52 protein-coding genes and 5 tRNA genes (1 of these 57 running past the window's edge) are annotated in these 55523 nt (G+C 68.7%); 35 read left to right on the top strand and 22 right to left on the bottom strand.

Features of this window, described 5'->3' with window-relative positions:
• The 5 genes from MQC88_RS03940 to MQC88_RS03920 form a co-directional block, all read left to right on the top strand.
• Nucleotides 1-330: the end of a bifunctional riboflavin kinase/FAD synthetase gene (locus MQC88_RS03940; RefSeq protein ID WP_243319308.1), read on the top strand. Its footprint begins 657 nt before the window's first position; only the last 330 of its 987 coding nucleotides appear in the window; the start codon falls outside the window, past its left edge; it ends in the stop codon at nt 328-330.
• Between the two features lie 74 nt (nt 331-404).
• Entirely contained in the window at nt 405-3248 is a 2844-nt protein-coding gene (gene ileS / locus MQC88_RS03935; protein ID WP_243320267.1) for an isoleucine--tRNA ligase, read from the top strand.
• Complete coding sequence (gene lspA / locus MQC88_RS03930; RefSeq protein ID WP_243319307.1) at nt 3248-3739, top strand: signal peptidase II; 492 nt, start codon at nt 3248-3250, stop codon at nt 3737-3739. The genes ileS and lspA overlap by 1 nt, the downstream gene beginning before the upstream one ends.
• A 61-nt stretch (nt 3740-3800) precedes the next feature.
• Nucleotides 3801-4766, top strand: a complete 966-nt coding sequence (gene ispH, locus MQC88_RS03925; protein ID WP_243319306.1) for a 4-hydroxy-3-methylbut-2-enyl diphosphate reductase — start codon at nt 3801-3803, stop codon at nt 4764-4766.
• 85 nt (nt 4767-4851) lie between these two features.
• A tRNA-Thr gene (locus tag MQC88_RS03920) sits at nt 4852-4927 on the top strand.
• A gap of 570 nt (nt 4928-5497) precedes the next feature.
• On the opposite strand, the gene MQC88_RS03915 is transcribed toward MQC88_RS03920, so the two are convergent.
• From MQC88_RS03915 to MQC88_RS03880, 8 genes are all read right to left on the bottom strand, one after another.
• On the bottom strand, nt 5498-6394 hold the full coding sequence (locus MQC88_RS03915; protein ID WP_243319305.1) for a cation diffusion facilitator family transporter: 897 nt from the start codon (nt 6392-6394) through the stop codon (nt 5498-5500).
• A 1-nt stretch (nt 6395) separates the two neighbouring features.
• The gene (locus MQC88_RS03910; protein ID WP_243319304.1) at nt 6396-6725 is read right to left on the bottom strand and encodes a P-II family nitrogen regulator; all 330 of its coding nucleotides are present in this window, start codon (nt 6723-6725) and stop codon (nt 6396-6398) included.
• Nucleotides 6722-9850 (bottom strand): efflux RND transporter permease subunit, encoded by a 3129-nt coding sequence (locus MQC88_RS03905; protein WP_243319303.1) that lies wholly within the window; start codon nt 9848-9850, stop codon nt 6722-6724. Before MQC88_RS03905 ends, MQC88_RS03910 begins: the two co-directional genes overlap by 4 nt.
• A 30-nt stretch (nt 9851-9880) precedes the next feature.
• Entirely contained in the window at nt 9881-11065 is a 1185-nt protein-coding gene (locus tag MQC88_RS03900; protein WP_243319302.1) for an efflux RND transporter periplasmic adaptor subunit, read from the bottom strand.
• 11 nt (nt 11066-11076) lie between these two features.
• Nucleotides 11077-12354: a TolC family protein gene (locus tag MQC88_RS03895; protein WP_243319301.1), complete on the bottom strand. Its 1278-nt coding sequence runs from the start codon at nt 12352-12354 to the stop codon at nt 11077-11079.
• Nucleotides 12355-12418: 64 nt separating this feature from the next.
• A complete protein-coding gene (locus MQC88_RS03890; protein WP_243319300.1) occupies nt 12419-12844 on the bottom strand; it encodes a hypothetical protein in 426 nt (141 codons plus the stop codon).
• Entirely contained in the window at nt 12831-13460 is a 630-nt protein-coding gene (locus MQC88_RS03885) for a cation efflux transmembrane domain-containing protein (protein ID WP_243319299.1), read from the bottom strand. Before MQC88_RS03885 ends, MQC88_RS03890 begins: the two co-directional genes overlap by 14 nt.
• Before the next feature lie 50 nt (nt 13461-13510).
• Entirely contained in the window at nt 13511-15463 is a 1953-nt protein-coding gene (locus MQC88_RS03880) for a cytochrome c/FTR1 family iron permease (protein ID WP_243319298.1), read from the bottom strand.
• A 106-nt stretch (nt 15464-15569) separates the two neighbouring features.
• Here MQC88_RS03880 and MQC88_RS03875 point away from each other — a divergent pair, with 106 nt between their 5' ends.
• Nucleotides 15570-16025, top strand: a complete 456-nt coding sequence (locus MQC88_RS03875; RefSeq protein ID WP_243319297.1) for a MerR family transcriptional regulator — start codon at nt 15570-15572, stop codon at nt 16023-16025.
• A 359-nt stretch (nt 16026-16384) separates the two neighbouring features.
• Nucleotides 16385-16451, top strand: a tRNA-OTHER gene (locus MQC88_RS03870).
• Between the two features lie 57 nt (nt 16452-16508).
• Here MQC88_RS03870 and MQC88_RS03865 read toward each other — a convergent pair.
• Complete coding sequence (locus tag MQC88_RS03865; protein WP_243319296.1) at nt 16509-17345, bottom strand: hypothetical protein; 837 nt, start codon at nt 17343-17345, stop codon at nt 16509-16511.
• Nucleotides 17346-17495: 150 nt separating this feature from the next.
• On the opposite strand from MQC88_RS03865, the gene MQC88_RS03860 reads away from it, so the two are divergent.
• The 4 genes from MQC88_RS03860 to radA all read left to right on the top strand — a co-directional run bounded on the left by MQC88_RS03860 (nt 17496) and on the right by radA (nt 20912).
• Nucleotides 17496-17795 (top strand): hypothetical protein, encoded by a 300-nt coding sequence (locus tag MQC88_RS03860; RefSeq protein ID WP_243319295.1) that lies wholly within the window; start codon nt 17496-17498, stop codon nt 17793-17795.
• A gap of 338 nt (nt 17796-18133) precedes the next feature.
• Complete coding sequence (locus MQC88_RS03855; RefSeq protein WP_243319294.1) at nt 18134-18487, top strand: PadR family transcriptional regulator; 354 nt, start codon at nt 18134-18136, stop codon at nt 18485-18487.
• A complete protein-coding gene (locus MQC88_RS03850) occupies nt 18484-19425 on the top strand; it encodes a hypothetical protein (protein ID WP_243319293.1) in 942 nt (313 codons plus the stop codon). The genes MQC88_RS03855 and MQC88_RS03850 overlap by 4 nt, the downstream gene beginning before the upstream one ends.
• Before the next feature lie 65 nt (nt 19426-19490).
• Nucleotides 19491-20912: a DNA repair protein RadA gene (radA, locus tag MQC88_RS03845; protein ID WP_243319292.1), complete on the top strand. Its 1422-nt coding sequence runs from the start codon at nt 19491-19493 to the stop codon at nt 20910-20912.
• Between the two features lie 95 nt (nt 20913-21007).
• Here radA and MQC88_RS03840 read toward each other — a convergent pair whose 3' ends face one another.
• The 5 genes from MQC88_RS03840 to MQC88_RS03820 all read right to left on the bottom strand — a co-directional run bounded on the left by MQC88_RS03840 (nt 21008) and on the right by MQC88_RS03820 (nt 26732).
• Entirely contained in the window at nt 21008-22597 is a 1590-nt protein-coding gene (locus tag MQC88_RS03840) for a DHA2 family efflux MFS transporter permease subunit (RefSeq protein ID WP_425491541.1), read from the bottom strand.
• Between the two features lie 88 nt (nt 22598-22685).
• Nucleotides 22686-23867 (bottom strand): HlyD/EmrA/EmrK family protein, encoded by a 1182-nt coding sequence (locus MQC88_RS03835; RefSeq protein WP_243319291.1) that lies wholly within the window; start codon nt 23865-23867, stop codon nt 22686-22688.
• Nucleotides 23864-25339 (bottom strand): efflux transporter outer membrane subunit, encoded by a 1476-nt coding sequence (locus MQC88_RS03830; protein ID WP_425491590.1) that lies wholly within the window; start codon nt 25337-25339, stop codon nt 23864-23866. Before MQC88_RS03830 ends, MQC88_RS03835 begins: the two co-directional genes overlap by 4 nt.
• A 66-nt stretch (nt 25340-25405) precedes the next feature.
• Nucleotides 25406-25864: a MarR family winged helix-turn-helix transcriptional regulator gene (locus MQC88_RS03825; RefSeq protein ID WP_243319289.1), complete on the bottom strand. Its 459-nt coding sequence runs from the start codon at nt 25862-25864 to the stop codon at nt 25406-25408.
• 79 nt (nt 25865-25943) lie between these two features.
• A complete protein-coding gene (locus MQC88_RS03820) occupies nt 25944-26732 on the bottom strand; it encodes a cytochrome C assembly family protein (protein WP_243319288.1) in 789 nt (262 codons plus the stop codon).
• 176 nt (nt 26733-26908) lie between these two features.
• On the opposite strand from MQC88_RS03820, the gene ffh reads away from it, so the two are divergent.
• From ffh to MQC88_RS03790, 6 genes are all read left to right on the top strand, one after another.
• Nucleotides 26909-28273 carry a signal recognition particle protein gene (gene ffh / locus MQC88_RS03815; protein ID WP_243319287.1) on the top strand — a complete coding sequence of 455 codons (1365 nt, stop codon included), beginning with the start codon at nt 26909-26911 and terminating at the stop codon, nt 28271-28273.
• A gap of 82 nt (nt 28274-28355) precedes the next feature.
• Complete coding sequence (gene rpsP / locus MQC88_RS03810) at nt 28356-28625, top strand: 30S ribosomal protein S16 (protein WP_243319286.1); 270 nt, start codon at nt 28356-28358, stop codon at nt 28623-28625.
• A 34-nt stretch (nt 28626-28659) separates the two neighbouring features.
• Nucleotides 28660-29172 (top strand): ribosome maturation factor RimM, encoded by a 513-nt coding sequence (gene rimM / locus MQC88_RS03805; protein WP_243319285.1) that lies wholly within the window; start codon nt 28660-28662, stop codon nt 29170-29172.
• Between the two features lie 34 nt (nt 29173-29206).
• Nucleotides 29207-29983 carry a tRNA (guanosine(37)-N1)-methyltransferase TrmD gene (gene trmD, locus MQC88_RS03800; RefSeq protein WP_243319284.1) on the top strand — a complete coding sequence of 259 codons (777 nt, stop codon included), beginning with the start codon at nt 29207-29209 and terminating at the stop codon, nt 29981-29983.
• Between the two features lie 137 nt (nt 29984-30120).
• Nucleotides 30121-30534 (top strand): 50S ribosomal protein L19, encoded by a 414-nt coding sequence (gene rplS, locus MQC88_RS03795; protein ID WP_243319283.1) that lies wholly within the window; start codon nt 30121-30123, stop codon nt 30532-30534.
• A gap of 146 nt (nt 30535-30680) precedes the next feature.
• Nucleotides 30681-31097, top strand: a complete 417-nt coding sequence (locus MQC88_RS03790) for an RNA-binding S4 domain-containing protein (RefSeq protein WP_243319282.1) — start codon at nt 30681-30683, stop codon at nt 31095-31097.
• 67 nt (nt 31098-31164) lie between these two features.
• On the opposite strand, the gene MQC88_RS03785 is transcribed toward MQC88_RS03790, so the two are convergent.
• Nucleotides 31165-31782 carry a DUF937 domain-containing protein gene (locus MQC88_RS03785; protein ID WP_243319281.1) on the bottom strand — a complete coding sequence of 206 codons (618 nt, stop codon included), beginning with the start codon at nt 31780-31782 and terminating at the stop codon, nt 31165-31167.
• A gap of 66 nt (nt 31783-31848) precedes the next feature.
• Nucleotides 31849-34449 carry a DNA mismatch repair protein MutS gene (mutS, locus tag MQC88_RS03780; RefSeq protein WP_243319280.1) on the bottom strand — a complete coding sequence of 867 codons (2601 nt, stop codon included), beginning with the start codon at nt 34447-34449 and terminating at the stop codon, nt 31849-31851.
• An 88-nt stretch (nt 34450-34537) separates the two neighbouring features.
• Between mutS and MQC88_RS03775 the strand changes: the two genes are divergently transcribed.
• The 9 genes from MQC88_RS03775 (at nt 34538) to MQC88_RS03735 (ending at nt 43226) form a co-directional block, all read left to right on the top strand.
• Nucleotides 34538-35035, top strand: a complete 498-nt coding sequence (locus tag MQC88_RS03775; protein WP_243319279.1) for a CinA family protein — start codon at nt 34538-34540, stop codon at nt 35033-35035.
• Nucleotides 35036-35090: 55 nt separating this feature from the next.
• Nucleotides 35091-35741 (top strand): transcriptional repressor LexA, encoded by a 651-nt coding sequence (gene lexA / locus MQC88_RS03770; protein WP_243319278.1) that lies wholly within the window; start codon nt 35091-35093, stop codon nt 35739-35741.
• Between the two features lie 169 nt (nt 35742-35910).
• A complete protein-coding gene (gene recA / locus MQC88_RS03765; protein ID WP_243319277.1) occupies nt 35911-36951 on the top strand; it encodes a recombinase RecA in 1041 nt (346 codons plus the stop codon).
• Nucleotides 36952-36993: 42 nt separating this feature from the next.
• The gene (locus MQC88_RS03760) at nt 36994-37494 is read left to right on the top strand and encodes a regulatory protein RecX (protein ID WP_243320263.1); all 501 of its coding nucleotides are present in this window, start codon (nt 36994-36996) and stop codon (nt 37492-37494) included.
• 231 nt (nt 37495-37725) lie between these two features.
• Nucleotides 37726-40383 carry an alanine--tRNA ligase gene (alaS, locus tag MQC88_RS03755; protein ID WP_243319276.1) on the top strand — a complete coding sequence of 886 codons (2658 nt, stop codon included), beginning with the start codon at nt 37726-37728 and terminating at the stop codon, nt 40381-40383.
• Nucleotides 40384-40534: 151 nt separating this feature from the next.
• The gene (gene csrA / locus MQC88_RS03750) at nt 40535-40777 is read left to right on the top strand and encodes a carbon storage regulator CsrA (RefSeq protein WP_243319275.1); all 243 of its coding nucleotides are present in this window, start codon (nt 40535-40537) and stop codon (nt 40775-40777) included.
• Nucleotides 40778-40818: 41 nt separating this feature from the next.
• Nucleotides 40819-40911: transfer RNA gene (locus tag MQC88_RS03745), tRNA-Ser, on the top strand.
• A 63-nt stretch (nt 40912-40974) separates the two neighbouring features.
• Nucleotides 40975-41051, top strand: a tRNA-Arg gene (locus MQC88_RS03740).
• A 93-nt stretch (nt 41052-41144) separates the two neighbouring features.
• Nucleotides 41145-43226 carry a TonB-dependent receptor family protein gene (locus MQC88_RS03735; RefSeq protein ID WP_243319274.1) on the top strand — a complete coding sequence of 694 codons (2082 nt, stop codon included), beginning with the start codon at nt 41145-41147 and terminating at the stop codon, nt 43224-43226.
• Here MQC88_RS03735 and thiD read toward each other — a convergent pair.
• Nucleotides 43190-43996 carry a bifunctional hydroxymethylpyrimidine kinase/phosphomethylpyrimidine kinase gene (gene thiD / locus MQC88_RS03730; protein WP_243319273.1) on the bottom strand — a complete coding sequence of 269 codons (807 nt, stop codon included), beginning with the start codon at nt 43994-43996 and terminating at the stop codon, nt 43190-43192. The genes MQC88_RS03735 and thiD overlap by 37 nt on opposite strands.
• 116 nt (nt 43997-44112) lie before the next feature.
• On the opposite strand from thiD, the gene MQC88_RS03725 reads away from it, so the two are divergent.
• Together MQC88_RS03725 and MQC88_RS03720 are read left to right on the top strand one after the other, a co-directional pair.
• Nucleotides 44113-44379 (top strand): helix-turn-helix domain-containing protein, encoded by a 267-nt coding sequence (locus tag MQC88_RS03725; protein WP_243319272.1) that lies wholly within the window; start codon nt 44113-44115, stop codon nt 44377-44379.
• Nucleotides 44376-46028: a SulP family inorganic anion transporter gene (locus MQC88_RS03720; protein ID WP_243319271.1), complete on the top strand. Its 1653-nt coding sequence runs from the start codon at nt 44376-44378 to the stop codon at nt 46026-46028. The genes MQC88_RS03725 and MQC88_RS03720 overlap by 4 nt, the downstream gene beginning before the upstream one ends.
• A 7-nt stretch (nt 46029-46035) precedes the next feature.
• Here MQC88_RS03720 and MQC88_RS03715 read toward each other — a convergent pair whose 3' ends face one another.
• The 3 genes from MQC88_RS03715 to MQC88_RS03705 form a co-directional block, all read right to left on the bottom strand.
• Nucleotides 46036-47433, bottom strand: coding sequence for a PhoH family protein (locus MQC88_RS03715; RefSeq protein WP_243319270.1), 1398 nt, complete (start codon nt 47431-47433; stop codon nt 46036-46038).
• Between the two features lie 84 nt (nt 47434-47517).
• A complete protein-coding gene (locus MQC88_RS03710) occupies nt 47518-48000 on the bottom strand; it encodes a peroxiredoxin (protein ID WP_243319269.1) in 483 nt (160 codons plus the stop codon).
• 16 nt (nt 48001-48016) lie between these two features.
• Nucleotides 48017-48658 (bottom strand): glycine cleavage system transcriptional repressor, encoded by a 642-nt coding sequence (locus MQC88_RS03705; RefSeq protein ID WP_425491539.1) that lies wholly within the window; start codon nt 48656-48658, stop codon nt 48017-48019.
• A 164-nt stretch (nt 48659-48822) separates the two neighbouring features.
• On the opposite strand from MQC88_RS03705, the gene dapA reads away from it, so the two are divergent.
• Nucleotides 48823-49728, top strand: a complete 906-nt coding sequence (gene dapA / locus MQC88_RS03700) for a 4-hydroxy-tetrahydrodipicolinate synthase (protein ID WP_256451733.1) — start codon at nt 48823-48825, stop codon at nt 49726-49728.
• 13 nt (nt 49729-49741) lie between these two features.
• Nucleotides 49742-50254 (top strand): hypothetical protein, encoded by a 513-nt coding sequence (locus tag MQC88_RS03695; protein ID WP_243319267.1) that lies wholly within the window; start codon nt 49742-49744, stop codon nt 50252-50254.
• 80 nt (nt 50255-50334) lie between these two features.
• Here MQC88_RS03695 and fdxA read toward each other — a convergent pair whose 3' ends face one another.
• Both fdxA and MQC88_RS03685 read right to left on the bottom strand, forming a co-directional pair.
• A complete protein-coding gene (fdxA, locus tag MQC88_RS03690; protein ID WP_243319266.1) occupies nt 50335-50658 on the bottom strand; it encodes a ferredoxin FdxA in 324 nt (107 codons plus the stop codon).
• Between the two features lie 114 nt (nt 50659-50772).
• Nucleotides 50773-50848, bottom strand: a tRNA-Glu gene (locus MQC88_RS03685).
• A gap of 146 nt (nt 50849-50994) precedes the next feature.
• Here MQC88_RS03685 and pcnB point away from each other — a divergent pair.
• The 5 genes from pcnB (at nt 50995) to panD (ending at nt 55092) form a co-directional block, all read left to right on the top strand.
• A complete protein-coding gene (gene pcnB, locus MQC88_RS03680) occupies nt 50995-52332 on the top strand; it encodes a polynucleotide adenylyltransferase PcnB (RefSeq protein ID WP_425491538.1) in 1338 nt (445 codons plus the stop codon).
• A gap of 11 nt (nt 52333-52343) precedes the next feature.
• The gene (gene folK / locus MQC88_RS03675) at nt 52344-52847 is read left to right on the top strand and encodes a 2-amino-4-hydroxy-6-hydroxymethyldihydropteridine diphosphokinase (RefSeq protein ID WP_243320260.1); all 504 of its coding nucleotides are present in this window, start codon (nt 52344-52346) and stop codon (nt 52845-52847) included.
• Between the two features lie 73 nt (nt 52848-52920).
• Nucleotides 52921-53751, top strand: a complete 831-nt coding sequence (panB, locus tag MQC88_RS03670; protein ID WP_315857071.1) for a 3-methyl-2-oxobutanoate hydroxymethyltransferase — start codon at nt 52921-52923, stop codon at nt 53749-53751.
• Nucleotides 53748-54599 carry a pantoate--beta-alanine ligase gene (panC, locus tag MQC88_RS03665; protein WP_243319265.1) on the top strand — a complete coding sequence of 284 codons (852 nt, stop codon included), beginning with the start codon at nt 53748-53750 and terminating at the stop codon, nt 54597-54599. Before panB ends, panC begins: the two co-directional genes overlap by 4 nt.
• A gap of 109 nt (nt 54600-54708) precedes the next feature.
• A complete protein-coding gene (gene panD, locus MQC88_RS03660) occupies nt 54709-55092 on the top strand; it encodes an aspartate 1-decarboxylase (protein ID WP_243319264.1) in 384 nt (127 codons plus the stop codon).
• Nucleotides 55093-55523 lie beyond the last annotated feature (431 nt).

The raw sequence follows: 55523 nt of genomic DNA, 5'->3' as shown, positions 1-55523 counted from the left end.
CTGTCGGGGATCTTCGCCACCCGCGTGCATGGCGTCGGCGCGCTGCCGATGCCCGCGGTGTCCAGCTTCGGCACGCGGCCCACCGTGGACGGCGTCGAACCGCTGCTGGAAGCGCACCTGTTCGACTTCGATGGCGACCTGTACGGGCGCCGGATCGAGGTCGAGTTCGTGGCAAGGCTGCGCGACGAAGAGAAATTCGACGACCTGCCGTCGCTGGTCGCGCAGATGCAGCGCGACGCGGCGCAGGCGCGGGATATCCTCGCTACCGGACACACGCCTGCACATCCCCGTGCGGCCCTTCCAGAACAAGCATCGCAACGACAGGCATGAGCGTGAGCGCAGATTCGGCGACCGACCCCAACCGCTACAAGGCCACGATCCACCTGCCGGCCACCGACTTCCCGATGCGCGGCGACCTGCCCCGGCGCGAGCCGGAGACGCTCGCGCGCTGGCAACAGGAAGACCTGTACGCACGCATCCGCGAGCAGGCCAGGGGCCGCCCGTCGTGGGTGTTCCACGATGGCCCGCCATACGCCAACGGCGCGATCCACCTGGGCCACGCGGTCAACAAGGTGCTCAAGGACGCGGTGGTGAAGTCGCGCCTGCTGGCGGGCTTCGATGCCCCGTTCGTGCCGGGCTGGGACTGCCACGGGTTGCCGATCGAACTGGTGGTCGAGAAGAAGTTCGGCAAGGTCGGCAGCATGCTCGATGGGGGCGTGCTCGACGCCGCGCAGTTTCGCGCCAGGTGCCGCGAGTACGCCGAAGCCCAGATCGACCTGCAGCGCGCCGACTTCAAGCGCCTGGGCGTGGTCGCCGACTGGGACAACCCGTACCGCACCATGGACCTGGCCTACGAGGCCGACATGCTGCGCGCGCTGGCGACGATCATCGAGCGCGGGCACCTCGCGCGCGGAGTGAAGCCCGTGCACTGGTGCTTCGACTGCGGCTCGGCGCTGGCCGAGGCGGAGATCGAATACCAGGACAAGCAGTCGCCGGCGATCGACGTCGCCTATCCCGCAAGGCAGCCAGGGTCGCTGGCTGCCGCATTCGGCGTCGCCGTGCCCGACGACGCCGAGGTGGCGGTGCCGATCTGGACCACCACGCCGTGGACGTTGCCGGCGAGCCTGGCGGTGAGCGTCGGCCCGGACCTGGAATACGTGCTGGTCGAAGGCCCGCGCACGCGCGATGGCCGGCGCCGGCTGCTGGTCTTGGCCGAGGCGCTGGCGACGCAGGCGTTGCAGCGTTACGGTGTCGAAGACCTGGTCGTGCACGGCAGCGCGCAGGGCGTGGCGCTGGAAGGACAGCGGCTGCAGCATCCGTTCTACGACACCTACGACTACGACCGCGAAATCCCGATCCTGCTCGGCGACCACGTCTCCGCCGAAGACGGCACCGGCGCCGTGCATACCGCGCCGGGACATGGCCAGGACGACTTCGTGGTCGGCCAGCGCTACGGCCTGGTCGACGCGGTTACGGCGGGCGAACTCAACCCGGTCGATGGCCGCGGCGTGTATTTGCCGTCGACGCCGGCGGCCGGTGGCGTGGCGCTTGCGGGCATGCACATCTGGAAGGCGAACGACGCCATCGTCGAGGTCCTGCGCGGCAATGGTTCGTTGCTCGCCCACGCCGTCATCACCCACGCCTATCCGCATTGCTGGCGCCATCGCACGCCGGTGGCGTTCCGCGCCACGCCGCAGTGGTTCATCGCGATGGAACAGGCGCAGTTGCGGCGCGACGCGCTGGCCGCGGTCAGGGACGTGCGCTGGATCCCGGAGTGGGGCGAGGCGCGCATCGCCGGCATGGTCGAGGGCCGCCCGGACTGGTGCATCAGCCGCCAGCGCACCTGGGGCGTGCCGATCGCGCTGTTCTACGACCGCCAGAGCGGCGAACCGCACCCCGACACCCCGGCGCTGATGCGCCAGGTCGCAGACATGGTCGCGCGCGAAGGCGTCGAGGCCTGGCACGCGCTGGACCCGGCCACGTTGCTCGGGGCCGACGCGCCACGCTACGAAAAGGTGACCGACATCCTCGACGTGTGGTTCGACTCCGGCGTCACCCATGCCTGCGTGCTCGCCAGGCGTCCGCAGGACGGCCTGCACAAGCCGGCCGACCTCTACCTGGAAGGCTCCGACCAGCATCGCGGCTGGTTCCAGTCCTCGCTGCTCACCGGCGTGGCAATGGATGGCGTCGCGCCGTACAAGCAGTGCCTGACGCACGGCTTCACCGTCGATGCGCAGGGCCGCAAGATGTCCAAGTCGCTCGGCAACGGCATCGAGCCGCAGGACATCATCAAGACGCTCGGCGCCGACATCCTGCGGCTGTGGATCCTGTCCACCGACTACCGCAACGAGATGTCGCTGTCGCAGGAGATCCTCAAGCGCACCGCCGATGCCTACCGACGGATCCGCAACACCGCGCGCTTCCTGCTCGGCAACCTCAATGGCTTCGATCCGTCGCGGCACCTGGTGGCGCCGGCGGACATGGTCGCGCTCGACCAGTGGATCGTGCATCGCGCGCACGGACTGCAACAGCGGATCGCCGCCGCCTACGAGCGCTACGACTTCGCCGAGATCGTGCAGGCGCTTTCGAATTTCTGCAGCGTGGACCTGGGCGCGCTGTACCTGGACGTGACCAAGGACCGGCTGTACACGATGCCGGAGGATTCGGCTGGGCGGCGCAGCGCGCAGAGCGCCATGTACATGGTCGCCGAGGCGATGGTGCGCTGGATCGCTCCGATCCTGGGCTTCACCGCCGACGAGATGTGGCGCTACCTGCCCCCGGCGCCGGGACAGGCGCAGCGCGGCGGCAACGTGCTGTTCTCGACCTGGTACGACGGGCTGCAGCCGCTGGCCGATGATGCGCCGTTGTCCGCGGAGGACTTCGAGCGCCTGCTGGCCTTGCGCGACGACGTGGCCAAGGTGCTGGAACCGATGCGCGCCAACGGCGAGATCGGCGCCGCGCTGGACGCCGAGATCGCCCTGCGCTGCGGCGTGGCCGACCAGAACCGGCTGGCGCCCATCGTCGACGAGTTGCGCTTCCTGTTGATCAGCGGCGACGTGGAGGTCGTCGCCGACGACGCCGCCACGGACATCGCGGTGCTGGCCACGCCGACCACGAAGCCCAAATGCGTGCGTTGCTGGCAGCGCAGGGCGGACGTCGGCAGCGATCCGGAGCATCCGGAGATCTGCGCGCGCTGCGTCGGCAACATCGACGGCGCGGGCGTGGGCGAAACAAGGAGGTGGTTCTGATGGCCGTCGCGATCAAGCGCAATGCCTTGCCCTGGCTGCTGTTGTCGGCCGTGGTCGTCGTGCTGGACCAGCTCAGCAAGCTGTGGGTATTGCGCAGCCTGCCGGAATTCCAGCCGGTGCCGGTGATCGACGGCTTCTGGAACTGGTTCCGCACCTACAACACCGGTGCGGCGTTCAGCTTCCTGAGCGATGCCAGCGGCTGGCAGCAATACCTGTTCGTGGTGCTGGCGGGGGTCATCAGCGGCTTGCTGGCATGGTGGCTGGCCAGGACCCCGCGGGCTGACTGGAAGACGGCGCTGCCGTTCGCGCTGGTGATCGGCGGCGCCATCGGCAACGTCATCGACCGCCTGCAACACGGCCACGTGGTCGATTTCATCCAGTGGTACTGGCGCGACCATTACTGGCCCGCGTTCAACCTGGCGGATTCGGCGATCGTCGCCGGTGCGGTCGGGATCGCCCTGTTCGGCCTGCTGCAGAAGCCGAAGGCGTAAACTGGGCGGCACCGACATTCCTGCAGGAAATTCCGGCCATCGCTGGGCCGGGAGCACGACCATGGACATCGTCCTCGCCAATCCCCGTGGTTTCTGCGCCGGCGTCGACCGCGCGATCGAGATCGTCAAGCGTGCGCTCGACAGCCTCGGCGCGCCGATCTACGTGCGCCACGAGGTCGTGCACAACCGCTACGTGGTCGACGAGCTCAAGCACCGCGGCGCGATCTTCGTCGAGGAGCTGGACGAAGTGCCGGACGGCGCCACCGTCATCTTCAGCGCCCACGGGGTTTCGCAGGCGGTGCGCGCGGAGGCGGGACGGCGCGGGTTGAAGGTTTTCGACGCGACCTGCCCGCTGGTGACCAAGGTGCACCTGGAAGTCGCGCGCCAGTGCCGCGCCGGGCGCGACATGGTGCTCGTCGGCCATGCCGGCCATCCCGAGGTCGAGGGCACGATGGGGCAATGGCGCACCGAGGCGGGAAGCGGGCTGGCCGAAGGCGGGAACATCCACCTCGTCGAGGACCTGGACGACGTCGCCGCTCTCCAGGTCGGGCAACCCGACAACCTTGCCTACACCACGCAGACGACGCTGTCGGTCGACGACACGCGCGCCATCATCCAGGCCTTGCGGGAGAAGTTCCCGTCGATCCAGGGTCCGCGCAACGACGACATCTGCTACGCGACGCAGAACCGCCAGGACGCCGTGCGCGAACTGGCGCGGCAGTGCGACCTGGTGCTGGTGGTCGGTTCGCCCAACAGTTCCAATTCCAACCGGCTGCGCGAGCTGGCCGAGCGCGAGGGCGTGGAGGCGCACCTGATCGACGGTGCGATCGAGATCGATCCGCGCTGGGTCGCCGGCCGCCACCACATCGGCGTCACCGCCGGGGCCTCGGCGCCGGACGTGCTGGTCCGCGGCGTGGTCGAGCGCCTGCAGCAACTCGGGGCGCACGCGGTGCGCGAGCTCGACGGCGAACCCGAGGACATGGTGTTCGCCCTGCCCAGGGAGCTGCGGCTGCAACTGGTCGACTGAGGCGGGAGCCGCTAGAATCTGCGTCCCCCTGGCGGCAGGCGTCGCCGCACCCGCCGGCCACCACGGCTCCGGGGCCACGAAACACGCCGGAATAGCTCAGTTGGTAGAGCGGCGCATTCGTAATGCGTAGGTCGTAGGTTCGATTCCTATTTCCGGCACCATCTATTTCAATAAAAACAAACACATAGAACGCTCTGGAGCTGCTAGAAAGACCGCCAAACACCGGCAAATCGTGTCCCAGAGTTGTCCCAGTGTCCCAGAAGTGTCCCGAGAAAGCCCTGCAAAAGCGGGGCTTTTTCTTTGCGCGATCGACGCATGGTCAAGGCGGGCGGCTTCCGTGTAAGAACTGCGAATGACAACATTCAACAGCTTGGAAATCCTTCGCTCCATCTACCCAGATCGAGTTGCCCTCAGCCCTGAAGAGGTCGCATCCGTCCTTTACGGAAGACAGGACCGTGCCGCGGTTCAAGCCGTTAGAGCGATGCTGCTGCGTGGGCGACTCGTGCCCTTTCTTACAAAGATAGGTGGGCGTTGGATCATCCCTATGGCTGCGCTTGCGCAAGCGTTGGAAGATCTGCAAGTGGTGCCCTTGGGGCGTCCACATTTGCGACGTCACATCGCACAAGCGCGTAAGCGGTCTGGCTGGAGAGCGAAGATAGGGGAGCGGCCAGGGGACCCAAAGGTGCGTGCATACAGAGACTGAAAGGAGCGGCCGTTGGAACTTTCAGAATTCATGCATGGCGGTGCGTGTCACCGCATGGCGTAGTCTCAATTTGCAGCGTGGCATGTCGAACGTCGAATCGTTCTGCTAATGCGGCCGCCAACGATTGCCGGATCTGCTCGGCATCACCGGCACTGTCATTGAGGACGACATGCGCGGTTAGGATCGGTTCCTTCGATCCCAGCGCCCAGGCGTGCAGATCATGAATCGCCGCGACACCGGGGTGGTCCAGCATCATGGTCCGCACAGTGGCCATGTCCATGCCGGCGGGCACGCCTTGCATCAGCACTTGCCCCGCCTCTCGCAGCAGCGTCCACGTGCGCGGCAGCACCCACAGGCCGATCAGCACGGCGATGATCGGGTCCATCACCGCCCATCCGGTGGACTTGATGACCAGCGCACCGATGATCACGCCCACGGAGCCGAGCATGTCACTCCAGACTTCCAGATAGGCGCCCTTGACGTTGAGGCTCGTACCACTGCCCGCCTTGAGCAGGCGCATCGAGATCAGATTGATGATCAGACCGATCGACGCGATCGCCAGCATGCCGGTGGATGCGACTTCAGGCGGATGGCGGAATCGGCCCACCGCCTCCCACAGGATGTAACCGGCCACGACGAATAACAGGCCACCATTGACCATTGCGCCGAGCGCTTCCATCCGGGCGTAACCGTAGGTCCGCTTGGCGTCCGGCGGGCGACGACTCAAGCGCACAGCGAATAGCGAGATTGCCAAGGCGATGACATCGGTGCCCATGTGCGCGGCATCCGACAGCAGTGCCAAGCTGTTGGTCAGCAAGGCGCCGGCGACTTCCGCTACCAGGAATCCCGCGGTGAGCCCGAGGGCCCACCATAGCGGCTTCTCGTGCTTGATCTCACCGGCCTCGTGATCGTGTCCTGCGCCCATCTCAAGCCTCCTGATCGCCCTCGCCGATGATGACGGCGTGCTCAACCTGGCTGATGTAGATCCAACCCGCTTCGGCGCGGCCAGTGCGCCCAGTGCGCTGGAAAATCTCCACCGCACGCGCCACGTCGCCGTCTTCGCAGAAGAGTTCCATTTGCACCTCACTAATCACCTGATCACCGAACTCGACCGAGAATTGCTGCTCACGACTGCTGAGCGCCCGTAGCAATCCCTTGACATCGAACAGGCTCAGCCGCTGGAAGCCGGAAGCTCCCAGCGCATGGATCAAATCGGAAACCCGATTGCGATGGACGAAGGCCTTGATCTGTTTCATGACGTGGTCTCCTTTGCATTGTCCTCGGCGGCTTTGCGATCCGAGCGGTTTTCGAGCCATTCGTACAACACGGGCAGCAGGATCAGCGTCAGCAGGGTCGAGCTGATCAAGCCCCCGACCACCACAGTCGCCAGCGGGCGTTGGGTTTCTGCACCGACGCCGCTGGAGAGCAGCATCGGCACGAGGCCCAGGATCGCCACACTGGCCGTCATCAGCACCGGGCGCAGACGCAGCGCAGTGCCTTGCACCACCGCCTCACGCACCGACAGACCCTTGTCGCGCAGCTCGTTGAGGAAGCTGACCAGCACGATGCCGTTGAGCATCGCCACGCCGAACACCGCGATGAAGCCGATCGCCGAGGGCACGGACAGGTATTGGCCCGTAACGAACAGCGCCAGCAGCCCGCCGATGGTGGCAAATGGCACATTGGCCAGGATCAGCGCCGCGTACTTGATCGAGTTGAACGCGGTGTAGAGCAGCACGAAGATGAAGAAGATCGTGATCGGCACGATCAATGCCAGTTTTGCCAGGGCGCGTTGCTGGTTTGCGAACGCCCCGCCCCATTCGATCCAATAGCCGGCCGGTAGTTTGACCTGCTGCCTGATCGCGGCATCGGCATCCTTGACGAAGCCGTCGACATCGCGGCCGCGCACGTCCATCTGGATGACCGCGTAGCGCTGCAGCTGCTCGCGGCGGACGAACGAGTAGCCCTCGGCCACGCTGACATCGGCCACCTCCGACAGCGGCACCACGGCGCCGGTGGCGGTACGCAAGGGAATCCGGCGCAACGCTTCCACCGAGTCCCGGGTGGCCTCGCTCAGGCGCACCGCGATATCGAATCGCTTGACACCGTCCAGCAGCACGCTGACCGGCTCGCCGCCCAGGCCGTTGCGGACGATGGTCAGCACCTCCTCGGCATTCATGCCGTGGCGGGCCAGTTCGTCGCGATCGACCTCGATGCGGATTTGCGGCTTGCCGACATTGGCCTCCAGCGACAGGTCGGCCACGCCCGGCACCTTGCCGAGCGCGGTCTTGAGCTGTCCGCTGATGCGGTCCAGCTGTTCAAGGTCTTCACCGTAGAGTTTCAGCGCCAGCGTCGCGCGGACGCCGGAGATCAGCTCTTCCACCCGCATCTGGATCGGCTGGGTATAGCCGGGCACGACATTGGGCACCACTTTTTCCAGCGTCTCCTGCATGGCCTCTTCAAGCTGCTTGATGTTGCGTCCGCTGGTCCACTCGTCCTCGGGCTTGAGTGCGGTGTAGATCTCCATGTAGTTCACGTCGGCAGTCTCGCCCTTCTCGGCGCGGCCGATCATCGCCAGCGTGGTGTCGACCTCCGGGAATTGCTCGAACGCCTTGGCGATGGTGTTGCTGGTCCGGATCGACTCGTTGAGCGAGGTCGACGGAATGCCTGTGACGCGCCACATGATCGAACCTTCCTGCAGCTGCGGCATGAACTCCTTGCCCAGGAACGGGAACAGCGCCAGGCTTGCGACCAGCGCAAGCAAGGCACTGACCACGACCACTTTCTTGCGCGCCAGTGCCTTGCCCAGCAATGGCTGGTAGCCGCGTTTGATCCGCGCCACCAGCCAGGTATCGCGCTCCGGCTTGGGCTTGAGGATCATCGACGCCAGCACCGGGATCAAGGTCAGGCTCAGCAGCATGGACCCGGCCATCGCAAAAGCGATGTTGAAGGCCATCGGCTTGAACATCTTGCCTTCCAGGCCCTCCAGCGCGAACAGCGGCAGGAACACCACGATGATGATGGTGATGGCGAAGGTGATCGGATTGGCGACCTCCTTGGCGGCCGCCAGCACCGCGGAAGTCTTGTCGACCTTCTCGCCGTGTTCCAGGCGCTCGGCCATGATCCGGAATGCGTTCTCGACCATGACCACTGCGCCATCGACCATCATGCCGATGCCGATCGCCAACCCCGCCAGCGACATCAAGTTGGCCGACAGACCGGCCTGGCCCATGCCGATGAAGGCGATCAGCATGGCCAACGGCAAGGTCACGATGACCACCAGCGCCGAGCGCAATTCGCCCAGGAACAGGAACAGGATGATCGCGACCAGGATCGAGCCTTCGATCAGTGCCCGCACCGCGGTGCCGACGGCCTTGTTGACCAGGTCGGTGCGCTCGTAGATGGGTTTGAGCACGATGCCCTCGGGCAGCGCGTCGCGCACGACATCGAGCTTGCCCTTGACCGCCTCGACCACGTCCTTGGCGTTCTCCCCGATGCGCGCCAGCGCCATGCCCAGCACGACTTCCTCGCCGTCGCGCGTCACTGCGCCGAATCGTGGGGCGGGCGCTTCGACAATGGTGGCCACATCGCGCAGATAGACCGGCACGCCATCCTCGGCCTTGAGCACGATCTCACCGATGTCTTCGGTTGATTTCAGCAACCCCAAGCCGCGCACCAGGAACTGCTCGCGGCCCACATCCATGACGTTGCCACCGACCTGGCCGTTGTTGGCCGGCAGTGCAGCGATCACGTCACCGAAGCCCAAGCCGCGGGCGTACAGGCGTTGCGGGTCGATCTGCACCTGGAACTCGCGTTCGCCGCCCCCCCACGAAGTTACGTCGTCGACGCCGGGGGCCGTGCGCAGGATCAGGCGTACCGTCCATTCCTGCCAGGTGCGCAGATCCATGTCGGTAACCTGGTCCTTGCTGACGCCCGGAGCGCGTTCGACCGTGTACCAGAACACCTGACCCAGGCCCGAGGTATTGGGCCCCATGCTCGGCTTGCCGTAGCCTTCTGGCAACCGGTCGCCGATTTCCTGCAACCGCTCGTTGACCAGCTGACGGGCGAAGTAGATATCCATGTCGTCCTCGAAATAGACGGCGACGTAGGACAGTCCGAATAGACTGACCGACCGGATCTCCTGCACTTTCGGCAGGCCTGCCAAGGCGGACTCAACGGGCGTGGTGAGCAGCAGTTCCACGTCCTCGGCTGCGAGCCCCGGGGACTCGGTGTAAATGTTGACCTGGACCGGAGTCACGTCGGGGAAGGCATCGATCGGCACGTTGCGCACCGCATTGACGCCAAGGAACGCGACCACTGCAAAGATGATCAGGACCAGGAACTTGTAACGCAGGGAGAGTTCGACCAGGCGATTCAGCATGGCGCGCCTCCGCGCGTCCTGCGCAAGGAATCAATGCCCATGACCTTCTCCCAGTTGCGCCTTGAGCAGCTGCGATTTCACCGCGAACGCGCCGGCGACGACGACCGTGTCGCCCGCCTTGAGTCCTTCTCGGATCACGGTGCGGTCGCCGATCGCATCACCGGTGCGCACCGGCACCGGTTCCAGCGCCCCGGCCGCATTGCGGCGGAACACCACCGTCTCGCCTTCGAGTTGCACCAGGGCGTCGGTCGGCACCGCGAGTTGGGTGGCGGACGAGTTGTCGGCATCGGTAGCGGCCGTCGCGTTGAAGTACACCTCGACGAAGTCGCCGCCGTGCAGGCGGTCGGCCTGGTTCGGCACTTCGAGCCGGATCGTCGCGCTGCGGGTCGCATCCGACGTGCGGTGGGCACTGCGCAACACCTTGCCGGCGATGCGCTCGCCGCCAATCACGACCGTCGCCGGGCTTCCGGCCTCGATGCGCGGCGCCGTGCCGGGGGGGAGCTTGGCATCCACCCAGACGATCGATTCATCGACCAGGCGGAACAACGGCTTGCCCGGCTCAATGCGCTGGCCCACCACGAAGTCGTCTTCGGTGATGCGCCCGGCATGCGGCGCGGTCAGGGTGAACTGGCCGTTGACGGCGCCGCTGGCGGTACCAGGCAGGCCATAGGCCTGGGCTTTGGCGCGGGCGCGATCCACCGCGACCTTGGCTTCGGTGATGCGACGGCCGGCCACCGCTTCGCGGCCCAGCGCCGAGACGCGACGCCATTCCTGTTCGGCGATGCGCAGATCGGCCTGCGCATCGGAGACCTCGACGCTGGCCAGCGTCGCCAGCGGCGCGCCGGCCCGGACCTCATCGCCCAGCCGGGCGTGACGGCGAACCACCAACGCTTCGACCCGAGGCGTGATCAGGGTGGTGCCGTAAGCGCTGTCGACCACTTCGCCCGGGGCGCGCAGTTCTTCACTGAGCGAGGTCGGTTGCAGCGTCTGCAAGCGGATGCCGGCGGCCTTGAGCGCAGCGGCGTCCATCGCCACGGGGACGACGGCTTCGCCGCTTTCCTCGGCGTGGTCGCCCGCGCCTTCGGCGTGATCGGCCTCGGCAGATTCGGCCGTTGCAGCCGGAGTGGATTCAGCCTCGGGGGACTTGCCGCAGCCGGCGAGTGCGATCAGCACAGCCGCCGTCAAAGGCAGGCACAGCCATTCGTATCGGGTCATCAGGGAATCTCTCATGGGGTTGCCTCCAGGCCGACCCAGCGTTCGAGCTGGCCGGTGGCGGCGAGATAGTCGGCGTAGCTGCGCCACAGGCGCGCTTCGAGTTCGGCACCGGCAAGCGCGGTGTCCAGGGTCTGTTTGAGTTGCAGCAGGTAGTCGGCGGTCGACTGCTCGCCTTCGCGCCACAGGCGTTCGAGCAGGTTGGCGCGGCGTTCGACATCGGTGCCGCGACTGGCCTGCCAACGCGACCATGCCGCGTGCGCGGCGGCATAGCTGTCGATAGCGCGGCGGCGATCGGCGTCAAGCTCGATCTGCACCCGCTCGACTTCTGCGATCGCCACGTCGGCGTCGGCTTGTGCGGCCACGACCTCGGCACGGTACGAATTGCGCACGAACAGCGGAATGCTCACCGACACGCCGACGACGTTGTCCTGCAGTCCGTCGTAATCGATGCGACCTGCGCGCACGCCGACTGTGGGATCGGCGACGCGGTTGCGGCGGGCGACGGTGACCTCGCGTTCGGCGGCAAGCGCCGCGGCTTGCGCGGCCTGCCAGTCGGGCAACCCTTCGATCCCGATCCCAGGCGTAACCGGCGGCGGCAGCGTGTCGCTGGGCAATGCCATCGCGGCGAGGCTGTCCGGCGCCCCCCCAAGTGAGCGAAAGCGCGCTTCGGCCTCTGCGTGTTCGGCAATCAATCGCGACTGCTCAGCCTGCGCCTCATCGCGGGCCAGCAGCGCCAAGTCGCGCTCCAATCCCGAGATGTCGTCCGCCGCGAACTGCTTGTCGGCCAGCCCGGCGAAGCGGGTCACCAGCGCCAGCCGGCGTTCGCCGGTCCTGACGCGCTGTTGTGCAGTCTGCAGTTCAGCCCAACCGGCGAACCATTGCTGGATGAAATCGCGCCGGCGCATGCGCGCCTCGGCCGCCGTCTGCTCCACACGCGCGGCGGCGGCGTCGCGCCGCACCCGGCGCTTGCCGCTCAGGTCGAGCGTCAGGTTGAGGCCGACAGTCGCGGTCCGGTCCGGACCTTCATCATCCGCGGCCAGTTCGATTTCGGGGTTGTAGAGCGGCTGGCCGGCGGCATCGAGCCGGGCACGCGACGCGGCAAGCTGCGCCTCGCTGGCACGGTACGTGGGGTGCTGTTGCCAGGCGGCCTGGAGGGCGTCGCGAAGCGCCGGCGGTGCGTGCGAATCCGGTGGTTGCTGGGCCGCGACGGGTCCCGACAGCAGGCCTGCTGCGAGAACGGCCATGGCCAGCCGCGCGACGAATCGTCGCGACAAGCGAAAAATGGGCATGCGTGATCCTCTGAGTCAACGTCGTCCTCCGGCGCAAGGCGCAAAAGGTCGTAATGAACGTCACTCAGGCGATCGGTGGTCTCAATTCCTGAAGCGGCGAGGCGCTGGGAGGTGGGCCTGTATTGCAGGCGGTCAATCCATTGGTCGTAATCGCCAGCGAGAGGTGGGCCGTCGGCACGACTGCGGCCGCGTGATGGCACTCGCAGTGCGTGCAGGTCCCGGCATGGCCGGGCAGGGTTTTGCCCAGGTCGGCATCGCCATTGTTGGCCGATACCGCCTTCATGACCGCTTGGCTACTGTCAGCACCAATCCCCAGATCGATGAAGTCGTGCTTGGGGCAAGCCGCGGCCGCGCCGATCTTCACTGTGAACACCAGCAGCACGAGCACTGCCAGCCGCGCAGACGAGCGCAAGCGGGCAAGCAAGGGACGAGGCGCGGCCGACAGCATGCGCGCAGAATACAGGCTGATCACAGTGTTACGAAATTTCATCGGCCCGGCGCCCGTACTCGCGCCATCCCGCGCGGAACACCCGCCAGGCCGACCGCAGGAAGATCACCAGCAATACGCCGGCGACCGCCAGATCGGGCCATCCCGCATCGAAGAGCCAGACGCCCGCCGCGGCCGTCAAGGCCGCCAGCCCGTCGAACATGTCGTTGCGCGAGCACTCCCACGCTGACGCCAGATTCACATCGCCGTGACGGAAAGGCGTCAGCAGGCGCAGGCAGATCAAATTGGCACCGAGATTGATCAGGGCCGCGATGCCGATGCCCTCGAACAGAGGAACGGCGGGATGCAGCAGGCGCCAGACGATCTGCCCGGCCACCACCATCGCCGCGAGCAGGATCAGGCCACCCTTGACCAGCGCCACCTTCGCCTTGGCCTGTCCGCTGGCGCCGACCACCGCCAGGCTCAGGGCGTAGGTCAGCGCGTCGCCGAAGTTATCCAGGCCGCCGGACAACAGCGACGAGGATCGGCTGTATAGCGCCGCGGCGATCATCATCACGAAGGTCACGACGTTGATCGCCAGCACGGTCCGCAACACGCGGCGCTGGCCCGCTTCCATCGCCTGCACGTCCATGGCACGTCCGCAGCACGAGTCGCTCATGGTGCTATTTCTGCCTCATCGAAGAGAGTATTTCGCAGCGCATGCTCGGCTCAGGAACGCTCGGACACGCGCTTGGAACGGATGTTGACGAAAAATCCGACGATCGCGGCGATGGCGACACCCAACTGGGCCAGCAGCGACTGCCAGGACGGGTACACACCCAGCCACTCGATGCGCGGCACTGCGACCAGTGCCTGCGCGACCCAGCCGGCTTCCTGCAGGGCGGCGATGCCTTTGCCGACCAACACCACAGCAAGCACGGCGATCAGGATCGAACTGATCGAGAAGAACTGGCCGATAGGCAACCGTTTGCTGATGCCCAACATCCAGTACGCGACGGCAGCGAGTGCAACACTGCCTGCAATCAATCCGCCGAGAATGGCCGTACTGTTCTGCTCACTCCACATGGCGATGAAGAACAGAATCGTCTCGAACACTTCGCGGTACACCGCAACGAACGCGAGCAGGAACAGGAACACGGCCGAGCGGCGGGTCAATGCTGCCGACATCTTCGCGTGCAGGTACTGCTGCCAACGACCTGCCAGGCTCTTCTGATGCATCCAGATGCCCACGCCCAGCAACACGACCGCGGCGAACAACGCCGACAAGCCTTCAGTCACCTCCCGGCTCGCGCCGCTGATGCCGACCAGGTAGGTGGCCGCGCCCCACGTCAGCACACCGGCAAGCAGGGCACCGATCCAACCGGCATGGACATAGGGCAGCACCTCGCGGCGCTCTGCCTTGCGCAAGAATGCAATCATGCCGATCACAACCAGTAGCGCTTCCAGGCCTTCGCGCAGCAGGATGGTGAAGCTGCCGAGAAACGCGGTCGTTGCATCGGTATGGGCGTCCTGCAGGACGGATTCGGCGCGATCAAACAGCGCGGTGATCCGCTTGGCCGTCGCGTCGAGATCTCGGATGGGCGCGCCCTGCCCAAGTTGTGCACGAAACTGTCCCATCGCTGTTTCGATCTCGCGCAACAGGGCGCGATCGCGGGCGGCCAGCATGGGTTCCACCGGTTCAACCCCATCCAGATAGGACGAAAGCGCCCAGACTTTGGCCTGCGACGGATTGCCCGCGGCGTAGGCCTGGACGCTGTCGGCCAGACGCTCGCGCGCCAGCGCGAACGGGCCTGCCGCCAAGCCGGGTGCAGGCTCTGCGACGGCTTTGGGCGTGGCGCGTAAATACGCAGTGATGGCCTTGGCCTGTGCTTGGCCGAGGATCCCGGCCAGATCGGACTCGGTGGAATGTGTCAGCGCTCCGATGGACGGAAGCCGCCGGTGCAGCTCGGGGTTGTTGCGCCATAGGCTTTCCCCCTGTGCGCGGTCCTGCGGCGAGTACGCCAAGCTTCCGACGTAGAACGCCAACGCCCAGCGGTCGGCGTCCGGCAAAGCTGAGAAGCTGGCCATCGACGTGCCGGGAACGCCTTGTGAGATCACTTCATACAGCGCCAGCGGACTGCGCCGGGCGGCCCGGTCCGGATCAGTGAAGGCGATCGGCGGCGGGTTCAAACTCGCGCCGGCCGGACCATCGCCAGCGCCGGTCGGCCCGTGGCATGCAGCGCATTGCTGTGCGTAGAGCGGCGCGGCGCGAGCCGGGTTCGGCGGCGATGCCGGGACAGCCTCGATCGGATAGCTAGCGAGCAAGCCATCGGCCAAGTGATGGGCCAGATCGGCGACCGTTTTCGAATCGGCTCTGGCCCCGACCGCAGCGATCAGTCGATCGGATTGCGCGACCAGCGCCGATTGCCCAGGGGCGGAGGGCAACGCAGCGAGCTGGCTGCGGATCGTGACCGAGAACTCACGCATCTCTGCGTACTCGGCCGGGGAGACCACTTTTCCTCCCTGGATCGCGCCGGCGTAGTCCACTGCCACGTAATCCAGCAATTGCCATGTCTGGCGCGGGTCGGGTCCGACCTCTCCTGCCAAGGCGCACGGGACGAACGTCGCCAGCAGCAACCAGAGGACCAACGCACGGCTGAGAAGGCTGGACAGGCTGGGCATGAAGAATTCAATGGGGAGAGGGCCGACGCATGGCGACAATCGCGTTGGCGGGGAGACAAGACAGTGTAAAGTCCGTAGTCGCTACAGGGTCAAGAGGCCGTTCGACATGAAGATCAGCGAAGCCGCCGCGGTCAGCGGCTGCCATCTGGAAACCATCCGCTACTACGAGCACGCCGGGCTCATGCCCCAAGCTCGCCGCAAGGCCAATGGCTATCGGGATTACGGCGAAGAGGACGTGAACCGCCTTCGCTTCATTAGCCGCGGCCGGGAACTCGGTTTCAGCCTCGACGAAATCCGCAGCCTGCTACGCCTGGGCGGCAGCGACGCGATGTTGTCCTGCAGCGAGATCGATGTCGTGGCCCGGGGGCATCTGGCCGATATTCGCAGCAAGATTCGCGAATTGACACGGATGGCCAAGGAACTGGAGCACACCATCAACGCGTGTTCGGGTGGAACACGGGGGCAGTGCGCAATTCTGGGCGCGTTACGCCACCCGCGGTCACCGGCTGGAACCGCAATGCGGTCCACGCGGGCCGCCGATCCGCGTGATGGGCAGTGCTAACGCCGAAGTCCTCAATCTCGTGGTTCCAGTCATAGCCCAAATTCGGAACCGCGCAAGCCCCCTTTTTTTGTTCGATACGATTGCCCACCGATCGCATGTGGCCTTCGACCGTCTGCCGGCAAAGCTGACCACGGGCAGGGGCAGCAGCTGAACAAGCTTGCCCTGACATACGCATGGAGGAACAGTCGGAATGCGTCGGTCAGGGGGGCTGCCATCGCCGGATAAACCCTTTGTTTCTAGGCGGTGATCGCCCTGAGCAATTGCCAGAGCCCAGATATGGGGGCGCATCTGGGACACGCGACCTCCGGAAAAAAGGGCTTCTGCAACAGCATTGGCCTGATTTACACTATCTTTTCTGCGCCGGAAAAAACGATCTGCACATTCGTAATGCGTAGGTCGCAGGTTCGACTCCTGTTTCCGGCACCAGCAGAAAGAAAAACCCGCCTTCATCGGCGGGTTTTTTTGTGGCGCAAGCGCCGTCGCTCAGTGCGAGGGCGCCTGCCGGGATCGGGAGCGCGTGACCTTCCGGTAGAAGTCGCGGAGCAGGACCAGTGCGAGCAACACCATGATGCCGGTGAACACGCGCTCCGGTGCGACGTGCAGGCCGAGCTTGGCCAGCACCGGCCGCAGCAGCTTGACGCCGAAATCCTCGACCTGGGCGAAGCCCGGGGCGACGTACTTTTCCGCCAGCTGCCCGGTGGCGGCCGCGGCCGTGGCCGGCTGCACCGTGGCCTGCGGCACCAGCAGCGTCCACAGCCCAGCCAGGACGATGAAGATCGCCAGCACGGTCATCAATACCATGACCCGGCTCTTGCGCTTGGCCGGCGGTGGCGGCGTGTAGGGTTCGGCGGGCGGCGTGTGGCCGGTGTCCGGGACGACCGTGTGTCCACGCCGCCCCTGCAGTGCGGCAACCGCATCGGCCGGCGACTCGGGGGGCTGGCCGTGCGCATCCTTGAGCTGGGCGAGCGCGGCGATCAACACCTGGTTTTCCTTCTGCCGCTCGCTGCGCTCTGCTTCCATGATCCTGGCCAGTGCTTCGGCCGAATCGCCGCCGCGATCGCCACCGCGGCGGCGGTCGACCAGATGCGCATCGCCCTCGGTCGGCAACGAGCTCTCGAACATCCACAGCCAGACCAGCAGCAGCGGGAAACCGAGCAGGATCGCCACCACCACGAAACGGATCGCCCAGTCGGGGATGCTGAAGAACGGGAAGACCTGGGTGGCGACCTGCACCACCACCCATCCGGCGACGATGTACATCACCCCACCGCGGTAGATCTGGCGGCGCTTGAGCTCGGTGAAGAAGTTGGACTTGGCCATGGCACTCCCCGGTCGCTACACGTGGCTGAACGCAGGACGGATGCAGCAGGGGCCACGGGCCCGCCCCGCATCGCGAATCGCGCGATAATGCGGCCAGGCGCCGGGAGGCCTGCGCCGTGGCATCATCGTGTCTCCTCAGGACTGCGCCCCATGGATCCCATCCCTCTCGAAGACCTGGCCCTGCTCGAAGTGCTGCAACGCATCGACCAGGCCGCGCCGTTGACCTCCGGCGATACCGAAATCCGCCAGCGGCTGGTGGACAGCGGCCTGGTGGACGACGGGGAAGAGCCACCGCGCCTGACCTCGGCAGGGGTCGAGCTGTGCAAGTCGCTGCAGCACCGGGTTGCCGCCGACGCCCAGGCGGCGCGGATCGTCGAGATGCGCGAGGCGGCGGAGACCACGACCAACACCTTCGCTGGTGATGGCAACGGCGTGACCGTCTCCGGCTGATCCGCTGATCCGGCGAAGCCGGCAAGTCCACGGGACCTCGAGCCCACGACGCCGGACGCGAAACAGGGGCCACTGGGGCATCGACTTCGAATCGGGCGGCGCGCCGGGATTCCGCGCGGGATCGCGAAGTGGCGCTGCGGGACCAGTCCTGCCGATTCCATCTGGCCACACCGGCCACGGGCGCGTGCCTTGGCGCCGAGAGCCGGGTGCGACGCGCTGAAGAGACTGCAATCGCTCCCCAGCCCTGGTGCTGCCGCGGTGCGCATGCGCTTGGCCGTTACTATGCTTGACACAGTATGCGTGCCTATGTACCGTGTGACAAACAGTAGCGGTGGCGCATGATCGAAAAGCAAGCCAAGGCGGCAAGGGAAGCGGGACTGGTCGAACTCCGGCGCGGTGTGCTGGTGCTGGCCGTACTCAGCCTGCTGCGCGAGCGCCAGTACGGCTATTCGCTGCGCCAGGCCCTGGCGGGGGGCGGCATGCCGATCGAGGAGGGCACGCTGTATCCGCTGCTGCGGCGGCTGGAGGCGCAGGGCCTGCTGCTGAGCGAATGGGACGCCGCAACGGCGCCGCCGCGGCGCTACTACCGGCTCAGTCGCGAAGGCGAACGCGCCTACGCGGACCTGTCTGCTGCCTGGCGCGCCCAGGCCACGGCGATCGATGGCTTTCTGAAGGGGGATGACGGGAAATGACGACGGCGAACGACGTGATCGAATCCTATGTGCGCGATGTCGCGCGCCTGCTGCCGCACAAGCGGCGCAACGACGTCGCGCTCGAACTGCGCGCGCTGCTGCAGGAGGAATTGGCGGCGAAGGCTGAAGCCGCCGGGCGCGCACCGGACAGCGCGATGGCGGTAGCCTTGCTGGCCGCGTTCGGTCGCCCCGCGGAGGCCGCGGGGCGCTACGAGCCGCGCAAGCCGCTGATCGACCCGGAGGACAACCACGATTTCGCGATCTGGATGATCGTTGGCATCTTCGTGGTCGGGATGTCCGACGCACATTTCGAACTGGACCTGGTGAAGTGGTTCGCCTGCCTGGCGCTCGTCTTCATGGCGATCGCGTGGTTCCGCCGCCGGCGGCCCGAGGGCAGCTTCGCCTGGAAGCCGCGCCCGGATCCGAAGCCCGCGCGCGCACCGCGCTGGCAGGCGTTGCTCGCCGCGGCGGGCCTTGCCGTGTTCCCGCTGGCGATGTACGTCGCGCCGCAGGCGTTCTGGGATACGGCGACCCTGGGCCATGGCGTTGGCGGCGGCCTCGCCCTGAGCGAGGCGTTCATGCACAGCTGGCAGCGCGCGGCGACGATCGGCTGGTTGATCGCGTACGTCGCCGTCTGGCTCGGGGTGGCGCTGCAGGGCGGCTGGCGCCGCTGGAGCCGGCGCGCGGGGATCGTCACCGGCTTTGGCCTTGGCCTGATGCTGCTCGCGCACGCGGCGCCGATGACGGCATTCCTCGACCCGACGCCCTTCGCGATCTTCGTGCTGCCCCGCGCAGACGCGGTCGCGATGCCGTGGTTCCGGTTCGCCGGCGGGCTTGTGCTGCTCAGCGCACTCTACGAGGCCTACCTGGAATGGGTGCGGATCGAGCCGGCCGCGGAAGCGGCGTCGCCCGCCGCCATCGCGACCGGAAGCGCCTGATCCCAGCGCGTGCGACGCCCGCCCGCTAGAGTGGCGGCGTCGCACGCAGGGAACCCCGGGAACCGATGGCCGCGAAGATCACGAGCAAGGCGAAGACCGCCTACGTCTGCGGCGAATGCGGCGGCGAACACAACAAGTGGCAGGGCCAGTGCGCCGAGTGTGGCGCCTGGAACACGCTGTCGGAAATCGTCCTGGAGCCGGCGGGCGCGGCCGCGGCGAAATCGCCATCGCGGCGCGCGGGCTGGGCGGGCAAGGTCGAGGCGCCGAAGGTCACTGCGCTGTCCGACGTGCGCCACCAGGAGGACGCGCGCGTGTCCACCGGCATCGGGGAATTCGACCGCGTGCTCGGCGGCGGACTGGTCGGGGGCGCGGTGGTGCTGGTCGGTGGCGATCCGGGCATCGGCAAGTCGACCCTGCTGCTGCAGGCGGTGGCGAAGATGGCCGGCGGCAGTCCGGCCGGCGGGCCAGGCTTCAGCAGCCTCTACGTCACCGGCGAGGAATCCCTCGGCCAGGTCGCGGGCCGCGCCGCGCGCCTTGGCCTGGCGGTGGATGGGGTGCATGCGCTGGCCGAGACCGGAGTCGAGCGCATCCTCGAGCACGCCGCGACCACGCGCCCGCGCATGATCGTCGCCGACTCGATCCAGACCCTGTGGACCGAGTCCCTCACCGCCGCCCCGGGCTCGGTCAGCCAGGTGCGCGAATCCGCCGCGCGGCTGGTGCGCTATGCCAAGGAAACAGGAACCGCCGTGTTCCTGGTCGGCCATGTCACCAAGGAAGGCGGCATCGCCGGGCCGCGCGTGCTCGAGCACATGGTCGATGCGGTGTTGTACTTCGAGGGCGAATCGGGCTCGCGCTTCCGGGTGCTGCGCGCGTTCAAGAACCGCTTCGGCGCGGTCAACGAACTGGGCGTGTTCGCGATGGGCGAGCAGGGGCTGAAGGAAGTCCCCAACCCGTCGGCGATCTTCCTCTCCGGCGGCAGCCTGCAGCAGCCGGGCAGCTGCGTGATGGTCACGCGCGAAGGCACGCGGCCGCTGCTGGTGGAAGTGCAGGCGCTGGTGGATTCCTCGCCGCTGTCGAACCCGCGCCGCGTCGCCGTCGGCCTGGAACAGAACCGGCTGGCGATGCTGCTGGCGGTGTTGCATCGCCATGGGGGCATCGGCGTCAGCGACCAGGACGTGTTCGTCAACGTGGTCGGCGGCATCCGCCTGCAGGAGACCGCGGCCGACCTGCCGGTGCTGCTGGCGGTGCTGTCGTCGCTGCGCGACCAGCCGCTGGCGGAAAAGACCATCGCCTTCGGCGAAGTCGGCCTGTCCGGCGAGATCCGTCCGGTGCCCAACGGCGAGGAGCGCCTGAAGGAAGCCGCCACGCACGGCTTCAGGCGTGCGATCGTGCCCAGGGCGAATGCGCCGAAGGCGGCCCGTTTCCAGGGGCTCGAGGTCATTGCGGTGGAACGCCTGGCCGACGCGCTGGAAGCCGCCGGCGCTTGACCGCAGGAGCGGCTCATGGCCGCGAGCTTTTGCAGTCCAATGCGACATTGCTGGAGAGCTCGCGGCTATGAGCCGCTCCTACACTTGGGCAACGATCAGTGACCCGCCGCTGCCGCGCCACTGGCTGCCTTCGCCGCGAACGGCGGCTTGGCGAACCAGACGAACGCGATCACCACCAGGAACAGGATTCCGAGCAGGTGGAAGATCTCGTTGAAGCCGAGTTGCGCGGCCTGCTGCGCGATCATCCGGTCCAGGTACATCGCCCCGCGCTGCAGGTTGCCCTGGCCGATCGCGGTGACGGTCTGCAGCATGCCCGGGTCGGTCGCCGAAATCCGCTCGGTCAGGTGCGCGTGGTGGACCACCGCGCGCTGGTTCCAGGCCCAGGTCGTCAACGATGCGGCGAAGCTGCCGCCCAGGGTGCGGAAGAACGTCGCCACCCCCGAGCCGGACGCGATCTCGTGCGGCTCCAGGTCCGACAGCAGGATCGTCAGCACCGGCATGAAGAACAGCGCCACGCCCAGGCCCATCCACAACTGCACCATCGCCACGCGCGGGAAGTCGACATCGAGGTTGAACCCGGCGCGGACGAAGCTGGTGGCCGACAGCGCCACGAACGCAAGGCTCGCCACCACGCGCAGGTCGAAGCGCGCCGCGTACTTGCCGACGAACGGCGTCAGGATGATCGGCAACACGCCGATCGGCGCGGTCGCCAGGCCGGCCCAGATCGGCGTGTAGCCGAGGTTGCGCTGCAGCCACAGCGGGATGATCAGGGCCACCGAGAAGAACGCGGCGTACGCCAGCACCAGCGCCAGGGTGCCCGCGGCGAAGTTGCGGTGCCGGAACAGGCGCAGGTCGACGATCGGATCCTTGTCGGTCAGTTCCCAGATGAAGAACACCGCCAGCGCGACCACCGCCACGATCGCCAGCACCACGATCCTGGTGGAATTGAACCAGTCCTCGTCGTTGCCCAGGTCGAGCAGGACCTGCAGCGCGCCGACGCCCAGCACCAGCGTCGCCAGCCCGACGTAGTCCATGCGCGGCTTCTCCAGGCGCTCCGGGCGACCGCGCAACTGGCGGCCGACGATCGCGCTGATGGCGATGCCGATCGGCACGTTGATGAAAAAGATCCACTCCCAGCTGTAGTTGTCGGTGATCCAGCCGCCCAGGATCGGCCCGGCGATCGGCGCGACCACGGTCACCATTGCCAGCAACGCGATCGCCTGCCCGCGCTTGTGCGGCGGATAGATCGAGATCATCAACGCCTGCGCCACCGGATACATCGGGCCGGCGACGAACCCCTGCAGCGCGCGCGCCACCACCAGCATGCCCATCGAATTGGCCAACCCGCACAGCAGCGAGGCGATGGCGAAAGCGAACGTGGCCCAGACGAACAGGCGGCGTTCACCGAAACGTCGCGTCAGGAACCCGGTCAACGGCAACGCGATCGCGTTGCTGACGGCGAACGAGGTGATGACCCACACCGCCTGGTTGGCGCTGGCGCCCAGGTTGCCGGAAATCGTCGGCAGCGAAACGTTGGCGATGGTGATGTCCAGCACCTGCATGAACATCGCCATCGCGATGCCGATCGTCGCCAGCGCCAGGTTCGGCGGGCGGAATCCGGGCATGTTGGCGGCGGTGATCGGCGCGGGGCCGTTGCCGGGCGTGGCTTCGGTGGGAGTCGGCATGCGTGGGTTTCGTCCGTCGCGGCCGCGCCGATGGCGCAGCCGCTGCGATGGGAGCGCGACGGTGCTTCGGCACCGCCGCGTTGGCCGGTCAGCCGTGCCGCGCGAGGTTGTCCTGCACGATGCCGCGGATCAGCGCATCGGCATCGGCCAGTTGCCTGGCGTAGGCCTGCGTCGACAGCACCGGCCTGGCGGGCGTGGCGGCGGGTAGCACGTCGCCGTGCTGGTCGCGGATGCTGACGTCGACCGACATGCTCATGCCCAGCCGCAGCGGATGCGCAGCCAGCTGCTTCGGGTCCAGTTCGATCCGCACCGGCACGCGCTGCACGATCTTGATCCAGTTGCCGCTGGCGTTCTGCGCCGGCAGCAGCGAGAACGCGCTGCCGGTGCCCAGGCCGAGGCTGGCCAGCCTGCCGTCGAATTCGACATCGCTGCCGTATACGTCTGAGGTCAGCTCGACCGGCTGCCCGAGGCGCATCTTCGACAGTTGCGTTTCCTTGAAGTTGGCTTCGATCCAGACCTGTTCCAGCGGGATCACCGTCATCAACGGCATGCCCGGCTGCACCCGCTGGCCCAGCTGCACGCTGCGCTGGGCGACGTAGCCGCTGACCGGGGCGACCACGGCCGCCCGCTGGAGATTGAGGTACGCCGCGCGCAGCTGCGCGGCAGCGGCCTGTACCTGCGGCTGGTCGGTGACGGTGGTGGCGTCGACCAGTGCGCGGTTGCGCGACAGTTCCCCGCGCGAGGCCGACAGCGCGGCTTCGGCCGCGGCCAGTTCGTTGCGCGCATGCGCCAGTTCCTCCGCCGACACCGCACCGCTGGCGACCAGGCCTTCGCGGCGCGCGACATCGGCGCGCGCCTTGCCGATCGCGACCTGGCGTGCGCGCAGGTCGGCCTGCCCGGCATCGACCGCGCTGTACAGGCCGCGTACCTGGCGCACCGTGCTGGCGAGGTTGGCCTTCGCCTGCTCGAAGGCGACCTTGGCGTCGTTGGGATCCAGTTGCACCAGCACCTGGCCGGCGACCACCTTCATGCCGTCGTCGGCGCCGATGCTGACCACGGTCCCGGCGCTCTGCGCGGTGATGCTGACCATGTTGCCCTGCACGTAGGCGTCGTCGGTGTCCTGGTGCCAGCGGCCGACCAGCAGGTACCACAGCAGCCACGCCGCCAGCGCCACCAGCACGATCGCGGCGACGACCAGCAGCGCGCGCTTGCGCTTGTCGTTCTTCTTCGGTGCGGGGACGGTGGCGTTGGGATTGAGTTCGATGGTCATGGCGTGGGGGCCTTGGCGATGTCGTTGTCGATGGGGGTGGAATCAGGACCGCTGGCATCCGGTGCGGCGAAAGCATCGGCAGGGGGCAGCGCGACGCCACCGCCCAGGGCACGATCCAGGTCGACCGCAGCCTGCAGCCGCTGCGCATGCAGCGCGGCCAATTGCTGGTCCAGTTGCAGCAGCGGGCGTTGCGCCGCGAGCACGTCGAGCTGGGTGCCCAGGCCCGCGTGGTAGCGGTCGCTCGCGATCCGCCAGGCCGATTGCGCCGCGTCGCGCGCCTGCGTGCCCGAGGCCAGTTGCGCGTCGAGCGAACGCTGCGCCTGCAGCGCATCGGCGACTTCCTGCAAGGCGCGGACCAGCGCCTGGTTGTAGGCGGCGACGGCAAGGTCGTAGTCGGCATCGCTTTTCGCCAGCTGGCTGCGTAGTCCGCCGCCGTCGAAGATCGGCAGGCTGATCGCGGGACCGCCGAAGCCGAGCAACGCTTCGCTGCTGAAGAGGTCCGACAGGCCAGCCGACGCCAGGCCGACGATGGCGTTGAGGTTGACGCTGGGCTTGAACGTCGCCTTCGCCGCGTCGATGCCGCGGCTGGCTGCCTGCACCCGCCAGCGCGCGGCGACGACGTCGGGGCGATGGCCGAGCAGTTCGCTGGGCAATACCGCCGGCACCGCCGGCGTGGTGGCGCGCAGGTGCGGGCGTTCGATCGCCAGGCCGCGATCCGGGCCCTGGCCCAGCAACGCCGCCAGTGCGTTGCGCAGCGCATCGACCTGCCGTTGCGCGGCCTGCGCCTGCTGGCGCGCGGCGGAGATGGCGCTTTCGGACTGGCGCAGCTGCAACTGGTTGTCGAGTCCGGCCTTGACCCGCTGCGCGCTCAACCGGGAAAGCTGCGAGGCGCGCGCTTGTTCCTGGTTGGCGACGTCGAGCAGGTCGAACGCATGCGCCAGCGCGATGTAGGCAGTGGCGACGTTCGACGAGAGCGCCAGCCGCGCGGCCTGCGCGTCGGCTTGCGCGGCCCGCGCCTGGCCGATCGCGGCTTCGTACTTCGCGCGCTTGCCGCCCCACAGGTCGGGCGCGTACTTGAAGTCGAGCATCAGCACGGTGCTGGCGTTGAAGGAGCCGCCAAGTGGAGGTGGCGCGAGGGTTTCGGGGAGTTGCACGCCGGTCTCCTGCGCGCTGGCCCCGAGGGTGGGCTTGCGCAGCGCATCGGCAAGGCCGGCTTGCGCCTGGGCCTGGCGCGTGCGGGCGTCGGCGGCGTCGAGCCTGGGCGTGCCGGCCAGCGCTTCGGCGACCAGGGCGTCGAGTTGCGGGTCGCCAAAGGCGGTCCACCAGTCCTGCGTCGGGAACGCGGCGTCGGAGGGCGCGCCCGCGCCGATGCTGCGGGCGGCGGCGAGTGAATCGGCATCGCGCGGCGCGGTCGCCGGCGCCAGGCCATGGGTGCTGGCACAGCCAGCCAGGGCGAGTGCCGCGGCAAGCATGGCGGCAACGGGAGCCGGGTGCCGCTGGCGCTGGCGCCGCGGGGTGGGGTCGGGTCGGGCCATGGCTCAGGAACCGGAGGGGGAGAGGTTGTCGCGGGCGCGCGTGACCAGGCGCATGAGTTGTTCGCGTTCGGCTTCGCTCATCCCGTGCATGGCGCGTTCGCGCACGCGCATGCCGCACTGGTTGATGTCCTGCCAGATCACCAGGCCCGCTTCGGTGAGGTGGATGTTCAGCGCGCGACGGTCGCCGGCGTCGGCAACGCGGGTGATCAGGCCCTTGGCTTCCAGCCTGTCGAGCAGGCGGGTCATGGCACCGGGGTTGAGGTCGACGGCGCGGGCCAGGTCGGTGACGCCCGCGGTGCCATCGGCCAGCTTCTTGAGGGTCATGTACTGGCTGAAGGTCAGCTCATGGCCGAGGGTGTCGAGCTCCTCCGCCATCCGCGCCCACATGGCGTCGCGGACCTGGCGGAACAGGAGCCCGAGGGTGGCGCCGCTGCAGGGCACGGGGGGCTTGGGTGTTTGCATGGCGCGGCATACTGCCGGCCTGCGCAATAATTGTCAATGCAACTATTGCCTGTCGAAACGAATGTCCGCGGTGGCCCGTTCAGGTTCCGCGGTGAAGGACCAGTTCCAGCACGAACTTGCTGCCGAAGAACGCCAGCACCAGCAGCGCCATCGCCGCCAGCGTCCAGCGCACCGCAACCCGGCCGCGCCAGCCATAGCGCCAGCGGCCCAGCAGCAGGCCGCCGAACAGCAGCCACGACAGCACGCTGAGCACGGTCTTGTGGACCAGGTGCTGTGCCAGCAGGTCCTCCACGAACAGCACGCCCGTCAGCAGGGTCGCGGTGAGCAGCACGAAGCCGGCCGCGATGGTGCGGAACAACAGCGATTCCAGTTCGGTCAGGGGTGGCAGCGCGCGCAGCCAGCGGTCGAAGCGGTGGCGACGCAGCGCGCGCTCCTGCAGCCACAGCATCAGCGCCAGCAGCGCGGCGATCGCCAGCGTGGCGTAGGCGAGCAGGGCGCACCACGCGTGCAGCTGCAGGCGCCAGTCGAGCGCCTCGGCGATGCGATGGCCGTAGCCGGCATAGCCCAGCAGCATGGCGGCGGCCAACGGATAGACCACCACGCCCAGCGCCGCCATTCGCCCGCCCGCGGCGACGAACAGGGTCAGCGCCGCCATGCCCAGCCCCACCAGCGACAGCGCGGCGAAGAAGTGCATGTCCATCCCGCCCGACTGCCGCCATGCCAGCGCATGCACGGCCACATGCAGGCCTACCGCGACCGCTGCGGGCAACAGCCATAGCCGCGTGCCGCCGTGCTCGCGGCGCAGTTCGACCACCAGCATGCCGGCAGCCAGGAAATAGAACGCGGTTGCGACCAGGACGAGGATCATCGCGCCAGTGTCGCATGATCGGCTCGCGCGGTAGGGGCGATGGCCGCCTGCCGTGGCCGGCCGCGCAACGCCGGAGACGGGAGTCCGACCGCCGCCGCCGCCACGGCCCCCGCAGGCCGGCGCCAGCAGTGCACGGGCTATACTTCGCGCCCGTTTTCCGCACGGTTTCCGCGTCCATGTTCGAATCCCTGACCCAGCGCCTGTCCGGCACCATCGAGCGCCTGCGCGGCCGCGGCCGGTTGACCGAGTCCAACATCACCGAGGCCACGCGCGAGGTGCGGATCGCGCTGCTCGAGGCCGATGTCGCGTTGCCGGTGGTGCAGGCGCTGATCCAGCGCATCAAGGTGCGCGCGGTCGGCCAGGAAGTGCTCAAGTCGCTGACCCCGGGCCAGGCCCTGATCAAGGTCGTGCGCGACGAGCTGACCCTGGTGATGGGCTCGGCGGCGTCCGACCTCAACCTCAACGTGCCGGCGCCGGCGGTGATCCTGATGGCCGGCCTGCAGGGCGCGGGCAAGACCACCACCGTCGCCAAGCTGGCGCGACACCTGAAGGAACGGCGCAAGAAGAAGGTGATGGTGGTGAGCGCCGACGTCTACCGGCCGGCGGCGATCGAGCAGCTGAAGACGCTGGCACGACAGGTCGACGTGCTGTTCTTCCCGTCGGACGCATCGCAGAAGCCGGAAGCCATCGTCCGCGCGGCGATCGACGACGCGCGCAAGTCCTTCGTCGACGTGCTGATCGTCGATACCGCCGGCCGCACCAGCATCGATGAAGCGATGATGGCCGAGATCAAGGCGCTGCACGCCGCGGTCAAGCCGGTCGAAACGCTGTTCGTGGTCGACTCGATGACCGGCCAGGACGCGGCGGTCACCGCGAAGCACTTCGGCGAGGCGTTGCCGCTGACCGGCGTGGTGTTGACCAAGACCGACGGCGACGCCCGTGGCGGTGCCGCGCTCTCGGTGCGCTACATCACCGGCAAGCCGATCAAGTTCATCGGCACCGGCGAGAAGACCGACGGCCTGGACGTGTTCCACCCCGACCGCGTCGCCAGCCGCATCCTCGACATGGGCGACGTGCTGTCGCTTGTGGAGCAGGTCGAGCAGCAGGTCGACAAGGACAAGGCGCAGAAGCTGGCCGAGAAGGTCGCCAAGGGCCGCAAGTTCGACCTCAACGACATGCGCGACCAGCTCGAGCAGATGCAGAACATGGGCGGCCTGTCCGGGCTGATGGACAAGCTGCCTGGCATCGGCCAGATCCCGGACCACGTCAAGGCCCAGGTCACCGGCCGGGAAGTCCCGCGGATGGTGGCGATCATCAATTCGATGACCAGGAAGGAGCGCCGCAACCCGGCCTTGCTGAACGGCTCCCGCCGCGCCCGCATCGCCCGCGGCTCGGGCATGGCGCCGTCCGACGTCAACAAGCTGATGAAGCAGTACCAGCAGATGGAAAAGATGATGTCGAAGATGGGCCGCGGCGGCATGAAGGGCCTGATGCGCGGGATGCAGGGGATGATGGGCGGAGGCATGCCCTTCGGTCGCTGACCCCTTTCGCCAGCGCCGGAAATCCCTTTATAATTGCCGGCTTACCCTGCCATCCCGGCAGCTGGGCAACACCGAGTCCCCCATGGTCAAGATCCGCCTTACCCGTGGCGGCGCCAAGAAGCGCCCCTTCTACCACGTCATCGTCACCGACAGCCGCAGCGCGCGCGACGGTCGCAACATCGAGCGCGTGGGCTACTACAACCCGGTTGCCGCCGGCGCCGAGAAGCGCGTCGAGCTCGATGCCGAGCGCATCCAGTACTGGATCGGGCAGGGCGCGCAGATGACCGACAAGGTCGCCGACCTGTTCAAGCAGAACGCCAAGCAGGCCGCCAAGGCTGCCCCGGCAGCCTGATCCGCGGGCCGCGGCCAACGCGGCCCCGACGCACATGGAACCGACCACGCGCCGCATCCTGTTGGGCAGGATCCACGGCGCGTTCGGCGTGCGTGGCGAACTGAAGCTCGAGTCCTTCACCGAGCCGGCAACGGCGATCTTCCGCTACCAGCCCTGGACCTTGCGCGACGCGCAGGGACGGGAAAGCAATCCCGCCGGCGCCCATGGGCGCGAAACCCACAAGGGCGTGGTCGCGGTCATTCCCGGGGTCGCCGACCGCGACGCCGCCGAAGCGCTGCGCGGCAGCGAGATCTGGGTCCCGCGTTCGGCCCTGCCACCGCCCCAGGCCGGTGAGTACTACTGGGTCGACCTGGAGGGGCTGCGCGTGGTGAACCTGGAGGGAATCGACTTCGGCACCGTTTCCCACCTGTTCTCCACCGGCGCCAACGACGTGCTGGTGGCGCGCGGCGATCGCGAGCGCATGATCCCGTTCCTGGAGCCCGATTACATCCGCTCGGTCGACTTCGATGCCGGGGTGGTCACGGTCGACTGGGACGCCGGGTTCTGACCGGCACGAATCCTGATCCCGAAGCCACGCCGTCATGCGCATCGACATCGTCAGCCTGTTCCCCGAATTCGTCGCCCAGGTCGCCGGCCATGGCGTGGTCGGGCGCGCACGCGAACGCGGGCTGCTGGCGCTGCACGGCTGGAACCCGCGCGATTACGCCGAAGGCAGCTATCGGCGCGTCGACGACCGTCCCTTCGGCGGCGGCCCGGGGATGGTGATGCTGGTCGACCCCCTGCGCGCATGCCTGGCCGCGGCGCGGGCCGCCGACGCGAAACCGGCGAAGGTCATCTATCTCACGCCGCAGGGCGAGCGCCTGACCCAGGCCAGGGTGCGCGAGCTGGCCCGGCGCGAGCGCCTGGTGCTGCTGTGCGGCCGCTACGAGGGCATCGACGAGCGCCTGGTCGCCGCCGAGGTCGACGAGGAACTGTCGATCGGCGATTACATCCTGTCCGGTGGCGAGTTGGCCGCGGCGGTGGTCGTGGATGCGGTCGCCAGGTTGCAGGAGGGGGCCCTCAACGATGCCGAATCCGCCGCCCAGGACAGCTTCGAGCCGGGCGCCAGCGACGGGCCGCTGCTGCTGGACTGCCCGCATTACACCCGGCCGGTAGAGCATCCGCTCGGCGCGGTGCCGCCGGTGCTGCTCTCGGGCAACCACGCCGGGATCGCCCGCTGGCGCCGGCAGCAGGCACTGGGCCGGACCTGGCTGCGGCGGCCGGAGCTGGTCGACCGGAAGGCCCTGTCGGAGGCCGATCGCCAGCTGCTCGACGCCTTCCTCGCCGAGGCCGCCGGGGATGCGGACAAACCCGGGTAAGCCTCTGGCGCAGGACGGAAAATTGCCGCTATAATGCGCGGCTTCGCTCCACCGATGCCAAGACGCGGGTCCACGTGCACTCGCGCTACAACAGCCCGGCACCCACCAGTGACCCGGCATACCAACAGGCCGACACCATGAACAAGCCCTCGCTCCACACGCTGCTGCAGAACTTCGAGACCGAACAGGTGCAGCGCCAGCTGCCGGACTTCGGCCCGGGCGACACCGTCGTCGTCAACGTCAAGGTCAAGGAAGGCAACCGGGAGCGCCTCCAGGCCTATGAAGGCGTGGTCATCGCCAGGAAGAACGCCGGCCTCAATTCCGCGTTCACCGTGCGCAAGATCTCGCACGGCTTCGGCGTCGAGCGCGTGTTCCAGTCCCACAGCGCCGCCATCGACTCGGTGCAGGTCAAGCGCCGCGGCGCCGTGCGCGCCGGCAAGCTGTACTACCTGCGCGGGCTGGAAGGCAAGAAGGCGCGTATCAAGGAAGACCTCGCCGGCAATGCCAAGGCCAAGGCCGAGGCTGCCGCCGCCGCTGCAGCCGCGAAGTAATCCGCGCAATCCAACGCGCATGCAACGGCCGCCGCGAGGCGGCCGTTCGCGTTTCCGGATCCGCATCGGCGGCGTGGCCGCCTGCAGCCTGCACGCGCGACGTCCGTGCGCTTGCCGCGGCAGCGGGTCGGCGCTAGCGTCCGCGCATGGCTTCCGGCAATGACGACATGCAGCAGTGCGAGGGCGTGCGCCTGGACTTGTGGCTGTGGGCGGCGCGCTTCTACAAGACCCGTGCATTGGCGAAGCAGGCGATCGAGACCGGCAAGGTCGAAGTCGACGGCCAGCGTGCCAAGCCGGCGCGCACGCTGCGCGGCGGCGAGGCGCTGCGGGTGGCGCGTGGCGAGGAGATGTTCGAAGTCGCCGTGCAGGGGCTCAGCGACACCCGCGGCCCGGCGAGCGTCGCGCAGGCCTTGTATGCCGAAAGCGACGCCTCGCGCGCGCGCCGCGAGGCCGAGCGGGCGTCGCGTGCGGCCGCGCGCGCGGGCTACCGCGCGCCGGAGCACAAGCCCGACAAGCGCGCGCGCCGCCTGATCCGCGCATTGGGCGACATCGACGCCAGTTGAAGCGACGGTCGCCTGGAGCGGCGCAAGGGTAGCCGCCCGGGCGGCCGCCGTTCCAAGCCGCGTCGCGTCAGCGGTGCCCGCCCAGCAGCCCGCCACCGAGTTTCATCAGGTCGCCGATGCCCAGTTGCCCGTCGCCATCCTGGTCCAGCACCGCGCCGAGCAGCCCGCCGCTGCCTCGGTCCTGCGCGACCCGGGCATGTTCCTGGCCGAGCACGTCGCCGAGCACCTGCGGCCCCGGCTGGTCGCCGGCGACGGTTCCGGCCTGGCGCTTGTCGAACATGCGCTTGGCCAGGTAAGCCATCACGATCGGCGCCAGCAGGCGGAGCAGCATGCCGGCCTTGTCGCCGCCCAGGCCGGTCGCCTGGCCCAGGCCCTGCGCCGCGCGCGGTTGCCGGTCGCCGAAGATGTGGCCGAGGATCTGTCCACCCTGGCCGCCGCCGCCCAGCACCGCGCCCAGCACGCTGCCGAGGTCGAGGCCGGCATGGTCCTTCTGCAACGCGCCATACAGGGACTGGGCGCCCTGGGGCTGGCTGGCATTGCGCCCGAGCGCGCCAAGCAGCAACGGCAACGCCGCGCCGATCGCCGCCGAGGCCTGGGCGGGCTCGATGCCCAGTTGTTGCGCCATCCGTTGCGCGGGCGCGCCCTGCAGCTGCGCGGCGAGATCCTGCGTGAGGGAGTCGGGCATCGCGGTTCCTTGATTGCGCGTGGGAGCGCACACGCTATGCCCGGCCGCGTTAGGAATCCGGGAAGATCAGGACAGCGCCTTCAACCGGTACAGCGCTTCCAGCGCCTGCCTGGGCGTGAGTTCGTCGGGCTCGAGCGCGGCCAGGGCTTCCAGCGCGGCCGAATGCGTGGCGAACAGCCCGATCTGCTGCGGCGCGTCCAGCGCCTGCGCGGTCATCGGCGTCGCCGGCGCGTCGCGATTGGCTTCCAGTTCGGCCAGGCGCGCGCGCGCCTGCCGCACCACGGTCTTCGGCAACCCCGCGAGCGCGGCGACCTGCAGCCCGAAGCTGCGATCGGCCGGGCCATCCTTGACCGCGTGCATGAACACCAGCGATTCCGTGCCGTCCTGCGCGCGGTGCTCGACCGCGTCCAGGTGCACGTTGGCGATGCCGCTGCCGGGCGTGGCCAGCGCGGTCAGTTCGAAGTAGTGGGTCGCGAACAGCGTGTAGCTGCGATTGCCCGCGGCCAGGTGGCGCGCGCACGCATCGGCCAGCGCAAGGCCGTCGTAGGTCGAGGTGCCGCGGCCGATCTCGTCCATCAGCACCAGCGACTCGCTGGTGGCGTGGTGCAGGATGTAGCTGGTTTCGCTCATCTCGACCATGAAGGTCGATTGCCCGCGCGCGAGGTCGTCGCCGGCCCCGATGCGGGTGAGGATGCGGTCGATCGGGCCGATCACCGCGCGCGTCGCCGGCACGAAGCTGCCGATGTGCGCCAGCAGCACGATCAATGCGTTCTGGCGCATGAAGGTGCTCTTGCCGCCCATGTTGGGGCCGGTGATCACCAGCATGCGGACGCCGTTGCGGTCGCCACCACCGGCTTCGCTGTCCAGCACCAGGTCGTTGGCGGTGAAGGGCTCGTCCCGCACCGCTTCCACCACCGGGTGGCGGCCGCCCTCGATGCGGATGCCGGGCGCCTCGTCCAGCCGCGGCCGCGACCAGTCCAGCGCCTGCGCGCGTTCGCCGTAGCAGGCCAGCACGTCGAGTTCGCTCAGGGCAGACGCGCAGCGCTTCAGGCCCTCGAGGTTTTCGTTGAGCGCATCCAGCAGGCCCTCGTACAGCAGCTTCTCGCGCGCCAGCGAGCGTTCGCGCGCGGACAGCACCTTGTCCTCGAACTGCTTGAGTTCCTCGGTGATGTAGCGCTCGGCGCCGGTCAGCGTCTGCCGCCGGGTGTAATGCACCGGTGCCTTCCCCGCATGGGCCTTGCCGATCTCGATGTAGTAGCCGTGCACGCGGTTGTAGCCGACCTTGAGCGTCGGGATGCCGCTGGCCTCGCGCTCGCGCTGTTCCAGGTCCACCAGGAACTGGTCGGCGTGGGTCGAGAGACGGCGGAATTCATCGAGCTCGGCGTCATGGCCTTCGGCGATGACGCCGCCGTCGCGCGCCAGCAGCGGCGGCTGCGGCACGATCGCCGAGGCCAGGAGGTGCGCGTGCGCGTCGTGCTCGCCGAGTTCGCCGGCAAGCGCCTGCAGGCGCGGGCTGTCCAGCGGCGCCAGCAGCGCGCGCAGTTCCGGCAGCAGTGCGAGGCCGTCGCGCAGCGTGCTGAGGTCGCGCGGGCGCGCGCTGCGCAACGCAATGCGGGCGAGGATGCGTTCCATGTCGCCGAGCGCCCGGAACAGCTCGCGCACGGCGGTTTCGGCGCGCTGCTCGACCAGGGTGGCGACGGCATGGTGGCGTTCTCCCAGCACGCGGCGGTCGCGCAACGGACGATGCAGCCAGCGCCGCAGCAGGCGCCCGCCCATCGGCGTGACGGTCGAGTCGAGCACGCCGAGCAGGGTGTTGCGGGTATCGCCATCGACGCGGGTATCGAGTTCCAGGTGGCGGCGGGTGGCGGCGTTCATCGCGATCGCGCCATCGCTGGCTTCCACCGCGATCGCGGCCAGGTGCGGCAGGCGCTGCTTCTGGGTTTCTTCCACGTAGCCGAGCAGGGCGCCGGCGGCGGCGACGCACGCGGGCCTGTCCTCGATGCCGAAGCCGGTGAGGTCGTGCAGCCCGAAGAACTGCAACAACTGCCGCCGCCCACTGTCGGCGTCGAACAACCACGGTGCGCGCCGGCGCAGGCCGCCGCGTTCGAGCACTGCCTGCGGCCAGCCGTCCTCGTCGGGCAGCAGCAGTTCGGCCGGGTCGAGCCGCGCGAGTTCGGCTTCGAGCATGTCGTCGCCGGCGACTTCGTTGACCAGGAAGCGGCCGCTGGACAGCTCCGCCCAGGCCAGGCCGTAGCCCTGCCGGTTGCGCGCCACCGCCAGCAGCAGCGTGTCGCGGCGCTCGCTCAGCAACGCTTCGTCGGTGACCGTGCCGGGGGTGACGATGCGCACCACCTTGCGTTCGACCAGGCCCTTGGCCAGCGCCGGGTCGCCGATCTGCTCGCAGATCGCCACCGACTCGCCCAGCGCCACCAGGCGTGCGAGGTAGCCTTCGTGCGCGTGCACCGGCACGCCCGCCATGGGGATGGGCTGGCCCGCGGATGCGCCGCGCTGGGTCAGGGTGATGTCCAGCAGCTTCGCCGCGCGGCGCGCGTCGTCGTAGAACAGCTCGTAGAAGTCGCCCATCCGGAAGAACAGCAGCACGTCCGGGTGCTCCGCCTTGGCGGCGAAGAACTGCTTCATCAGTGGCGTGTGCTGTTCCGAGGACATCGGTTGCGTGCTTTCCCGTCGGACATGGGCTAGAAAGGCCGCCTAGTTTGCCCGAATCGCAGCGGGCGCCACCCGCCAGGTTCCACCCATGCACGCACCCGACGACCGCGAATTGCAGGACATGGCCGCGCGCCTGGGCGCCAGGTTGCGCGATGCACGGCACATGTTGGTGACCGCGGAGAGTTGCACCGGCGGCTGGATCGCCAAGACCGTCACCGATGTCGCCGGCTCCTCGGAGTGGTTCGACTGCGGCCTGGCCGCGTACAGCTACGAGGCCAAGCAGGCCCTGCTCGGGGTGCGCCCGGAGACCCTGGAGGTGCACGGCGCGGTCAGCCGCGAAACCGTGCTGGAGATGGTGTCCGGCGCGCTGGTGCATTCGGGCGCGACGCTCGCGGTCGCCGTCACCGGGATCGCCGGCCCCGGCGGCGGCACCGACGACAAACCGGTGGGCACGGTCTGGATCGCCTGGAAGCGACGCGGCGGCTATGCCAGTGCCGAGGTCTTCCACTTCGATGGGGACCGCGAAGCGGTGCGACGCCAGACGGTGGCGGCGGCGCTGCGCGGCCTGGAGGCGATCGCCGCCTGAGGGCCCCGCGTACGGGGTTGACGGCCCTCTGGCGTTAGTAGTATTACTACTAACCATGGACCTGACCGATACCCAGCACGCCATCCTCGCCCTGATCGCCGAGCGCATCGAGGCCGAGGGCATGCCGCCGTCGCAGGCGGAAATCGCCCGCGCCTTCGGTTTCAGGGGCGTGCGCGCGGCGCAGTATCACCTGGAGGCGCTGGAAGCCGCCGGCGCGATCGAGCGCGTGCCCGGTCGCGCGCGCGGCATCCGCGTGCGGCAGATGCCGCAGCCGCCCCAGCACGAGCTCGCGCTGGCGGCCGCCAACGACGGCGCCCTGCGCTTGCCGGTGCTGGGCCGGGTTGCCGCCGGCGCGCCGATCGGCGCCGGCAACGACGGCCTCGGTGCCGAGGACGTGCTGATCCTCGACCGCGTGCTGTTCTCGCCATCGCCCGATTACCTGCTCAAGGTGCAGGGCGACTCGATGCGCGACGAGGGCATCTTCGACGGCGACCTGATCGGCGTGCATCGCACCCGCGACGCGCGCTCGGGCCAGATCGTGGTGGCGCGGATCGACGACGAGATCACGGTCAAGCTGCTCAAGGTCGGCAAGGACCGCATCCGCCTGTTGCCGCGCAACCCCGACTACGCGCCTATCGAGGTGCAGCCGGACCAGGACTTCGCCATCGAGGGCCTGTACTGCGGCCTGGTGAGGCCCAACCGGTGACGCCCGCCCGCCGCCGGCACGGCCTTTCCCGACAGGCCGACGGGCAGTCCCCGGATCGGCGCGGCCGCGCAGCCTGGCTATTTTCGAACCGTTCGCGCGGCGATCTCAGCCCGCGCGACGCCCACCTCCTAACCTGATCGCAACACGCCACCACACCGAGGATTCCGCGATGGACGAGAACAAGAAGCGCGCGCTGTCGGCCGCCCTGACCCAGATCGAAAAGCAGTTCGGCAAGGGCTCGGTGATGCGCATGGGCGACCGCGCCGCGGTGGCCTGGGAAGTGATCCCGACCGGGTCCCTGCAACTGGACATTGCGCTGGGCATCGGTGGCTTCCCCAAGGGCCGCGTGATCGAGGTTTATGGCCCGGAATCCTCGGGCAAGACCACGCTGACCCTGCAGGCGATCGCGCAGTGCCAGAAGGCCGGCGGCACCGCCGCCTTCGTCGACGCCGAGCACGCGCTCGACCCGGCCTACGCGGCCAAGCTCGGCGTCAACGTCGACGACCTGCTGGTGTCGCAGCCCGACACTGGCGAGCAGGGACTGGAGATCGCCGACATGCTGGTGCGCTCCAACGCGGTCGACATGGTGGTGGTCGACTCCGTCGCCGCGCTCACCCCGCGCGCCGAGATCGAGGGCGAGATGGGGGACCAGCTGCCCGGCCTGCAGGCGCGACTGATGAGCCAGGCGCTGCGCAAGCTGACCGGCAACATCAAGCGGAGCAACTGCACGGTGGTGTTCATCAACCAGCTGCGCCACAAGATCGGGCAGATGATGCCCGGCCAGAGCCCGGAAACCACCACCGGCGGCAACGCGCTGAAGTTCTACGCGTCGGTGCGGCTGGACATCCGCCGCATCGGCTCGGTCAAGAAGGGCGACGAGATCATCGGCAACCAGACCAAGATCAAGGTGGTGAAGAACAAGATGGCGCCGCCGTTCAAGGTCGTGTTCACCGAGATCCTGTACGGCGAGGGCATTTCGCGCGAAGGCGAACTGATCGACATGGGCGTGGACGCCAAGCTGGTCGAGAAGTCCGGCGCCTGGTACAGCTACGGCGACGAGCGCATCGGCCAGGGCAAGGAGAACGCCCGCCAGTACCTCAAGGAAAACCCGGCAGCCGCCACACGGCTCGAAGCCGCGCTGCGCGAGAAGTACGTGCCGCAGGAAGCCCCTCCCGGCGCGGACGCGGGCGAGGAAGACGGCGAAGCCTGAGTCGCAGGCGGCAGGGTGAATCCTGCCGCCATGGCCCCGCATATGGACCCCGCAGCCGACCAGACCCGCAAGAAGCCGCGCCGGCCCGAGTCCACGCCGGCGCAGCGCGCCCTCGCATTGCTCGTGCGCCGCGAGCATTCGCGGCCCGAACTGACCCGCAAGCTGCTTGCGCGCGGGATCGGCGTGGAAGAGGCTGCCGCGGCGGTCGAAAAAATGGCCGCGGCCGGCTGGCAGGACGACACCCGCTTCGCCTGCAACCTGGCGCGTACGCGTGCCGCCAACGGCTACGGCCCGCTCCGGATCCGCGCTGAACTCAACAGCCATGGCCTCGGTGGCGAATCGCTCGCGGCGGCGTTCGCGGCCCTGGCCGAGAGCGGCGAAGACGACTGGCCGGCGCGCGCACGGGACCTGGTGCAGCGCCGTTTCGGCGTTTCCTGCGCCCGCACGACGGCTCTGCAGCGCAAGGCCGCCGATTTCCTGGTCCGCCGCGGTTTCGACGGCGACAGCGTACGCGCGGCCCTGCGCGTTGAACCCGAAGACTGAGCGCGCCGACGTCACCGTGTCCGCGCATCGGCCACAACCGCCTCGGGGCATCGCAGGCGACGGCAAGAGCAGGCAGTACCCAATGCCGGCCGCGGGGGCCTTGCCCCATCGGCAAGGGCGATGGGGTGCTGGCGTCTGCTAACCTAAACGGCATTGGGTTGTCCGTTCCGGCCTGCGCCTGCATCTTGCGGTCCATGGGCCCGGAGCCGTGCCCGTCCGCCACCTGTCCCCATGAAAACGACCTCAGAAATCCGCAGCGATTTCCTCGACTTCTTCGCCGCCCGCGGCCACACCATCGTGCCTTCGGCGCCGCTGGTTCCGGGCAACGACCCGACCCTGCTGTTCACCAACTCCGGCATGGTCCAGTTCAAGGACGTGTTCCTGGGCGCGGAAAAGCGCAGCTACGTGCGCGCGGCCGATGTCCAGCGCTGCCTGCGCGCCGGCGGTAAGCACAACGACCTCGATCAGGTTGGCTATACCGCGCGCCACCACACCTTCTTCGAGATGCTGGGCAATTGGTCGTTCGGCGATTACTTCAAGCACGACGCCATCGCCTGGGCCTGGGAACTGCTGACCCAGGTGTGGAAGCTGCCGCCGGAGCGGCTGCTGGTCACCGTCTACCAGACCGACGACGAGGCCTACGACATCTGGCACAGGCAGATCGGCCTGCCGCCCGAGCGCATTGTCCGCATTGGCGACAACAAGGGCGCGCCGTACGCCAGCGACAACTTCTGGCAGATGGCGGACACCGGTCCCTGCGGCCCGTGCACCGAGATCTTCTATGACCATGGCGCGCACATCGCCGGTGGCCCGCCGGGTTCGCCCGACGAGGATGGCGACCGCTACATCGAGATCTGGAACCTGGTGTTCATGCAGTTCGACCGCCAGCCCGACGGCAGCCTGCAACCGCTGCCCGCGCCGTGCGTCGACACCGGGATGGGCCTGGAGCGCCTGGCGGCGGTGCTGCAGGGCGTGCACGGCAACTACGACATCGACCTGTTCCGCCGCCTGATCGCGGCCGCGGCCGGGCTCACCGCCACCGCCGACCACGGCAACAAGTCGCTGCGCGTGATCGCCGACCACATCCGTGCCTGCAGCTTCCTGATCGTCGATGGCGTGCTGCCGTCCAACGAGGGCCGTGGTTACGTGCTGCGCCGGATCATCCGCCGCGCGCTGCGGCATGGCTGGATGCTGGGCGTGCGCGGCGACTTCTTCTGGAAGATGGTCGCGCCGCTGGTCGAGGTGATGGGCGAGGCCTATCCGGAACTGGCGGCGAAGCGCGAGCTGGTCGAGCGCGCGCTCAAGGCCGAGGAGGAGCGCTTCGGCGAGACCCTCGAGCACGGCATGCGCATCTTCGACGAGGTCGCCGCGCGCGATTCAGTCCAGGCCAGCGCCAGCATCCCGGGCACGGACGCCTTCCGCCTCTACGACACCTACGGGTTCCCGGTCGACCTCACCGCCGACATCGCCCGCGAGCGCGGCCTGTCCGTCGACATGGCCGGCTTCGATGCGGCCATGGCGCAGCAACGCGAGACCGCGCGCGCCGCCGGCAAGTTCGGCGGTGGTGCCACGCTGCCAGCCGAGCTGGTCGCGCAGCTGCAGCCGACGCAGTTCCTCGGGTACGACACGCTCGCGGCCGATGGACTGGCGGTCGTGGCCCTGCTCAGGGACGGCCGTCCGGTCGAGTCGATCGACGCCGGCGACGAGGCGATCGTGCTGCTGGAGCGCACGCCGTTCTACGCCGAGTCCGGCGGCCAGGTCGGCGATGCCGGGGAACTGGGTGGCGGCGACGGCGGCGCAAGCTTGCGCTTCATCGTCGACGACACCCTCAAGCTTGCCGGCCAGTTCCATGGCCACGCCGGGCGCCTGGTCGCCGGCACGCTCGCGCGCGGCGATCGCCTGGTTGCGAGCGTCGACGGCGCGCGCCGTGCCGCCATCGTGCTCAACCACAGCGCCACCCACCTGCTGCACGCGGCGCTGCGCCAGGTACTGGGCACGCACGTCGCGCAGAAGGGGTCGCTGGTCGCCCCGGATCGCCTGCGCTTCGACTTCTCGCATTTCCAGCCGATGACGGCCGACGAGCTGGCGGAGGTCGAGCGACGGGTCAATGCGCAGATCCGCGGCAACCACGAAGCCGAAGTGCGGCACATGGGCATGCAGGAAGCGCTGGATTTCGGCGCGATGGCGCTGTTCGGCGAAAAGTACGGCGAACGCGTGCGCGTGTTGCGCATGGGCGATACCTCCACCGAATTGTGCGGCGGCACGCATGTGTCGCGCACCGGCGACATCGGCCTGTTCAAGGTCGTCTCGGAAGGCGGCGTCTCGGCGGGCGTGCGCCGGATCGAGGCGGTCAGCGGCCAGGGCGCGCTCGATCATGTCGCTGCCGAGGAGCAGCGCCTGGCGGAAGCGGCGCGACTGCTGGGCGGCAACACCGCCGACGTCGGCGACAAGTTGCGTGCCCTGCTCGAGCGCCAGAAGAGGCTCGAGCGCGAACTCGACGCGCTCAAGGCCAGGGCGGCGTCCGGCGCCACTGCCGACCTCGCTTCGGGCGCGCGCGATATCGGCGGCGTGAAGGTGCTGGCCGCGCGGCTGGAGAACTTCGACAGCAAGGCGCTGCGCGAGGCGGTGGACCGCCTCAAGCAGCAATTGGGCGACGCGGTGGTGTTGCTGGCCGGCGCCAGCGACGGCAAGGCAGCACTGGTGGCCGGCGTCAGCGGTGCGGCGGCCGGCAGGGTCAAGGCCGGCGAACTGCTTGCGCACGTGGCCGCGCAGATCGGCGGCAAGGGCGGTGGCCGTCCCGACCTGGCGCAGGGCGGTGGCGATGATGGCCCGGCATTGCAGGCGGCACTGGCCGGTGTCGGCGACTGGGTGGCACAACGCCTGGGCTGAACCTTGTGCGAATGGCCGCGCCTGCGGAACGTGACTTTCTGCACTGTAGTCGCGGGATCGGTCCGGCCGGTAGTATCCTTGGCTGTTCACGAAGATGACCGCTGGCCCCTCGGGGCATCGGCAGAAGATTGCCGGCCAAGGAGAGCTCCACATGTTGATCCTGACCCGCCGCGTTGGTGAGACCCTGATGATCGGGGACTCGGTCACCGTGACCGTGCTCGGCGTCAAGGGCAACCAGGTGCGCATCGGCATCACTGCGCCCAAGGATGTCGCCGTGCATCGCGAGGAGATCTACCAGCGCATCCAGCGAGGCGACGAGCAGGAGCCGGCCGCGGACGCGGCAGCCGGATCCGGTACCGTTCCGGGCGCCGGCAATTTGCCGCAGGCGGAGTGAGCCGGTATCCTTCCGCGCTCGCGGAACGCTGCACCCGCGCCGGAGACTTGCCCGAGAGGCCGAAGGGGCTCCCCTGCTAAGGGAGTATGGGGTCAAAAGCTCCATCGAGGGTTCGAATCCCTCAGTCTCCGCCAGTTTCACTGTTTGCAGGATTGACGGAGCCGCGCCGGTTCCGCACAATTCCGCTTCTGTTTTTTGCGCCCGTAGCTCAGCTGGATAGAGCACCAGGCTACGAACTTGGGGGTCGGAGGTTCGAATCCTTCCGGGCGCGCCACCACAAGACGAAGGGCCGATGGCACTGCCATCGGCCCTTTGTTTTTTCATGCCGGTGCAGTGATCGCCCGCCGGCATCCGGTATCGTCGCCCGATGCGCCCGGGCAGCACATCGCTGGTGACCTGCTGGTTCGCCATCGGCGCGGCACACGCGCAGGCGCAGTTGCCACGGCCGCCAATGCAGCAAGCGCAGCAACAACCCACGCACCTCCCGGCGGTCGTGGTCGTGGGCGGGCGGCTGACGGATGCGACCCCGGCCTCGATCGATCGCGTCGAAGTGCAGGCGCTGCCGGCGCTCGAGGGCAGCAGCGTTGCCGAGGTGTTGCGGCGCGTGCCGGGCGTGGGCGCGCGTGATCGCCAGAACCTGGCGCAGGACGTGCAAGTGACGATCCGCGGCTTCGGCGCACGCAGCACCTTCGGCGTGCGCGGGCTGCGCCTGTATGTCGACGGCATCCCGGCGTCAATGCCGGACGGGCAGGGCCAGGTCTCGCACGTGCCGTTGGGCGCGCTGGCGGATGTGGTGGTGCTGAAGGGGCCGTTCTCGGCGCTGTACGGCAACGCCTCCGGTGGCGTGATCCAGTTCTTCAGCGCGCCGCCCGCCGATAGTGCGACAGCCATGTTCGATGCCTCCGCCGCCAGCGACGACCGGCAACGCTGGCATCTGGCCGCGAGCGGGCCGTGGCGATCCGCCGACGGCGGCTATCGGGTCGATGCCGAGCGCCTGGACAGCGGCGGCTTCCGCGAGCACGGCCGCGCACGCCGCGATGTCACCCAGGCGCGCCTGACCACGGACACCGCCGGCGGCGCGCGCGTCGCGTTCACGGCCAACGGCCTCGACCTGGAAGCGCAGGACCCGCAGGGGCTGACGCTGGCGCAGGCGCTGGCGACGCCACGCGCCGCCAGCACCGGCGCGCTCGCCTTCGACACGCGCAAGCGCGTGCGCCAGCGCCAGGCCGGCTTGCGCGTCGAACAACCGCTGGCGCGGGGCGAACTGGCGATCGGCGCCTACGCGGGAACGCGCTCGACCTTCCAGATGCTGTCGGTGCCGATGGCGGCACAGGATGCGCCCGGAAGCGGCGGCGGCGTGATCGACCTCGGGCGCGATTACGCTGGACTGGACGCGCGCTGGTCGCTGGACGGCAGCGTCGCCGGGCGCGCTGCGGGCTTCACGGTCGGCGTGGAATGGCAGCAATCGGGCGAGCGTCGCCGCGGTTTCGAGAATTTCGTCGGCGACGTGCAGGGCGTGGTCGGCGCATTGCGCCGCGACCAGCGCGACCGCGTCCACGGCCGCGACGTGTACGCCGAGGCGCGTTGGGCATTCCAGCCGCGCTGGCAGGCGACGCTCGGCCTGCGCCGCAGCGAGGTCGGCTTCCGTTCCGACGACGATTACATCGCCCCGGGCAATCCCGACGACAGCGGCCGCACCGATTACGCCTTCACCACGCCCGCCGCCGGCCTGCTGTTCCGGCCCGTGCCCTCGATTGCGCTGTACGCGAACGCGGGTCGCGGCTTCGAGACCCCGTCCTCCTCGGAACTGGCGTACCGTGCCGATGGCGCCAGTGGCCTCAACACCGGCTTGCGACCCTCGCGCAACCGCAGCGTCGAGGCCGGCATGCGCTGGCATCGCGACAGCCGAACACTCGCGGTTGCGGCGTTCGACAGCCGCACCCGCGACGAGTTGTTGGTGGCGTCGAGCAGCGGCGGCCGCAGCATCTATGCCAATGCGGCCGATACCCGTCGGCGCGGGCTGGAACTGTCGGCCTCGGGCCCGATCGCGCCGCACTGGGGCTACGCGGTTGCGCTGACCGCGCTCGATGCCGCGTTCCAGGACAGCGGCCGACGCATTCCCGGCACCACCGCGCGCGATGGCTGGGCGGAACTGCGCTGGACGCCGCGCGACGATCTCGACCTGTTCCTGGCCGGCCAGGCCAGCAGCCGCCTGTACGCCGACGACGCCAATTCCGCGTGGGCGCCGGGCCATGGCACCCTGGACCTGGGCGCCGAGCGACGTTGGACTTTCGGGCGGGTGGGCATCGCGGGGTTCGCGCGCATCGACAACCTGCTCGATCGGCGCGCGATCGGCTCGGTCATCGTCAACGACGGCAATGGCCGCTATTTCGAACCCGCGCCGGGGCGCAGCTACCTGTTGGGCTTGCGCATCGCCGCGGCGAAGTGATCCAGCACCGCCACCGTGCCGCGGCCGGGCTTGTAGCCACTGCGCAGGGCCCGGAACACGTAGTCGATGGCGGCTTCGCACGCCGCCGGCAACGGCAATCCCAGGCACAGGTTGGCGGCGATCGCCGAGGCCAGGGTGCAGCCGGTGCCGTGGCCTTCGATGTCGATCCGGTCATGGACGAACGTGGCATCGGCGTGGCCGTCTCCGTAGCGATCGACCACGCGGTCGCCTTCGTCCAGATGTCCGCCCTTGAGCAGCACGGCCTGGCATCCGAACGCGCGCAATTGGTCAAGTGCATCGGCGGCGTCGCTGCCGTCATGGATCCCGCGCCCCAGCAGCAGCTCCGCTTCGGGCAGGTTGGGCGTCAGCACCGTCGCCAGCGGCAACAACCGCGTGCGCATCGCCTCGAGCGCGTCGTCGGCAAGCAGCTTCGCACCCGAGGTCGCCACCATTACCGGATCGAGGACCACCGCTGGCGGCTTGTGCGACTCCAGTGCGTCGGCGACGGCATGGATCACCCCGGCCGTGGCGAGCATCCCGAGCTTGACCGCGCCGATCTCGAAATCGTCGAAGCAGGCATCGATCTGCGCACGCAGGAATGTGGCCGGCGGCACGTGTACCGCGGTCACGCCGCGGGTGTTCTGCGCGGTCAGCGCGGCGATCGCGCTGAGCCCGTGCACGCCATGTGCGGCGAACGCCTTGAGGTCGGCCTGGATGCCGGCGCCGCCGCCGGAGTCCGAGCCGGCGATGGTCAGTGCGCAGGGATGCATTTCGATCGCGAGGCCGTGGAAGCACCCAGTCTACAAAGGATGGGTGCGGCGCAGTATCATGCCTGCGTATTGATGCCTGGAACATGCATTCAGATGCCCGGAAGCCCACATCTCGCATGATCACCGCACCGCAAATGCGGGCGGCGCGGGCGCTGTTGGGAATGGACCAGCGCACCCTGGCGCAGGCTGCCGGTGTGTCGGTGCCCACGATCCAGCGAATGGAAGCCAGCGACGGCCAGGTGCGCGGAACCGTCGACTCCCTGGCCAAGGTGGTCGCGGCGCTGGACGCGGCCGGCGTCGAACTGATCGGTGAACGCGCACCCAGCCAGGCCGAGGGCCGCGGCGTGCGCCTCAAGGCCTCCCGCCGGAGGCAGCAGCCGTGATCGCGGCGGTCGAGGCCTGGCGCGTCGGCCTGTTCAAGCGCGGGCACTGGCTGCCGAACATCGCCGCCGGCTTGATCGTCGGCGTGGTCGCGCTGCCACTGGCGATGGCGTTCGCGATCGCATCCGGGGTCAAGCCCGAGCAGGGCCTCTACACGTCGATCATCGCCGGGATCGCGGTGGCTTTGTTCGGGGGCTCGCGGATCCAGATCGCGGGACCCACGGGCGCCTTCATCGTGATCCTGGCCGGAGTGGTGGCGAAGTTCGGCGTCGACGGGCTGCTGCTGGCCACGCTGATGGCCGGGGTGATGCTGGTGCTGATGGGGGTGACGCGGCTGGGGGCGGTGATCCGCTTCATCCCCGACCCGGTGATCGTCGGCTTCACCGCCGGCATCGCGGTAATCATCTGGGTCGGACAGTGGCAGTACTTCTTCGGGTTGCCGCTGGCCGGCGACGGCCCGTTCTACCTCAAGGCCTGGCAGTTGCTGCAGGCACTGCCGCGGCTGCATGGCGCGACCACGCTGCTGGCGCTGGGCAGCCTGGCGCTGGCGTTGTGGGGGCCGCGAGTACCCGGGCTGGCACGCGTCCCCGGGCCGTTGCTGGCGATGCTGGCGGCGACGCTGGCGACCGTCGCGTTCGCGCCGGCGGGCGTGGCCACCATCGAATCGACCTTCGGCGCGATTCCGCGCGCGTTGCCGCAACTGCAGCTGCCGTCGTTGTCCTTCGACCGGATGGTGTTGCTGCTGCCGTCGGCGTTCACCATCGCGATGCTCGGCGCGATCGAGTCGCTGCTCTCGGCGGTGGTGGCCGATGGCATGGCCGGCACCCGCCACGATTCCAACCAGGAGCTGATCGGGCAGGGCATCGCCAACATCGCCTCGCCGCTGTTCGGCGGCATCGCCGCGACCGGTGCGATCGCGCGCACCGCCACCAACATCCGCAACGGAGGGACCTCGCCGCTGGCCGGCGTGGTGCATGCGCTGGTGCTGGTCCTGGTTTTGCTTTTCCTGGCGCCCTACGCCGGCAAGGTACCGCTGTGCGCGCTCGCGGCGATCCTGTGGGTGGTCGCCTGGAACATGAGCGAGGCGCGGCGCTTCCTGCGGATGGTGCGCCGCGCGCCGCGCGCCGACGTGGCGATCCTGCTGATCACCTTCTTGCTCACCATCCTCACCGACCTGGTGGTGGCGGTGAACATCGGCGTGATCCTGGCGATGTTCCAGTTCATGCGGCGGATGAGCGCGTCGGTCGCGGTGGTGGAGCACGACCACGCCAGCGTGCGCGACGAACTCGCCGAAGCCGGGCTCGAGGAACTGCCGCGCAGCGTGGTGGTGTATTCGATCGACGGGCCGTTCTTCTTCGGCTCGGTGGACTCGCTGGAGCGCGCGCTGTCGTGGTCGCGGGAGCCGCCGCGCTACGTGCTGCTGCGGCTGGAGCGGGTGCCGTTCATGGATGCGACCGGCTTGAAGCGGCTGGAATCGACCATCGGCAACCTGCGCAAGCGCGGCGTGCAGGTGCTGCTGAGCGGCGCCAGCCTGCGCGTGCTGCGCAAGCTGGTGCGCGCCGAGATCGTGCGCCGCGACGACCCGACCTACTTCAAGGACCTCGCCGGGGCCCTGCGCCACGTGCAGTCACAGGTCATCGAGCCCGCCTAGAGCCCGCCTAGAGCACTTCCGACGCGTAGTCCGCCAGCCGCGATCGCTCGCCGCGGCGCAAGGTGACGTGCGCGCTGTGCGGCCAGTGCTTGAAGCGGTCGACCGCGTAGGTGAGGCCGGAAGTCGTTTCCGTCAGGTAAGGCGTGTCGATCTGCTCGACGTTGCCCAGGCAGACGATCTTGGTGCCGGGTCCGGCGCGGGTGATCAACGTCTTCATCTGCTTGGGCGTCAGGTTCTGCGCCTCGTCCAGGATCAGGTAGCGCGACAGGAAGGTGCGCCCGCGCATGAAGTTGAGCGAGCGGATCTTGATCCGCGAGGCGAGCAGGTCGTTGGTTGCAGCGCGTCCCCAGCTGCCGCCTTCCTGGTTGTGGGTGAGCACTTCCAGGTTGTCGGTCAGCGCGCCCATCCACGGCGTCATCTTTTCCTCCTCGGTGCCGGGCAGGAAGCCGATGTCTTCGCCGACGCTGACGGTGGCCCGGGTCATGATGATCTCGCGGTAGCGCTGCGCGTCCATGGTCTGGGCCAGGCCGGCCGCCAGCGCCAGCAGGGTCTTGCCCGTACCCGCCGTGCCCAGCAGGGTGACGAAGTCGATCTCCGGGTCCATCAGCGCATTGAGGGCGAAGTTCTGCTCGCGGTTGCGCGCGTTGATGCCCCACACCGCGTGCTGGGCGTGGCGGAAGTCGTCGACGATCTGCAGCGTGACCTTGTCGTCGCCGACCCTGGCGACCTTGAGTTCGGCCTCTTCGTCGCCGGGCAGGTAGAGGAACTGGTTCGGATGCCAGTCATCGTCCTGCGCGCGCGCGATCTCGTAGAAGGTGCGGCCCTTCTCGGTCCAGGACCTGAGGTCCTTGCCGTGCCGCTGCCAGAAATCCTCGGGCAGCGCGGTGGCGCCGGTGAACAGCAGGCTGAAGTCGTCGAGCGCGCGGTCGTTCTCGTAGTCCTCGTTGACGATCCCCGCGATCGAGGCCTTGATCCGCAGGTTGATGTCCTTGGACACGAACACCACCGAAGCGGTGGGTTCGTCCTCCTTCAGTGCCAGGATCGCGCCGAGGATGTGGTTGTCCGGGATGACCGCGCCGAAGCGCTTGCCGGAGTCGAAATCGCGGGTCTGGAAGCGCAGCCGGCCCGCGCTCTGCGCGCCGCGCAGCTGCAGCGCCTTGGGTTGCACGAGCGGCAGGCCGTCGGTGATGTCGCGGCTGGACTCGGCCTCGATCAGTTCGTTGAGGAAGCGGCTGACCTGGCGCGCATTGCGGCTGGCTTCGGACGTGCCCTTCTTGGCGTTGTCGAGTTCCTCCATCACCTGCATCGGCAGGTAGACGTCGTGCTCCTCGAACTTGAACAGCGCCGTCGGGTCGTGCATCAGCACGTTGGTGTCGAGGACGTAGATGCGCTTGCTACGCGTCATGCGTGTCGTTTCCTGCAGTCGGACAGCGGCGGGCCACCGCATCCCGCGGGGCGGGGCAGTGGGATCTGATGAAGGAGGCGCGGGTCACTGCGTCTGCGCAGCCTTGAGTGCATCGAGGACCGCCTGCGCATGGCCGGGAACCCTGACCGGGCGCCAGGCCTCGCGGACCACGCCCTGCGGGTCGACCAGGAAGGTGCTGCGCTCGATGCCGACGTATTCGCGGCCGTAGAGCTTCTTCGGCTTGATCACGTCGAAGGCCTTGCACAGTTTCTCGCCGGCATCGCTGACCAGGTCGAACTTGAAACCTTGCTTGGCGCAGAAATTCTGGTGCGACTTCAGCGAGTCGCGCGACACTCCCAGGACCTCGGCGCCGAGCTTGCGGAACTTCGGCAGCAGCGCGTTGAAGTCGATGCCTTCGGTGGTGCAGCCCGGGGTGGAATCCTTGGGGTAGAAGTACAGCACCAGCCACTTGCCGGCGTAGTCGGCGAGCGTTGCGTCCGTGCCGCCGGACAGTGCGAGCGGCAGCGACAGGATCGACTTGGTCAGCGGCTTGCCGGGCTGGATCATCTTCGCGAGTCCATCTTCAGAACTTCATCGGGTCCATGATCGCGTCGAGGTTCAGGTGGTCGCAGAATTCCAGGAAGTCGTCGCGCAAGGCCGCGATGTGCATGTCCGCCGGGATGCCGATGGTCACCTGCGCGGTGAACATCTCCGCGCCGGTCTGCATCGCGCGGTAACGCGAGCAGTGCAGGCTCTCGATCGTGATCGACTGGCGGTCGAAGAAATCGGCGAGCTGGAACAGGATGCCCGGCTTGTCCGCCGCCACCACCTCGACCACGTACGGCAGCAGGTTGGACTGCACCGGCTTGGGCCCGGTGCGGTACCAGACCAGCTTGAGGCCTTCCTCGCGCTCGAGCTTGCCGAGCATGGTCTCGAGCTTGGCCACCGCGTCCCACGAGCCGGTCGCCAGCGCGGTCACCGAGACGTCGCGGCCGACGGTGGACAGGCGGGTATCGACCAGGTTGCAGCCGCTGTCGGCGATCCGCCGGGTCACCGCGAGCAACGGCGACCGCGGATGCGTCGTGTAGGCGTTGATCAGCAGGTGGTTCTCGTTCGGCGACGGACGGGAGGGGGCGGAGTCGGTCGGGGAATCGGTCAAGGCGGCGTCCGCGGCGTGAAGGTCTGAACGGGCGGCCGGCACGGAGCCGGAAGCTGCGGCCAGCATACTTGCCCGCGCTTTGGCGCCGCAAGTAACATCGGTGCCTGCCGGCGCGCCGGTTGCGTTGCCCCCGCGCCGCACGATCCACGCCCCTTCACGGCGCATGCGCGCGGCTCCGAGAACCCGCGCGGCCGCCGTTTTCCAAAGTTCTCCAACCCGGGACCATCCGCTTGCGACTTTCCGGCAGCATCACCGCGCTGGCGACGCCCTTCACCGCCGCCGGCGAGATCGACCTCGACGCCTGGCAGCGGCTGTTGCAGGGCCAGCTCGACGGCGGCACCCAGGGCGTGGTCGTGGCCGGATCCACCGGCGAAGCCGCGGCCTTGTACGACGTCGAATACGACGCGCTGTTGCGCAGCGCGGTGGAAATCGTCGCCGGCCGCATCCCGGTGCTCGCCGGTACCGGGCATTCCAACACCGCCAGGACCATCGAACAGACCCGCCGCGTCGCCGCGCTCGGTGCCGATGCCGCGCTGGTGGTGACGCCGCCCTACGTGCGCCCGACCCAGGCAGGGTTGCTCGCGCACTATCGCGCGATCGCCGACGACGGCGCGTTGCCGGTGGTGCTGTACAACGTGCCCGGCCGCACCGGCTGCGACCTGCTGCCCGAAACCACGGCGGCGCTGGCGGGGCACGCGCGCATCGCCGGCATCAAGGAAGCGCGCAACGAGCCCGAACGCATGGCCGCGCTGCTGCCGTTGCGCAACGACGGCTTCGCCGTGCTCAGCGGCGACGACCCGACCGCGGTGCGGGCGATGCTGGCCGGCGCCGACGGCGTGGTCTCGGTGGCCTCCAACGTGTTGCCGCGCGCGTTCCGCAGGCTCTGCGACCTGGCGCGTGGCGGCGACCGCGCCGGGGCCGAAGCCTGGGACGCGCGGCTGCGGCCGGCCGTCGACTTCCTGGGCGTCGAACCCAATCCGATCCCGCTGAAGGCTATCCTGTCGCGACTCGGGATCGGCCATGGCCTGCGCCTGCCGTTGACCCCGCTGTCGCGGGAGCATGCCGGCTCCGCGCAGGCGGTCGTCGACCTGATCACGCAACTCGAACAATCCTGCCGCGAGACGAGCGCGGCCTGACCTGGAGATACCGATGCGCCAGTTGCACCGTTCCACCGCATTGCGCTCGCTCGCCGTTGCCGCCGTCGTGGTCGCCGTCTCGGGCTGCCACTGGTTCGGCAAGGACGACGCCTACCAGCAGAGCGCCGAGAGCCGGCCGCTGGAGGTACCGCCGGATCTCGACCTGCCCAATACCCAGGGCGCGATGCAGTTGCCCGAGGGCGGGACGCAGTCGGTGACGCGCTCCTCGATGGGGCCGTCCGCCGCCGCGGCCGCTGCTTCGGGCTTCACCGTCGCCGGCGAGCGCGATGACATCTTTGCCAGGGTCGGCGACGCGCTGGCGGCGACCAGCGGGCTCACCATTGCCAGCAAGGCGCAGATCCTGGGCACCTACGACGTCAACTACGAAGGTGCGGATTTCCTGGTGCGGGTGACCAAGGTCGATGCCGGCGTCTATGTATCGGCGGTCGATCCGCGCGGGATGCCGGCCACGGCCGCAGCGCCGGCCAAGCTGATCGCGGCGCTGAAGGCGGCCCTGGGCGGCTGAAGCGGCCCCACGCCGCGGCCGCGAATGCAGGACGGGCGCCTCGCGGCGCCCGTTTTCGTTTCCGCCCCCGCGGGCGGGTTTCAGCGCTCCAGCAGCGGCAGCTTGTCCGGCTTGCCTTCCCACTCCTTCGCGTCCGGCGGCGGGTCCTTGCGGGTGGTGATCACCGGCCATTCCTTCGCCAGTTCCGCATTCAACGCCACGAACTGTTCCTGGCCGCCGGGGACGTCGTCCTCGGGGTAGATCGCGTTGACCGGGCATTCCGGCTCGCACAGGGTGCAGTCGATGCACTCGTCCGGATCGATCACCAGGAAGTTGGGGCCCTCGTGGAAGCAGTCGACCGGGCACACCTCGACGCAATCGGTGTACTTGCACTTGATGCAGTTGTCGGTGACGACGAAGGGCATGGTCCAGTCTCGTAACGTGTCGCGCGCACAGTCTAGCGACTCGCGCCGCGCAAGCGAAAAACCCGGCCTTGGCCGGGTCTTCGCGGGCAACCGGCCAGGCCGGTCGCAGGAACATGGCGCTCCCTACGGGATTCGAACCCGTGTTTTAGCCTTGAGAGGGCCACGTCCTGGGCCTCTAGACGAAGGGAGCGGGGTGGTCCGCGCGGGACCCCGGCTGGACGGCCGGCCCGTGCCCGGAAGCCCGGCGCACAGAGCTTGCTAGTATATGGGGCGCGCTTGCCGCAGGCAACGCGATTCCCGCCTTCCCGGCTTCCGTCCGCGGCCGTGCCGCCCCCGATGCCCATCCAAGAATCCAACCCCAGCCCCGGCGCATCCCTGCAGTTGCGGGTGATCCCGCGCGACGCGCATCCCATTTCCCGCAAGGACATCAGCCCCAACGCGCTGCGGGTGCTGTATCGCCTGCGCGAGAACGGCTATGGCGCCTACCTGGTCGGCGGCGCCGTTCGCGACCTGCTGGTCGGTGGCCACCCGAAGGATTTCGACGTGGCCACCAATGCCACGCCGGAGGAAGTGAAGGCGCTGTTCCGCAACTGCCGCCTGATCGGGCGCCGCTTCCGGCTTGCGCACGTGGTGTACGGCCGCGAGATCATCGAGGTCGCGACCTTCCGCGCCAACGTCGACGATGGCAGCGGCGACCGCCAGCTGCACGAAGGCGGGCGGCTGCTGCGCGACAACGTCTACGGCACGATCGAGGACGATGCGGTGCGCCGCGACTTCACCGCCAACGCGCTGTACTACGCGATCGAGGATTTCTCGGTGCGCGATTACACCGGCGGCTTCGAGGACGTGCAGAACCGCGTCATGAAGCTGATCGGGGAACCCGAGCAGCGCTACCGCGAGGATCCGGTGCGGATGCTGCGGGCGGTGCGTCTGGCAGCCAAGCTCGGGTTCCGCATCGACGACGCCACCGCCGCGCCGCTGCCGCTGCTGGCGCCGCTGCTGCGCGAGGCCGCTCCCGCGCGCCTGTTCGAGGAGGGCCTGAAGCTGTTCCTGTCCGGGCACGCGGTGGAGAGCTTCCTCGGGCTGGAGCGTCATGGCCTGCTGCCGGTGCTGTTGCCGGAAACGACTGCCGCGCTCAAGGCCAACCGCAGCGGTGCATTGCGCGGCATGCTGCTGGAAGGCCTGCGCGGCACCGACGCGCGCGTGGCCGCCGACGAGCCGGTGTCGCCCGCGTTCCTGTTCGCGTTGCTGTTGTGGCCGGCGTATTGCCGCGCGTTGATGGCGCTGCAGGCGCAGGGCATGCACGCGGCCGAGGCGCAGCGGCGCGCCGCCGACCGCGTCACCGTGCACCAGCTGGAAACGATCGCGTTGCCGCGCCGGTTCTCGTTGCCGATGCAGGAGATCTGGCTGCTGCAGTCGCGCTTCGGCCAACGCAAGCGGGTCGGGCGACTGTTGGCGCACCCGCGCTTCCGCGCCGCGTTCGATTTCCTGGTACTGCGGCAGGCAGCTTCCGACGAGCACGCCGAAGAGGTCGCGTTCTGGCGCGAGGCGCAGGCGTCGGCCGAGGGCATGCCAAGGGATTCCGGCGAGGCAGTCGATGCCGAGGCCGGGCACGAGGGCGCGCCGCGCCGCCGCCGCCGTCGCAGGCGCGGGCCTTCCTCCCTGCCTGCGTGAGCACCACGACGATGGGCGCCTGGACCGTCGCCGCCGTCGGGCTGGGCGGCAACCTCGGCGATGTCGCCGCGACCCTCCATGAGGCAATGCACGCGCTGGACGCGTTGCCCGGCACGCGCCTGGCGCGCGCCTCGCGCCTGTACCGCACGCCGGCCTGGGGCAACACCGCGCAACCGGATTTCGTCAATGCCGCCGCGCTGCTGGAAACGCAGCTGGACGTGCGCGACCTGCTCGATGCGCTGCTCGACGTCGAGCGCCGGTTCGGCCGCGATCGCGAACTCGGCGAACGCTGGGGGCCGCGTACCCTCGACCTCGACCTGCTGCTGTACGGCGACGCGGTGATCGACGAACCCGGACTGCGCGTTCCGCACCCACACCTGCATGAACGTGCGTTCGCGTTGCTGCCGCTGGCGGAGATCGCGGCCGAGCGGCGCGTGCCTGGCCTTGGTCGCGTCCGCGACCTGCTCGACAGCGTCGATGCCAGCGGCTGCGTGCCGCTGGCCGGCGCCGGCTGAGCGCCGGAGTCCGCTCGCCCCGTGCAGTGCCCGGCGACGGCATAATCGGCCACTCCCACTTGCCGGACCCGCCGTGTACACGACCACTGCCGACGCCGAACCCCGCAAGCCCTGGACCGTGCCGATGCTGGCCGATGCCAAGCGCGAGGGCCGCAGGCTGGCGATGCTGACCTGCTACGACGCCGGCTTCGCGCGCACGCTCGACGCCGCCGGCACCGACCTGGTGCTGGTCGGCGATTCGCTGGGCATGGTGGTGCAGGGCCATGCCAGCACGTTGCCGGTGACGACCGATGACATCGCCTACCACACCGCGTGCGTCGCCCGCGGGCTGTCGGGCGCGCTGCTGGTGTCCGACCTGCCTTTCCAGGCCGACGCCACGCCGGAGCGCGCGCTGGACGCCGCGACGCGCTGCCTGCAGGCCGGTGCCGGCATGGTCAAGCTCGAAGGCGCCGGCCACAAGCTGGAGGTGATCCGCTTCCTGGTCGAGCGCGAGATTCCGGTCTGCGCGCACCTGGGGTTGACGCCGCAATCGGTGCTGCGCCTGGGTGGCTACAAGGTGCAGGGCCGCGACGAGCGCGCCGCCGGGAAGTTGCGCGACGATGCCCGCGCCGTCGCCGAGGCCGGCGCGTCGCTGCTGGTGCTCGAATGCGTGCCGACGCCGGTTGCGGCCGCGATCACGGGCGATCTTTCGATCCCGACCATCGGCATCGGCGCCGGCCCGCACTGCGATGGCCAGGTGCTGGTGCTGCACGACCTGCTCGGCCTCGACGGCGGCCACCGGCGGCCGAAGTTCGTCAAGGATTTCCTCGCCGAAGGTGGTTCCGTCGCCGGAGCCGTCGCCGCCTATGTCGCGGCGGTACGCGACGGCAGTTTCCCCGACGCCGCGCACAGCTACGCCGCATGATCGAGACCACCGGCGAACTGGCCGTGCTGCGCGGGCGCGTGGCGGCGTGGAGGCGCGAAGGCCTGCGCGTCGGCTTCGTGCCGACGATGGGCAACCTGCACGCGGGCCACCATGCATTGTTGCGGCTGGCGCGCTGCCATGCCGACCGCATCGTTGCCAGCGTGTTCGTCAACCCGACCCAGTTCGGTCCGAACGAGGACTTCGCACGCTATCCGCGCACCCCCGAAGCCGATGCGGCGGGGCTGGAAGCCGCCGGCTGCGACCTGCTGTGGCTGCCGTCCGTGGAAACGATGTATCCGTTCGGCGTCGAGGCGACCGTGCAGGTACGGGTGCCGGGCGTGACCTCGGTGCTGGAAGGCGCGCATCGCCCCGGACATTTCGATGGTGTCGCCACGGTGGTCGCACGCCTGTTCAACCAGGTGCTGCCGGACGTGGCCGTATTCGGACGCAAGGATTACCAGCAGCTGGCGGTGATCCGCTACCTGGTGCGCGACCTCGCGTTTCCCGTCGAGATCATCGCTGCGCCGACCTTGCGCGAACCCGACGGCCTGGCGATGAGTTCGCGCAACCAGTACCTGTCGGCGGAAGAGCGGCCGCTCGCCGCGCAGTTGCAGCGCGCGCTGCAGGCGATGCGCGCGGCCATCGCCGCTGGCACGCCGCGGATCCAGGTGGAGGCGGAGGCGGCCGCGGCGCTGCGCGGCCATGGCTTCGACGTCGATTACGTGGTGGTGCGGCGCCCGGACCTGAACGAGCCGGCGAACGGGGACGGCGGGGCGCGGGTGGCGCTGGTCGCGGCCCGGCTGGGGCGCACGCGGTTGATCGACAACCTGGAGTTCGACCTGGGCTGAACTGGTGCCGGCCGCAGGCGGGCCCGGCGTGCCGTTCCATGCTGCACTGCGGCAAACGCTGCTAGAATTGGGGCATCAGGCGCCCACTGCCATGGGCGGAGCGATGACGATGCAACTGACCCTGCTCAAGGCCAAGATCCACCGCGCCACCGTCACCCACGCCGAACTGCACTATGAAGGTTCGTGCGCGATCGACGGCCGCCTGCTCGACATCTCCGGGATCCGCGAGTACGAGCAGGTGCACATCTTCAACGTCAACAACGGCCAGCGCTTCGTCACCTACGCCATCCGTGGCGAAGAAGGCAGTGGGATCATCTCGGTCAACGGCGCGGCCGCGCATCGCGCGCAGCCGGGCGACCTGGTCATCATCTGCGCCTACGGCGTGATGGAAGAAGCCGAGGCAGCCAGGTACAAGCCGACGCTGGTGTACGTGGACCGCCACAACGCGCTGACCCACACCAACACCTCGATTCCGGCGCAGGCTGCCGCATAGGCCCTCGCGCCGAGGCACCCTTGGGGCTGCCGTTCCCGCTCAAGCCTAGGCCTGCTTGGCTGCGCCTTCGCACGAGCTTCGCCAACACGGAGGCGGCTCTCGCGATACTGCCAAAGTCGCTCCTCGTTATTCGCTTGGTTTGTCAGCATCGCGAGAGCCGCTGCACGCGTTCCGGCGATCTGGGCGAATGACGCACACCAACACCTCAATCCTGGCGCAGGCTGAATGACCTGTGGAGCCTGGCCATGCGTGGCTGGGCCTTCGCACGAGGCTCCTTCATTCCGGCGATCTGGCCGAAACAACCTTTGCCGTTGCGTCTCGGCTGCTGCTTTGGCCTTTGCCTTCCAGCAAGCGCCAGAATGCGTGTAGCGGCAGTCGGGGAGCCCGACGACAAAGCGTGTAACGGGGAGCGACTTGTCGGGCTGCCCGAT

Source organism: Cognatiluteimonas sedimenti (assembly GCF_022808325.1).
Classification (GTDB): domain Bacteria; phylum Pseudomonadota; class Gammaproteobacteria; order Xanthomonadales; family Xanthomonadaceae; genus Cognatiluteimonas; species Cognatiluteimonas sedimenti.
The sequence above is the reverse complement of the archived record's forward strand: the minus strand, read 5'-3'. Positions and strand labels throughout refer to the sequence as shown.

What these genes read in the sequence shown, in the direction of transcription:
- ileS (WP_243320267.1), top strand. Translation starts at nt 405, where the DNA reads ATGCGCGGCGACCTGCCCCGGCGCGAGCCGGAGACGCTCGCGCGCTGG.
- lspA (WP_243319307.1), top strand. Translation starts at nt 3,248, where the DNA reads ATGGCCGTCGCGATCAAGCGCAATGCCTTGCCCTGGCTGCTGTTGTCG.
- ispH (WP_243319306.1), top strand. Translation starts at nt 3,801, where the DNA reads ATGGACATCGTCCTCGCCAATCCCCGTGGTTTCTGCGCCGGCGTCGAC.
- MQC88_RS03915 (WP_243319305.1), bottom strand. Translation starts at nt 6,394, where the DNA reads ATGGGCGCAGGACACGATCACGAGGCCGGTGAGATCAAGCACGAGAAG.
- MQC88_RS03910 (WP_243319304.1), bottom strand. Translation starts at nt 6,725, where the DNA reads ATGAAACAGATCAAGGCCTTCGTCCATCGCAATCGGGTTTCCGATTTG.
- MQC88_RS03905 (WP_243319303.1), bottom strand. Translation starts at nt 9,850, where the DNA reads ATGCTGAATCGCCTGGTCGAACTCTCCCTGCGTTACAAGTTCCTGGTC.
- MQC88_RS03900 (WP_243319302.1), bottom strand. Translation starts at nt 11,065, where the DNA reads ATGACCCGATACGAATGGCTGTGCCTGCCTTTGACGGCGGCTGTGCTG.
- MQC88_RS03895 (WP_243319301.1), bottom strand. Translation starts at nt 12,354, where the DNA reads ATGCCCATTTTTCGCTTGTCGCGACGATTCGTCGCGCGGCTGGCCATG.
- MQC88_RS03890 (WP_243319300.1), bottom strand. Translation starts at nt 12,844, where the DNA reads ATGAAATTTCGTAACACTGTGATCAGCCTGTATTCTGCGCGCATGCTG.
- MQC88_RS03885 (WP_243319299.1), bottom strand. Translation starts at nt 13,460, where the DNA reads ATGAGCGACTCGTGCTGCGGACGTGCCATGGACGTGCAGGCGATGGAA.
- MQC88_RS03880 (WP_243319298.1), bottom strand. Translation starts at nt 15,463, where the DNA reads ATGCCCAGCCTGTCCAGCCTTCTCAGCCGTGCGTTGGTCCTCTGGTTG.
- MQC88_RS03875 (WP_243319297.1), top strand. Translation starts at nt 15,570, where the DNA reads ATGAAGATCAGCGAAGCCGCCGCGGTCAGCGGCTGCCATCTGGAAACC.
- MQC88_RS03865 (WP_243319296.1), bottom strand. Translation starts at nt 17,345, where the DNA reads ATGGCCAAGTCCAACTTCTTCACCGAGCTCAAGCGCCGCCAGATCTAC.
- MQC88_RS03860 (WP_243319295.1), top strand. Translation starts at nt 17,496, where the DNA reads ATGGATCCCATCCCTCTCGAAGACCTGGCCCTGCTCGAAGTGCTGCAA.
- MQC88_RS03855 (WP_243319294.1), top strand. Translation starts at nt 18,134, where the DNA reads ATGATCGAAAAGCAAGCCAAGGCGGCAAGGGAAGCGGGACTGGTCGAA.
- MQC88_RS03850 (WP_243319293.1), top strand. Translation starts at nt 18,484, where the DNA reads ATGACGACGGCGAACGACGTGATCGAATCCTATGTGCGCGATGTCGCG.
- radA (WP_243319292.1), top strand. Translation starts at nt 19,491, where the DNA reads ATGGCCGCGAAGATCACGAGCAAGGCGAAGACCGCCTACGTCTGCGGC.
- MQC88_RS03840 (WP_425491541.1), bottom strand. Translation starts at nt 22,597, where the DNA reads ATGCCGACTCCCACCGAAGCCACGCCCGGCAACGGCCCCGCGCCGATC.
- MQC88_RS03835 (WP_243319291.1), bottom strand. Translation starts at nt 23,867, where the DNA reads ATGACCATCGAACTCAATCCCAACGCCACCGTCCCCGCACCGAAGAAG.
- MQC88_RS03830 (WP_425491590.1), bottom strand. Translation starts at nt 25,339, where the DNA reads ATGCTTGCCGCGGCACTCGCCCTGGCTGGCTGTGCCAGCACCCATGGC.
- MQC88_RS03825 (WP_243319289.1), bottom strand. Translation starts at nt 25,864, where the DNA reads ATGCAAACACCCAAGCCCCCCGTGCCCTGCAGCGGCGCCACCCTCGGG.
- MQC88_RS03820 (WP_243319288.1), bottom strand. Translation starts at nt 26,732, where the DNA reads ATGATCCTCGTCCTGGTCGCAACCGCGTTCTATTTCCTGGCTGCCGGC.
- ffh (WP_243319287.1), top strand. Translation starts at nt 26,909, where the DNA reads ATGTTCGAATCCCTGACCCAGCGCCTGTCCGGCACCATCGAGCGCCTG.
- rpsP (WP_243319286.1), top strand. Translation starts at nt 28,356, where the DNA reads ATGGTCAAGATCCGCCTTACCCGTGGCGGCGCCAAGAAGCGCCCCTTC.
- rimM (WP_243319285.1), top strand. Translation starts at nt 28,660, where the DNA reads ATGGAACCGACCACGCGCCGCATCCTGTTGGGCAGGATCCACGGCGCG.
- trmD (WP_243319284.1), top strand. Translation starts at nt 29,207, where the DNA reads ATGCGCATCGACATCGTCAGCCTGTTCCCCGAATTCGTCGCCCAGGTC.
- rplS (WP_243319283.1), top strand. Translation starts at nt 30,121, where the DNA reads ATGAACAAGCCCTCGCTCCACACGCTGCTGCAGAACTTCGAGACCGAA.
- MQC88_RS03790 (WP_243319282.1), top strand. Translation starts at nt 30,681, where the DNA reads ATGGCTTCCGGCAATGACGACATGCAGCAGTGCGAGGGCGTGCGCCTG.
- MQC88_RS03785 (WP_243319281.1), bottom strand. Translation starts at nt 31,782, where the DNA reads ATGCCCGACTCCCTCACGCAGGATCTCGCCGCGCAGCTGCAGGGCGCG.
- mutS (WP_243319280.1), bottom strand. Translation starts at nt 34,449, where the DNA reads ATGTCCTCGGAACAGCACACGCCACTGATGAAGCAGTTCTTCGCCGCC.
- MQC88_RS03775 (WP_243319279.1), top strand. Translation starts at nt 34,538, where the DNA reads ATGCACGCACCCGACGACCGCGAATTGCAGGACATGGCCGCGCGCCTG.
- lexA (WP_243319278.1), top strand. Translation starts at nt 35,091, where the DNA reads ATGGACCTGACCGATACCCAGCACGCCATCCTCGCCCTGATCGCCGAG.
- recA (WP_243319277.1), top strand. Translation starts at nt 35,911, where the DNA reads ATGGACGAGAACAAGAAGCGCGCGCTGTCGGCCGCCCTGACCCAGATC.
- MQC88_RS03760 (WP_243320263.1), top strand. Translation starts at nt 36,994, where the DNA reads ATGGACCCCGCAGCCGACCAGACCCGCAAGAAGCCGCGCCGGCCCGAG.
- alaS (WP_243319276.1), top strand. Translation starts at nt 37,726, where the DNA reads ATGAAAACGACCTCAGAAATCCGCAGCGATTTCCTCGACTTCTTCGCC.
- csrA (WP_243319275.1), top strand. Translation starts at nt 40,535, where the DNA reads ATGTTGATCCTGACCCGCCGCGTTGGTGAGACCCTGATGATCGGGGAC.
- MQC88_RS03735 (WP_243319274.1), top strand. Translation starts at nt 41,145, where the DNA reads ATGCGCCCGGGCAGCACATCGCTGGTGACCTGCTGGTTCGCCATCGGC.
- thiD (WP_243319273.1), bottom strand. Translation starts at nt 43,996, where the DNA reads ATGCATCCCTGCGCACTGACCATCGCCGGCTCGGACTCCGGCGGCGGC.
- MQC88_RS03725 (WP_243319272.1), top strand. Translation starts at nt 44,113, where the DNA reads ATGATCACCGCACCGCAAATGCGGGCGGCGCGGGCGCTGTTGGGAATG.
- MQC88_RS03715 (WP_243319270.1), bottom strand. Translation starts at nt 47,433, where the DNA reads ATGACGCGTAGCAAGCGCATCTACGTCCTCGACACCAACGTGCTGATG.
- MQC88_RS03710 (WP_243319269.1), bottom strand. Translation starts at nt 48,000, where the DNA reads ATGATCCAGCCCGGCAAGCCGCTGACCAAGTCGATCCTGTCGCTGCCG.
- MQC88_RS03705 (WP_425491539.1), bottom strand. Translation starts at nt 48,658, where the DNA reads ATGCTGGCCGCAGCTTCCGGCTCCGTGCCGGCCGCCCGTTCAGACCTT.
- MQC88_RS03695 (WP_243319267.1), top strand. Translation starts at nt 49,742, where the DNA reads ATGCGCCAGTTGCACCGTTCCACCGCATTGCGCTCGCTCGCCGTTGCC.
- fdxA (WP_243319266.1), bottom strand. Translation starts at nt 50,658, where the DNA reads ATGCCCTTCGTCGTCACCGACAACTGCATCAAGTGCAAGTACACCGAT.
- pcnB (WP_425491538.1), top strand. Translation starts at nt 50,995, where the DNA reads ATGCCCATCCAAGAATCCAACCCCAGCCCCGGCGCATCCCTGCAGTTG.
- folK (WP_243320260.1), top strand. Translation starts at nt 52,344, where the DNA reads ATGGGCGCCTGGACCGTCGCCGCCGTCGGGCTGGGCGGCAACCTCGGC.
- panC (WP_243319265.1), top strand. Translation starts at nt 53,748, where the DNA reads ATGATCGAGACCACCGGCGAACTGGCCGTGCTGCGCGGGCGCGTGGCG.
- panD (WP_243319264.1), top strand. Translation starts at nt 54,709, where the DNA reads ATGCAACTGACCCTGCTCAAGGCCAAGATCCACCGCGCCACCGTCACC.